The 57,671-nt window shown below is 33.5% G+C and carries 41 protein-coding genes, 2 pseudogenes and 2 riboswitches (2 of these 45 cut by a window edge); of the genes and pseudogenes, 7 read left to right on the forward strand and 36 right to left on the reverse strand.

The genetic code is table 11. The annotated features are described in order from the left end of the window. The 5 genes from J3477_RS20560 to J3477_RS20580 form a co-directional block, all read right to left on the reverse strand. Window positions 1–890, reverse strand: the 5' portion of a protein-coding gene (locus J3477_RS20560; RefSeq protein ID WP_206871950.1) for an ABC transporter ATP-binding protein. Its footprint begins 829 nt before the window's first position; 890 of the gene's 1,719 nt are visible here — the first part of the coding sequence; it begins with the start codon at window positions 888–890; its stop codon lies beyond the left edge, outside the window. Between the two features lie 743 nt (window positions 891–1,633). After that, window positions 1,634–3,109, reverse strand: a complete 1,476-nt coding sequence (locus J3477_RS20565; RefSeq protein WP_206871952.1) for a methyl-accepting chemotaxis protein — start codon at window positions 3,107–3,109, stop codon at window positions 1,634–1,636. Window positions 3,110–3,403: 294 nt separating this feature from the next. Then, the gene (locus tag J3477_RS20570) at window positions 3,404–5,026 is read right to left on the reverse strand and encodes a glycoside hydrolase family 5 protein (protein WP_206871954.1); all 1,623 of its coding nucleotides are present in this window, start codon (window positions 5,024–5,026) and stop codon (window positions 3,404–3,406) included. Window positions 5,027–5,430: 404 nt separating this feature from the next. Continuing rightward, window positions 5,431–12,015: a tandem-95 repeat protein gene (locus J3477_RS20575; RefSeq protein ID WP_206871956.1), complete on the reverse strand. Its 6,585-nt coding sequence runs from the start codon at window positions 12,013–12,015 to the stop codon at window positions 5,431–5,433. Window positions 12,016–12,081: 66 nt separating this feature from the next. Continuing rightward, a riboswitch (cyclic di-GMP riboswitch) is annotated at window positions 12,082–12,164 on the reverse strand. 306 nt (window positions 12,165–12,470) lie between these two features. After that, entirely contained in the window at window positions 12,471–16,151 is a 3,681-nt protein-coding gene (locus J3477_RS20580) for a CARDB domain-containing protein (RefSeq protein ID WP_206871958.1), read from the reverse strand. A 662-nt stretch (window positions 16,152–16,813) separates the two neighbouring features. Between J3477_RS20580 and J3477_RS20585 the strand changes: the two genes are divergently transcribed. Both J3477_RS20585 and J3477_RS20590 read left to right on the forward strand, forming a co-directional pair. Then, complete coding sequence (locus J3477_RS20585) at window positions 16,814–18,346, forward strand: glycoside hydrolase family 1 protein (protein WP_206871960.1); 1,533 nt, start codon at window positions 16,814–16,816, stop codon at window positions 18,344–18,346. 619 nt (window positions 18,347–18,965) lie between these two features. Continuing rightward, window positions 18,966–20,726 (forward strand): glycoside hydrolase family 64 protein, encoded by a 1,761-nt coding sequence (locus J3477_RS20590; protein WP_206871962.1) that lies wholly within the window; start codon window positions 18,966–18,968, stop codon window positions 20,724–20,726. A gap of 142 nt (window positions 20,727–20,868) precedes the next feature. Here the strand turns inward: J3477_RS20590 and J3477_RS20595 are convergent, their stop codons facing one another. The 3 genes from J3477_RS20595 to J3477_RS20605 all read right to left on the reverse strand — a co-directional run bounded on the left by J3477_RS20595 (window position 20,869) and on the right by J3477_RS20605 (window position 23,105). Next, a complete protein-coding gene (locus J3477_RS20595; RefSeq protein ID WP_206871964.1) occupies window positions 20,869–22,014 on the reverse strand; it encodes a sensor histidine kinase in 1,146 nt (381 codons plus the stop codon). Beyond that, window positions 22,011–22,691 carry a response regulator transcription factor gene (locus J3477_RS20600; RefSeq protein ID WP_206871966.1) on the reverse strand — a complete coding sequence of 227 codons (681 nt, stop codon included), beginning with the start codon at window positions 22,689–22,691 and terminating at the stop codon, window positions 22,011–22,013. The genes J3477_RS20595 and J3477_RS20600 overlap by 4 nt, the downstream gene beginning before the upstream one ends. Before the next feature lie 63 nt (window positions 22,692–22,754). Continuing rightward, window positions 22,755–23,105, reverse strand: a complete 351-nt coding sequence (locus J3477_RS20605) for a hypothetical protein (RefSeq protein WP_206871967.1) — start codon at window positions 23,103–23,105, stop codon at window positions 22,755–22,757. 242 nt (window positions 23,106–23,347) lie between these two features. Between J3477_RS20605 and J3477_RS26430 the strand changes: the two are divergent. Continuing rightward, window positions 23,348–23,452 (forward strand): annotated as a pseudogene (locus tag J3477_RS26430) (hypothetical protein); the annotation flags it as partial. Here J3477_RS26430 and J3477_RS20615 read toward each other — a convergent pair. The 6 genes from J3477_RS20615 to J3477_RS20640 form a co-directional block, all read right to left on the reverse strand. Next, a complete protein-coding gene (locus J3477_RS20615) occupies window positions 23,414–24,334 on the reverse strand; it encodes a sensor histidine kinase (protein ID WP_308483213.1) in 921 nt (306 codons plus the stop codon). The pseudogene J3477_RS26430 and the gene J3477_RS20615 sit on opposite strands and share 39 nt — an antisense overlap. 3 nt (window positions 24,335–24,337) lie before the next feature. Further along, window positions 24,338–25,135, reverse strand: a complete 798-nt coding sequence (locus J3477_RS20620; RefSeq protein ID WP_206871970.1) for an ABC transporter permease — start codon at window positions 25,133–25,135, stop codon at window positions 24,338–24,340. Continuing rightward, window positions 25,128–26,051, reverse strand: a complete 924-nt coding sequence (locus J3477_RS20625; protein WP_206871972.1) for an ABC transporter ATP-binding protein — start codon at window positions 26,049–26,051, stop codon at window positions 25,128–25,130. The genes J3477_RS20620 and J3477_RS20625 overlap by 8 nt, the downstream gene beginning before the upstream one ends. A 195-nt stretch (window positions 26,052–26,246) precedes the next feature. Continuing rightward, window positions 26,247–26,927: a response regulator transcription factor gene (locus J3477_RS20630; protein WP_206871975.1), complete on the reverse strand. Its 681-nt coding sequence runs from the start codon at window positions 26,925–26,927 to the stop codon at window positions 26,247–26,249. A gap of 227 nt (window positions 26,928–27,154) precedes the next feature. Beyond that, window positions 27,155–29,083 (reverse strand): ribosomal protection-like ABC-F family protein, encoded by a 1,929-nt coding sequence (gene abc-f, locus J3477_RS20635; protein WP_206871977.1) that lies wholly within the window; start codon window positions 29,081–29,083, stop codon window positions 27,155–27,157. A 782-nt stretch (window positions 29,084–29,865) separates the two neighbouring features. Continuing rightward, the gene (locus J3477_RS20640) at window positions 29,866–30,684 is read right to left on the reverse strand and encodes a phage replisome organizer N-terminal domain-containing protein (protein WP_206871979.1); all 819 of its coding nucleotides are present in this window, start codon (window positions 30,682–30,684) and stop codon (window positions 29,866–29,868) included. A gap of 426 nt (window positions 30,685–31,110) precedes the next feature. On the opposite strand from J3477_RS20640, the gene J3477_RS20645 reads away from it, so the two are divergent. Further along, entirely contained in the window at window positions 31,111–31,506 is a 396-nt protein-coding gene (locus J3477_RS20645; RefSeq protein WP_206871981.1) for a MerR family transcriptional regulator, read from the forward strand. Between the two features lie 56 nt (window positions 31,507–31,562). Here J3477_RS20645 and J3477_RS20650 read toward each other — a convergent pair whose 3' ends face one another. The 16 genes and pseudogenes from J3477_RS20650 to J3477_RS20725 form a co-directional block, all read right to left on the reverse strand. Then, window positions 31,563–32,495: an oxidoreductase gene (locus J3477_RS20650; RefSeq protein WP_206871983.1), complete on the reverse strand. Its 933-nt coding sequence runs from the start codon at window positions 32,493–32,495 to the stop codon at window positions 31,563–31,565. Window positions 32,496–33,137: 642 nt separating this feature from the next. After that, complete coding sequence (locus J3477_RS20655; protein ID WP_206871985.1) at window positions 33,138–33,689, reverse strand: VanZ family protein; 552 nt, start codon at window positions 33,687–33,689, stop codon at window positions 33,138–33,140. Window positions 33,690–34,063: 374 nt separating this feature from the next. Next, on the reverse strand, window positions 34,064–34,525 hold the full coding sequence (gene ribH / locus J3477_RS20660; RefSeq protein ID WP_206871988.1) for a 6,7-dimethyl-8-ribityllumazine synthase: 462 nt from the start codon (window positions 34,523–34,525) through the stop codon (window positions 34,064–34,066). Window positions 34,526–34,591: 66 nt separating this feature from the next. Beyond that, window positions 34,592–35,809 (reverse strand): bifunctional 3,4-dihydroxy-2-butanone-4-phosphate synthase/GTP cyclohydrolase II, encoded by a 1,218-nt coding sequence (locus J3477_RS20665; RefSeq protein WP_206871990.1) that lies wholly within the window; start codon window positions 35,807–35,809, stop codon window positions 34,592–34,594. A 24-nt stretch (window positions 35,810–35,833) separates the two neighbouring features. Then, entirely contained in the window at window positions 35,834–36,484 is a 651-nt protein-coding gene (locus J3477_RS20670) for a riboflavin synthase (protein ID WP_206871992.1), read from the reverse strand. A 39-nt stretch (window positions 36,485–36,523) separates the two neighbouring features. Beyond that, a pseudogene (gene ribD / locus J3477_RS20675) lies at window positions 36,524–36,964 on the reverse strand (bifunctional diaminohydroxyphosphoribosylaminopyrimidine deaminase/5-amino-6-(5-phosphoribosylamino)uracil reductase RibD); the annotation flags it as partial. A 380-nt stretch (window positions 36,965–37,344) separates the two neighbouring features. Continuing rightward, a riboswitch (FMN riboswitch) is annotated at window positions 37,345–37,458 on the reverse strand. 165 nt (window positions 37,459–37,623) lie between these two features. Further along, window positions 37,624–38,025 carry a hypothetical protein gene (locus J3477_RS20680; protein WP_206871994.1) on the reverse strand — a complete coding sequence of 134 codons (402 nt, stop codon included), beginning with the start codon at window positions 38,023–38,025 and terminating at the stop codon, window positions 37,624–37,626. 44 nt (window positions 38,026–38,069) lie between these two features. Continuing rightward, a complete protein-coding gene (locus J3477_RS20685; protein ID WP_206871996.1) occupies window positions 38,070–38,834 on the reverse strand; it encodes an ABC transporter permease in 765 nt (254 codons plus the stop codon). Continuing rightward, a complete protein-coding gene (locus tag J3477_RS20690) occupies window positions 38,835–39,596 on the reverse strand; it encodes an ABC transporter ATP-binding protein (RefSeq protein ID WP_206871998.1) in 762 nt (253 codons plus the stop codon). 245 nt (window positions 39,597–39,841) lie between these two features. Continuing rightward, window positions 39,842–40,030, reverse strand: coding sequence for a cysteine-rich KTR domain-containing protein (locus J3477_RS20695; protein ID WP_206872000.1), 189 nt, complete (start codon window positions 40,028–40,030; stop codon window positions 39,842–39,844). Between the two features lie 13 nt (window positions 40,031–40,043). After that, window positions 40,044–40,394, reverse strand: coding sequence for a DUF1048 domain-containing protein (locus J3477_RS20700; protein ID WP_206872001.1), 351 nt, complete (start codon window positions 40,392–40,394; stop codon window positions 40,044–40,046). A 9-nt stretch (window positions 40,395–40,403) separates the two neighbouring features. Continuing rightward, on the reverse strand, window positions 40,404–40,751 hold the full coding sequence (locus J3477_RS20705; protein ID WP_206872004.1) for a DUF1048 domain-containing protein: 348 nt from the start codon (window positions 40,749–40,751) through the stop codon (window positions 40,404–40,406). Then, a complete protein-coding gene (locus J3477_RS20710; RefSeq protein ID WP_206872007.1) occupies window positions 40,751–41,074 on the reverse strand; it encodes a PadR family transcriptional regulator in 324 nt (107 codons plus the stop codon). The genes J3477_RS20705 and J3477_RS20710 overlap by 1 nt, the downstream gene beginning before the upstream one ends. 407 nt (window positions 41,075–41,481) lie before the next feature. Continuing rightward, window positions 41,482–43,281, reverse strand: coding sequence for an oleate hydratase (locus tag J3477_RS20715; protein WP_206872009.1), 1,800 nt, complete (start codon window positions 43,279–43,281; stop codon window positions 41,482–41,484). A gap of 138 nt (window positions 43,282–43,419) precedes the next feature. Continuing rightward, window positions 43,420–43,974: a TetR/AcrR family transcriptional regulator gene (locus tag J3477_RS20720; protein WP_206872012.1), complete on the reverse strand. Its 555-nt coding sequence runs from the start codon at window positions 43,972–43,974 to the stop codon at window positions 43,420–43,422. A 290-nt stretch (window positions 43,975–44,264) separates the two neighbouring features. Further along, window positions 44,265–44,933 carry a helix-turn-helix domain-containing protein gene (locus J3477_RS20725; protein WP_206872013.1) on the reverse strand — a complete coding sequence of 223 codons (669 nt, stop codon included), beginning with the start codon at window positions 44,931–44,933 and terminating at the stop codon, window positions 44,265–44,267. A 114-nt stretch (window positions 44,934–45,047) separates the two neighbouring features. Between J3477_RS20725 and J3477_RS20730 the strand changes: the two genes are divergently transcribed. Beyond that, a complete protein-coding gene (locus J3477_RS20730; RefSeq protein ID WP_206872014.1) occupies window positions 45,048–45,872 on the forward strand; it encodes an alpha/beta hydrolase in 825 nt (274 codons plus the stop codon). A 16-nt stretch (window positions 45,873–45,888) separates the two neighbouring features. Further along, complete coding sequence (locus tag J3477_RS20735; RefSeq protein WP_206872015.1) at window positions 45,889–46,953, forward strand: hypothetical protein; 1,065 nt, start codon at window positions 45,889–45,891, stop codon at window positions 46,951–46,953. Window positions 46,954–47,209: 256 nt separating this feature from the next. Here J3477_RS20735 and rlmD read toward each other — a convergent pair whose 3' ends face one another. Together rlmD and J3477_RS20745 are read right to left on the reverse strand one after the other, a co-directional pair. After that, on the reverse strand, window positions 47,210–48,577 hold the full coding sequence (gene rlmD, locus J3477_RS20740) for a 23S rRNA (uracil(1939)-C(5))-methyltransferase RlmD (protein WP_206872016.1): 1,368 nt from the start codon (window positions 48,575–48,577) through the stop codon (window positions 47,210–47,212). A 264-nt stretch (window positions 48,578–48,841) separates the two neighbouring features. Beyond that, on the reverse strand, window positions 48,842–49,204 hold the full coding sequence (locus tag J3477_RS20745) for a DUF1540 domain-containing protein (RefSeq protein ID WP_206872017.1): 363 nt from the start codon (window positions 49,202–49,204) through the stop codon (window positions 48,842–48,844). A gap of 210 nt (window positions 49,205–49,414) precedes the next feature. On the opposite strand from J3477_RS20745, the gene J3477_RS20750 reads away from it, so the two are divergent. Continuing rightward, window positions 49,415–49,756, forward strand: a complete 342-nt coding sequence (locus tag J3477_RS20750) for a hypothetical protein (protein ID WP_206872018.1) — start codon at window positions 49,415–49,417, stop codon at window positions 49,754–49,756. A gap of 316 nt (window positions 49,757–50,072) precedes the next feature. On the opposite strand, the gene pyk is transcribed toward J3477_RS20750, so the two are convergent. From pyk to J3477_RS20770, 4 genes are all read right to left on the reverse strand, one after another. Next, window positions 50,073–51,491: a pyruvate kinase gene (gene pyk / locus J3477_RS20755; protein ID WP_206872019.1), complete on the reverse strand. Its 1,419-nt coding sequence runs from the start codon at window positions 51,489–51,491 to the stop codon at window positions 50,073–50,075. A gap of 429 nt (window positions 51,492–51,920) precedes the next feature. Further along, complete coding sequence (pfkA, locus tag J3477_RS20760; RefSeq protein WP_200267457.1) at window positions 51,921–52,880, reverse strand: 6-phosphofructokinase; 960 nt, start codon at window positions 52,878–52,880, stop codon at window positions 51,921–51,923. 717 nt (window positions 52,881–53,597) lie between these two features. Next, window positions 53,598–57,182, reverse strand: a complete 3,585-nt coding sequence (locus tag J3477_RS20765; RefSeq protein WP_371876612.1) for a DNA polymerase III subunit alpha — start codon at window positions 57,180–57,182, stop codon at window positions 53,598–53,600. A 139-nt stretch (window positions 57,183–57,321) separates the two neighbouring features. Continuing rightward, a protein-coding gene (locus J3477_RS20770; protein ID WP_206872021.1) for a galactose-1-phosphate uridylyltransferase crosses the window boundary here: on the reverse strand, window positions 57,322–57,671 show its final stretch. It continues 604 nt past the right edge of the window; the window shows 350 of its 954 coding nt (coding positions 605–954); the start codon falls outside the window, past its right edge; the stop codon is at window positions 57,322–57,324.

Genomic DNA, 57,671 nt, shown 5'->3' on the forward strand with positions numbered 1-57,671 from the left:
ACGAAGGTATTAAATATATTTGTTATCATAATTAAAGATGTGAGAATTTGTGCCATATAAATAGTAAAGGCTGCAATATCTCCAGGGCTCGCAAGTTTTGAAACAAACATTCTACTACCCATTAATATTACAATTACTGTACCAATTCCAACGGTAAGGGTAATCAGTGGTGAAGTTAAAGTTACAATCATCTGTGAAGCTATACCTTTTTTCATAAGGTTTGTGTTTGCAACTTCAAACTTCTCTGTTTCCTTGTCATAAGTTCCAAAAGCTTTGACTAAACGTACTCCAATAAGATATTCTTGAACTACTGAGTTCACCTTATCCATAGCTTGTTGCAATTTATAAAAACGTGGGTAGCTTAGTTGCATACTTACTATAATAAGTATGCCCACCACTGCAACTACACTATAAATAATAAGACTTAGTTTAAAATTAAGTAAACTTGCAAGAACAATACTTCCAATACAGGTTATAGGTGCTTTTAGAAAAATTCTCATGATTCCATTTACAAATTGAGTAATTTGTGAGGTATCATTTGTCATACGGGTTATAAGCGATCCACTTTCAAGCTTATCTGCACTTAATTCAGAGAAATGAACAATTTTCTCAAATAAATCATATCTTAAATCTGCTCCCATACGCTGTGATACTTTACTTGCCAAAATATTTCGTGTAACAGCAAAGCCTGCACCTATCACGGTAACTAAAACCATAAGCGCTCCCCAATAATAAACCTTTGAAAGAGAGCCTTGCTCTATCCCCGTATTAACTATATTCGACATAAGGGTTGGCCCAAGCAAATCACATACCGCCTCAAGGACAACGCAAAAAACAGCAGTCAAAAAAGGAGTCTTGTACTTTTTAAAATACTTGCTGTATAAATTCATTAGATGTCTCACTTCTTTCCTTTATATATTTCAAGCTTATAGAATTCCTAATTCAACTATTAATTCATACATGTCCAAAAAATCACAACAATCCGCGATTTTCAAACAAGTATAAATATAAGTTTCAATATAGGAACTCTTTAATTATAGATATCCCAATTCCATAAATTAAAAATATACTAGAAGCCATTTTAACTATTAATGGCAACTTAACTGTCAGTTTTGATTGTATTTGGAACTGGTTTATCTATACTTATCATCTCATTTCTGAATTCCACACATTATTATACTCCTTTTATTGGTGATAAAAATAATTTGTATATATAGGTATAGGTTTTCATATGTTAATTTTTTGTTTCTAAAATTTAAAAATATAGGACTATTGAAAAATGTATAGGAGATGTTTATAAAGAAAAAAGCCATGTATAATAAGAAAATTGATTTCCCTTATTATGCATGGCTTTTATTCTTAGGTTTATTCACGATATTATCTTATTTTTTAATTTTGAGATATGTTTAATATTATTATTAAAATTAAGTGGTTATGCAGGAGATGCTATATGAGCGAGCTACTAGAATTAAATGATTTTTTCAGATGGAATGGCGTTAATAAACTGTACTGTTCGAACGTAGTGAGTTTACAGTTTTAGCCATGAAATATGACAAAATCATATTAATTCTTTGCGAAGGCTCATTAAAGCATCGGATGCATAACCACTTAATTTTACCTAATATGTATATTTTTATTGTTGTTTCATTGTATTTCTCAAGTTATCACTTGATGAATTAATCTTATTCATTAAATTAAATATATTGTCTATATTAGAGTCATTCTCTTCGATTGTTGCAAGCATTTCTTCAGTAGCTGCAGAATGCTCTTCTGCAATAGAGGCCATACTTTCAGATTCTCTACTTACCTTATCAAATATTGCCTTGGTATTTTCAATAGCTTTAAGTTCTGTTGATACATTCTTATCAATTTCTATAAAGGCTTGTTGAATCTTTTTAAAGCTTTCATTTACGTCCTTTGTGATTACTTCTCCAATCTTAGCTGCATCATTTCCATTTTGCACTGATTCTAAAACCTTTTTCGTCTTACCATTTATTGTACTTATAACTTCATTGATTTGCTTAACTGTATCAGCGCTCTCCTCGGCAAGTTTTCTTACTTCATCTGCAACTACTGCAAATCCCTTACCTGACTCTCCTGCTCTTGCTGCTTCTATTGCAGCATTTAGTGCTAATAAGTTAGTTTGTTCTGCAATTTGCACAATCGATGATAAAAAGTTATTTATAATGTCCATATTGTCCTGTAACTCAGTTACTGTAGCAACAGATTCAGTTACAGCAGTACTTATTATATTCATTTGTTTATCCATTTGTATTATCTTTTCAGAACCTTTAGATACCAACTCACTTGTCCTATGTGAAATACTTCCCAATTGTTTTGAAATCTCTTGGGTTTCTATAACCTTTGAATTTGCAGTATCCATCATATTGCTTATCTCATTTATAGCAGTAGCTTGTCCTGTTACTCCTGTAACTACTTCATTAACAGTGCCAACCATTGTTTCACTAATTTCTTTTACAGATTGCAAATTACCAAAGCAACTTGATATATCTTCACCTAAAGCCACTGTATTAGTGTTTATAACTCCCATAGTAACTTTTAAGTCCTCTAAAGAACTTCCTGCCTTCTTTGCTTCCACACCAGCTAACTTAATTAGATCTTTTCCCCATTTAGTCATGAAATAAATAATTAACGCTATAAAATTAACAATTACTACTTGTGTTATTGCAGTAACATTAAGTTGCCCTATAAATGCCAATTTTCCTACTACAGCTAAATTAGCTAAAACAGTACTTATTACAAATATACTTGAATTTAGATACAAAGCAGAAATACTTATAGGCAAAAGAATTAAGTATATAGAATTTGCATCTGTTGTAGAGTTAGATGTTGATATACTCATAATAATGATTGTTATGTACGCTACTAAAATCTCATATTTCTTTTTGATCATTGATAAAACAGAAAATACTAGAATCACTACTATGATTCCTGCAGTGGCAAAAAGCGCTGGAGTTTTTAGATATACCCCTAAAAAAATTAAGGCTACAGATAGCAAAGTTATTATACCTGTTACTACCTTATTTACCTTTCTCAAATGCTCCTTCATAAACCCTTGTCCATTGGTCATTGTTGAATTTTCTTCCATAATTCCTCATCCCCTTAATTATCATATGTAATATTATTTATATAAAAATTATATTTTGATATCCATTCAATACTAATCTTATAAAATGCTTTTTCAACATATCCTATCTTTTACATTTCTATTATATCAGCAAAATATTATAAGACAATGCTATTTATTCCTTTCTTGGTAATTATTCTAGTTTCAAAAATAGTTATCTTCTCAAAGTTCATATAAACCAATGATTGATACTTTATTGTGCAAAAAAGAGGAGTAAAATTTTTATTTCTCCTCTTTACCACTACTATAAAATTATTAATTAAAATATATCTTTTCTAGATATAACCTACCTTTATTAACAGTAACTTTGATCTTGGCCTCACTAGCTTCAAGAAGCTTTATAAGGGCAGTCTCTTTTTTATCTTTGCTTTCAGTCAATTCCAACATACATAACTCTTTACCATCTTGAGTTATAGTTACTGATGCAGCCTCACTGCAACTATACACAAATGATACATCGCTATCGTTAGTGGTATTATTTATTGAATAAGTTACAAATTCATCATCTTTTAACTCTAATAAGAACCTATCCCACAAGCAGTCAAAAACAAATCTTCTTTCAAGCTCTTCTACAGGTGTTTCTTCTATTATTTTCATCCCTGTATTATCTCTGTACTTATACATGTTTCCTTCTTCTCTTAGACCGCTATATGACTTTCCCTTTCCAGGAAGTTCATCAAAATCAGTAGCGCGAACTGTGCATCCTGGAGTTCTAAACACATGAGAGTCAACTTCAGAATTATACTTACAGTTTTCTACTTTTATATTTTCTAAATAGGTGTTTAATATCTCAATTGCCTCTTCATAGCCTGGATGTGCTCCGCCCTCAATATATCCAACTATCTTATCCCATCCTTTAGGTGCTTCAATAGAATAAGGAGAATTAGTACAGCTCATCTTCTTCCAAGGCCATAGGTTGTATCCAATATTAAGTTCAGCTGATAGAGGATAAAGCGCTGTATACCACTGATGTATATTTTCCCCTGTTTCTCCAAGCCATAATGGAACATTAAGCCTATTAGAAGCTTCTATGAACTCCTTTAAGGAATCTATTTGTGGTAAGCATGCATACCTATGAAAATGTATTACCATATTATCATCGTATTTTTTATAGAATATACTTGTGTCAGTTGACCAATGATGTCCCTCAATAGATAACATATGTTTTGTATCTATTTGCCTAATCGCTGCAATTACTTCCTCATAAAACTTAACCAGCCTTGGCAGTAAATAATCTACATTCTTAACTTGAGGAGAACCTGGTCTTATTGGTTCATTTAATAAATCATAGCCTCCAACAATCCATCTATCCTTGTATCTCTCGGCTAATTTCTTCCATAAACTAATCCCCTTATCCCAACTGTCTTTGTCTGTAAATAATCTAGGTATATCATCAACACAATCATCTATATTGGCACCAGTTTGTCCACCTGGTGCACCATGTAAATCTAGAAAAACATAAATTTTATATTCTTCACACCAATCTATGCATTGATCTAAAAGCTTGAATCCATCTTCCTTCCATGATATTCCTGGCTCGTTCTCCATAAAAATACGCCAGTTAAAAGGAATTCTTACAGAATTATATCCCTGTTCTGCCATAAGTCTTATATCTTCTTTAGTTATATAGTCTTGCCTAAACCTCTTCCAAAACTCTTCTGAGTATTTACTACCAGCCAGTTCATGAATCACTGCTTCTATTCGATGAGGTCTATCAAATCTACTGTTCTTAACCTTCCACATATATCCTTCAGGCAAGAGCCAATTTCCTACTCCCCATCCTGCTAAAATCACTTCTTCTCCATCTCCATTAACAATCGATGTACCCTCTGCTCTTAGAAATCCTTTTACTCTGCTATTACTAAATTTTTCGTTCATTTCTATTTCTCCTTTTATTCCAAAAATATTACTAATACATATCATTAGCATGTATAAATTCAATCTTAATTTGTAATTGTTTTCACATTGGGGGGTATGGATAAACTACTTCAATCTGTAGACTCAAAATAAAGATTTCGATAATTGCGCAAATCTTTGTTTTTGATAATTTTCAATGTGAAGCAGTTTATCTATAATAATTAACTTCAATGTATATCAAAACACATTAACATCAACAACATAATTATATTAATAATATTCTGCAAACCAAAGTAGCTTTTATTTGGATTAGGGTGCTTTTTTTAGTTAATTTAAAAAACAATTTAATTTTTTACTTCTACCTCAAATGATAAAAAGGATATGTGAATAATTAATGCTTCACATACCCTTTAAATAAAATTATATTAATTCTTCTTTTTAGCTACTGATAATACACCAATTCCTGATACTAATGCAATAAATCCAATAAGACTTATAACCTCTGAACCTATTGGTGAACCTGTTTTAGGTAGTTCCGCTACTATCTTTGTTGGCTCATTATTTTGCTTATCAGGTTGTTTCTTTTGTTCATTCATTTGTATATCTCTTTTTACTATTTCTTTTTCTACTGATATAGTCTCACTTGTAAATGTATCATATCCATCCTTTGTAACTACAAGATAATAGTCTGCATCTGGAAAAACCATAAATGCATACTTACCATTTATATCATCCATTTGTGGATTTAGGTTATCTGCTGGAGCAAATCCTGGAACTTTAGGTAAGTTTACCAATGTATTTGGAGTTCTTCCTGCTGCTCTATTTCTTGCTGTATCTGCGTAATACAACTGAACCTTAGCTCCATCGATATTATTTTTTGTAAGTGCATCTGTAATTGTTCCATAAGGATCTATTAAAGCAGAGCTTAAATTAATCTGTCCATCTGAATCTACTGTTACATTCACTGAACCAACCACTATCTTTTCTCCTGAAGGGAAGGTATAGTTTATCGCAACATTGTAAACTTTGCCTTTTTCTAGTCCTTCTGCTTCAAACACTCCATTATTTAAGGATATCTTACCTTTATCTAAGCTGCTTGAATCTGACTTATTTACAACTTCAACACTAAATACTGAGCTATCGCTTAGAAGAGATACATTTCCATTAGGTTGTTTTACAAGTATTACTCCTGCAGCAGTGTTTACTGATGAATAATCTTCATTTCCTGTTCCAGTTATATTACCTGTTTGATTATTTTGAGTGAATTTAACATTCACATAACTATCCCCAACCTTCACTGGCTTTGTAATGCTAATCTTATATTGAACATTTCCTTTAGGAATAGCTATTGAATACTTTCCGTCTGCTCCAGTTATCATCTTTGAATAGAAATCATCAATACCATCTCCATCAAAATCTTTAGAAACTTCTACTATTGCATTATTTACTGGAAGTCCTGTCTCATTATCGACCACTAATCCACTAATTATTCCTGGTTCAAATACCATTACAATTTGATCTGAAACCTGTAGATTATGTGCAGTATCGTTAACTGTAGCTTTTACATGTATATTTCTGTTTTTAGTACCATCAACTTTACTTGATTTAAATAATATCCTTGCTACACCATTTTTATCAGTTATTGCAACTGTACCGTTAGGGAAGGTTCCTTCAGCTGCTGAAAAATTAACTTCTACATTTACTACTGGATTATTATTCTTGTCTACCACTTTAGCTGAAAGTACGGACGTTGATTTGCCATCTCCTAATATAGTAGTTGGATTTGAAGTTAAGCTTAGTGAATAGCCTACAGCTTCATGAACTTGGAAGTCTCTTCTAACTGTATAGTTGGTTTCACTCGTTGGTTCAACATCAAAATCTATACTCTGAGCTTCATATGATGGATTTGAAACTTTAAAACCATATATACCTAACTTAACATTATTTATGATATAGTTTCCGTTTGAATCTGTAGTTGTTGTGTATATTACATGTCCACTTTGATCACTTAACTGTATAGCTGTATTTGGTACGTTCTTACCTGTTGTAATGTTTATTACTGTCCCAACTAAGTTCGCTTTATCTTTTACTTCAATATATATAGTAGAAATTACCTTACCACCATGTCCATCATTTACTTCTACAGTGAAACTATCTGTTCCAACATAATTTATATTAGGAACATATGTCCATACTCCAGTTTTATCTACTTCTGCATATCCTTTTGCTGGAATTGTCTTCAACGAATACTCTAATCCATCACCATCAATATCATTTCCTATAACTTTACCTGTTACTGCTACGTTGTATGGTGTAACTCTGTTATAATTCGGTACTGTTGGTGCGTCATTTACTGCATTTACATTTATACTTACAGTTGCAGTATCTGTTCCTCCATGACCATCACTTATTGTATAGCTAAAGCTGTCGGTACCATTATAGTTAGCATCTGGTGTGTAACCTATTGTGCCGTCTTCATTTATTACTGCTGTTCCATGTTCTGGCTTTGTAACTGAAGTTATAGTCAGTGTATCTCTATCCACGTCACTATCATTAGTAAGAACACTTACCTTCACTGTTCCATCTTCAGATACTGTTGCTGTATCAGCTTCTGCTTTTGGTGCATCATTTACTGGAGTTATCGTTATATTTACAGTTCCGTTTTCATTAGCATATACTGTTCCGTCATTTCCATTCCACTGAAAACTTGTAGTTCCATTCCAATCTGAGTTTGGTGTAAATGTTAGTTTTGACAAGTCTGATGTTAATATCTCTTGTCCAGCTATTATTGATACTCCATTTAACTTTAATATTCCATTGCTTGGTAAGCTTGCTATCTTTATCTTAACTAAGCTGTCACCATCAATATCTGTAAACTTAGTACTAAAGTCTCCGCTAGTAAAATTTATATTAGTATCTTCTGGTCCACTTTTGCTTATGATTCCTACAGCTGGCGCATCATTTACTTCATTTACATTTATACTTACAGTTGTTGTAGCTGTTCCACCATTACCGTCACTTATTGTATAGCTAAAGCTGTCGGTACCATTGTAGTTATGGTCTGGTGTATAACTTATTGTTCCGTCTGGATTTATAACTGCTGTTCCGTGAGCTGGCTTTGTAACTGAAGTTATAGTCAGTGTATCTCTATCCACGTCACTATCATTGGTAAGAACACTTACCTTCACTGCTCCATCTTCAGATACTGTTGCTGTATCAGCTGCTGCTACTGGTACATCATTTACAGGAGTTATTGTCATACTTACAGTTCCGTTTTCGGCAGCGTATGCTATTCCGTCATTTCCATTCCACTGAAAGCTTGTAGTTCCGTTCCAATCTGAGTTTGGCGTAAATGTTAATTTTGACAAGTCTGATGTTAATATCTCTTGTCCAACAGTTATTGATACGCCATTTAACTTTAATACTCCATTGCTTGGTAAGGTTACTATCTTTATCTTAACTAAGCTGTCACCATCAATATCTGTAAACTTAGTACTAAAGTCTCCACTAGTGAAGTTTATATCAGCATCCTCTGGTCCATTTTTGCTTATGTTACCTACAGCTGGTGCATCATTTACTTCATTTACATTTATACTTACAGTTGTTGTAGCTGTTCCACCATTACCGTCACTTATTGTATAGCTAAAGCTGTCGGTACCATTGTAGTTATGGTCTGGTGTATAGCTTATGGTTCCGTCTTCATTTATTACTGCTGTTCCATGTTCTGGCTTTGTAACTGAAGTTATAGTCAGTGTATCTCTATCCACATCACTATCATTAGTAAGAACACTTATCTTCACTGCTCCATCTTCAGATACTGTTGCTGTATCAGCTGCTGCTACCGGTGCATCATTTACAGGAGTTATTGTTATATTTACAGTTCCGTTTTCGGCAGCGTATGCTATTCCGTCATTTCCATTCCACTGAAAACTTGTAGTTCCATTCCAATTTGAATTTGGTGTAAATGTTAGTTTTGACAAGTCTGATGCTAATATTTCTTGTCCAGCTATTATTGATACCCCGTTTAACTTTAATATTCCATTGCTTGGTAAGCTTGCTATCTTTATTTTAATTAAGCTATTACCATCAATATCTGTAAACTTAGTACTAAAGTCTCCACTAGTGAAAGTTATATCTGTATCTTCTGGTCCATTTTTATCTATATTGCCAACAGTTGGCGCATCATTTACTGCATTTACATTTATACTTACAGTTGCTGTAGCTGTTCCACCATGACTGTCACTTACTGTATAGCTAAAGCTGTCGGTGCCATTGTAATTAGAGTCCGGTGTATAACTTATTGTTCCGTCTGGATTTATAACTGCTGTTCCGTGAGCTGGCTTTGTAACTGAAGTTATAGTCAGTGTATCTCTATCCACGTCACTATCATTAGTAAGAACACTTACCTTCACTGTTCCATCCTCTGATAATGTTGCTGTATCAGCTTCTGCTTTTGGTGCATCATTTACTGGAGTTATTGTTATATTTACAGTTCCGTTTTCATTAGCATATACTGTTCCGTCATTTCCATTCCACTGAAAGCTTGTAGTTCCATTCCAATCTGAGTTTGGAGTGAAAGTTAATTTTGACAGTTGTAGTAATGGTATTTCTTGTCCAATTTCTACTATCTCTCCATTTAGCTTTAATACTCCGTTACTTGGTAAACTTGCTATTTTTATTTTAGTTAAAACATCTTCATCACTATCTGAGAATTTGCTTATAAAGTCATTTATAGAAAATACTATATTAGCATCTTCTGGTCCTATTTTATATATATCTGATACTGTTGGAATATTATTAACTGCATTTACAGTAATATTTACTGTTCCTGTAGCAGACCCACCTTGTCCATCATTTATAGTATAGGTAAAGCTATCTGGTCCATGGTAATTCTCATCAGGTATATATTTTATAGTTCCATTTGAGTTTATAACAGCTGTACCATGTTCTGGTTCTGTAATAGAAGTTATATTCAATGTATTGTTTTCAGCATCAGTATCATTGCTAAGCGCATTTAAATCAACTGATGTGTTCACATTTGTTGAGACTGTATCATCATTTGCTACTGGTGCATCATTTACAGGAGCCACTGTAATATTTACACTAGCATTGTTTGCTGAATAAAATGCACCATTGCTTCCATTCCAACTAAAGCTTGTATTGCCATTCCAATCTTTATTCGGAGTAAAAGTTAAACCTGATAAATTTAACACTAATATTTCTTGTCCAGTCGTAACAGGTGTACCATTAAGCTTTAAAGTTCCATTAGCAGGAAGATCTACTACTTTAATTTTATTTAATAAGTTAGTAGCACCATCTGTAAACTTGTTAGTAAAGTCAGTAGTTGTAAATGGTATATCTGTATCCTCTGCACTACTTTTAGTTATGTTAGATGAAATTGGTGTCACATCAAAACTTAGGGCAACTGGAGTTCCTGGGAAGTAAGTCCACGTATCTATACCCTTACCATTACCATAGTTGTTGAAATAACCATGTGCACCTTGGCTACTATCAATTCCAGATAGACCTAATACTTGATTAATGTGATAAGTAAGATTACTTGCATCAAGATTTACAGAAGTACCATTGGCAGAAGTATAATTGCTTTCATCATAATATACTTTGTATTTATCAGCATAAGCTTCTGGATCACTATATCCAGGTGCATTTATAAGCTTAACTTTTATTCCAAATGGATTATATTCTGCATCTAGTATTGGGAAGTGGTATTCTCCGCCCTTCATAATAAGTTGTGCTGTATAAGTTCCTACAGGTAGTTTATTACCATTCTTATCCTTGCCATCCCAAGTAATTGTATTTACCCCTGCTCTACAAACATTTTCTATTACTGTATCTGTTGAAAGATTGTATCCTTCACTTCCGTCAGTATTAATAGTTAGTCTATAGCTACAAGCTTTATCTGCTATAAAGGTGAAAGTTCCTCCAGTAGATACATTCGTTTTTAAATCTACATTCGAACTACCTTTAAAGCTGAAGTTTTCAGGAACCGCAGGCGCAATGGCAACTGGTGAAAGGTTAGATGGTAAATCTTTATTTGGATTATTAACAAATACTTTATGAGTTATATTTGTTTCAGTATCTGGGTCAGTTGGAAGCTGCGGTGCAATGTTTCCTAAAATATTACCCAATGTATCTGCAGTCGCTGCATCAGCATTCATAATTGAATGATATAAAGTCTTATCATTTGTTTTATCAATAAAACCTCTATTATTTGACCAGAAGATGAATCCATTAGGGTCTATACCATTCATTGAAGTTTGATATACATAGCCATCTTTTGTTAATACATAAAAATCATTATTTAGTACCTTTTCAGCATTTGAAGTTGAGGTGGCATTTGAATTTGTTGTAGAATTAGTTCCCATTATCATAGCAATATAAGGCGCATACATTCTACCCTTTTTCTCATTACCAGCTGAATCTTTAACAGTAACGTCCCAGGCTGCTATAGTACTTTTCTGTGCAATTAGGAACTCACTTGAACCCTTTTGAAATGTAGGATTACTTGTAGTGCCTGTTGGTCCTACAAATTGAAATTGCCATATACCAGTTTCTGTAGCACCTACAGTTAGAGTTATTGGAACATATCCCCCAGCGTTAGGTCCTATTTTTTCTTCAGCAACATTCTCAATATATCCAGCTTTACTTGCTGATGATGAAACAGTATAAGAGGTCCAACTAGTTGCCCCTGGCTTCTTTACCAATATACTTCCAGTTTGAGCAACGCTAGATCCAAAATTAATTGTTTCTCCTTGTTGTGCGTATACATTGAAGGTTGTTCTTCTTGTTATACCTGCTGTTGTAGCATCTGATGCCCATAAAAATGGTCTATATCCACCATTATTGACATATTGGTTTGTAGCTTGATTATAGGTATTTACTAATTCTCTACTTCCTTCTGCTTTAACCACAGTTGTATGCAGATAACCATTATAAACTGTTGCGGCTAATGCAATTAAAACCATTAGTTTCTTTTTGTTTCTAAGCATGTTCACTACTCCTTTAAACCATTGTTAAAACATTAATATTTTTAAGTAATAAAAAAACCGACCAATTAAAAAATTGGTCGGTTGCACTACTAACTCGCCACGTACAAAGTGCCCAAATAAGTACGTAGGTCAAAGTTCCCATTTTAGCATGAAATATATAAAGCTTATCAAACTACACGTAAATAGTAAACTTTATATATAAACGTTTAAATAATTCATTAGGATATTGCTCATTTATTTCGGATTGAAGTAATTCGTCTTTATATCTAATGAAATACTATATATATCCATAATTCTACATTATATTACATATTAATGTCAATTTATATGTAATTTATTTATGTAAAAAAAAGTTTACTATAGAGTAACTTTTATAAAAATATACTCAAACTAAATTTAATAAGGCATGTGGCCTTTAATAGTCCACATACCTTTTATTAATGCATATTTAAATTTTATTTTACTGTTAAATTAAATCCACTTTGTATTAAATAAGGATTTGTTGCTTCAATATTACTCAAGGAAAGATTCGTAAAGGTTGCAGATCCATTACCAGTATAAGTGTAAATTGCTTCACCTAAATGTGGCTGTGAGAATCTTGAAGTTGTAATGTTATCTTTTCCAGTTCCATCTATAGTAATATTGTTAAAGTTAATATTACTAAAACCTCCACCATATCCAAATTGTATTGCATCTCTTTGAGCATTGATAATATCGATGTTTGTAAAAGTAACATTTTGAATAGATGAATTTGATGCTTCCAAATCAATAGCACCACGTTCTCCATTATAACAATCTTTACTAGTACCAGAATTTATTATTGTGGTATCTGAGAAAGTTATTCCTGTGTTATTTTCAAAATGATATCCAGGGAATACTGTATTCATTCTGATACCAGAGCCCATAAAGCAATCCTTAATATAGTTATTAGTTGCTTTATGTCCTGAACCTCCGAAAATAGCTATAGCAGCTGCACGCCAGTTATTTTCAATTGTATTATAGCTAAAGGTATTATTTACTTCCATTGGAGCACCCATAGTACTATCTGGCCACATAGCTAATCCATCATCACCATTGTTTCTTACGCTACAGTTTTGAACTGTAGAGTTCTTAGTACCTTGACAGAAGTTTATACCATCAGCTAAGTTATTTCTAACACGTCCATTGGATATTATTAAGCCATCTGCAGGTATAGCTGGAGTATGAGCATAATCTGCTACCCAGAAACCGCACTCAAAATGTTCTTCCCAGAAGTCATGTATACGAGAGTTAGTACCGAAGTTATCCATAAATGCTTTGTAAATTGCATTTTGGTTATATCTAGTTCTAAGCATAGAATTCATATATACATTACTAAAATCAATAGTTCCTGTAACTCTTAAAGATATTCCACCGCTTGCTGAATTTGGTGATGTGAATTGAATATTGGTATACCACATTCCAGCACCTGTGATTGTGATGTTATTTGCATTTATAGTCCACATACCACCTAAGTTAAATTTACCTTCAGGTATATATACACTCTTTCCTGAAGAAGCTGCAGCATTTACACAAGAATTAAAAGCTGCAAGGTCGTCGGTTGAGTCATTTGGTGTTGCGCCGTAATCAGTTACTGAAAGAGCATTAGCTGGCTTTGCAATCGCTGCTGGAACTGGTTCTATTTCTAAGAAGTCAACTCCATATTCAATACTATCACCATTTGTTTTTTGAATTCTGATCTTATCTCCAGCTTTTAGAGCTGTAGAAAGCTTAAAGTGAGTTTCATCAAAGCGGAACGCAGCTTGACCACCATTTGGTGCATCTGCTGGTTGATCACTTGTGAAATACTGCCATGAATAATATGAAGTTAGCGAAATAGTGCTAACCTTTGTACCATTTACATAGCAATCTAATGATCCATTTAGTCCCATTCCATCTGCTGTATCAGGCATTGTAAATCTCATATCAACACCTGCACCACCTTGGTTTACTGTCCATTCAACATAAGATCCATTAGTTGGAAGAGCCACATACTTCTGATTTGAAGCTTCAGAAGCAATAAGAGAATAATCAAAGGTTGGAGCTGTACGTAATACTGCACCGCCTCCTAAAGTACCATCTTCAGATTCATATCTTGTATAAGGTACTGTTGCTCCACGACTTCCTGGTGCTGGAGGAGTTGTTACAACCATTTGACTTCCACTTGTATATGAGTTGTTTGTTTCATCAAGTTCAGCAAAAACATTTGTATCATCAGCATTTGCTGAAACTGCATAGCTTCCTGCCACTGCTGTATAACTGGCAGTTACTGCTATAGTTCCTCCAGTTGCTATAGATGCTGTAGTTGAACCAGTAACTTTTGTACTTCCTATATTAAACCCAACAACATTTGTTACTCCTGCAGTTGTTGCTGCCCCTTGATTCTTAACAGTTGCAGTCAAAGTAACTGTGTTACCTGCTTGAGGATTTGATGGTGCCCATGATATATTTGTAACCACTAAGTCTGGCTTAGTTGGTGCTGTAACAACTAATTGAGTTGTACTTGTATAAGAGTTATTTGTCTCATTACTTTCAATTATGACATTTGAATCATCTACATTAGCAGTAGGTGTAAAGGTTCCTGCTACTGATGTCCAAGTGCCTGTAACTGTAGCTGTTCCACCTACTGGAATTGATGCAGTAGTAGAACCAGTCACCTTTGTACTTCCAATGTTGAAGCCAACAACGTTGTTTAGACCAGCTGTTGTAGCTGCCGCACCTTGATTTTTAACAGTTGCAGTAAAGGTAACTGTTTGCCCAGCTGTTGGATTAGTTGGCGCAAAGGTTAAACCTGTTACTACTAAATCTGCTTTATCTGTAGTTGAAGAGTTTACAGTTATATAATCTATATTTACATTACCAGTATCAGTTGTATCATATTTATAAGCTATTGTATTATTTCCTGCATTTAAGGATAAAGTTTCTATTTTATCTCCCCAAGTGTTCCAATCTGCTAATGCTGGCAAGGAGGTTTGTCTCACTTTGCTTCCATTAACATAAACACTTAAAGTCATAGGGTTACCATTGTATGCATTTGCATATCTTAAATCTACATCATAATAACCTGCTGATGCTGCATTAACAGTAAATGATGCCTGAGAAGAACCTGAGGTTTGGATTCCGTCTACAAATCCACTTCCTGAATATCCAGTATGATCAGTATTGATTTTTGCTCCACCTGAAAGTGTAGCTGCTTCACCTTCATACTTATTCCCACTTGGTGGTGGTGTAGTAGAGGATACAGTTATACTTTTGTCTAAAGTGTTATTGTTTTCATTTGATTCAGCTATTAGGTTTACATCATCTATGAAGGCTCTAACAGTATGAGTTCCACTAGTAGCTGTCCAAGTTGACTTTCCAGATGGACCTCCATTTGCTGTTAAGGTAGCAGTTCCTCCTGCTGGTATTGATGAAGTAAAACTATCACACCAGTTAACTTGAGTACCATCTACAAGCAAGCTAAGTCCATGCTTAACTCCAGCTTGTGTAGCTGCTGTTCCTTGATTTTTGATTACTGCACTAAAAGTAACTTCATTATTTGTTGCAGGACTTGCAGGATTCCAAGTTATATCTGTAACAACTAAATCAGGAGTACCTGTTGTTGTTCCCGCACCATAAACTTCAAATTCAGCTACTTGTCCTCCAGTAGCACCACTATTAGCAGTAATATTTAATCTAACATATCTCTGGCTTGTACTAGAAAAATTTATTGTTACCGAATTACCTGTTGCAGGGTCAAAGGTATAAGTTGTTGATGCAACCAGAGTATTATAAGTTGAATTGTCTGAGCTTCCTAGTACTGATAGGGTTTGAGTTCTCTTCGCCCAAGCACTGTCAGGATTAAGTTTTAATACCACCTTATTTACAGATTGAACTGCTCCAAGGTCAACGGTTAAAGTACTAGGATATGAACTCCCCTCCCAATAAGTATTAACATTGCCGTCATTAGCATTGGTAGCTACATAGGTTTGAGTATAGTTATTCGCAACTATGGATTTGCCAATTGCTAAATTTGCTGCATCTGCAGCATAAGATGTCTTTGAAAGTACTAAACCTTGCGCAAGCACTACAGTGGTTGCTAAAAAGATAGTCGCTAACTTTTTAAAGACTCTTTTCATTTTTTTACCTCCATTTTAAATTTTTAATCTTAATAATTAAATTTATAATTATATATAAACTTAAAAATTAGCAATTTAATGGTTTTTAACTTACAAGATTTAATTCAAATCTCTTGATTCTGTTGTAAAATCACATATTTTGCTAGGTTATAATCTACGAAGGTATATAATTTGTTGCTAAATATAGAGTACATTAGAGATATTATAGAATTGCAACTTTAGCTATTTTTCATGCTTTAAACTATAAACACACATAAGCCTTAATTATTGGATAAGTATAAATCAAGTTTCAGTAAACGATTTAACAAAATAACTATACTATTTTTTACCTTTCAAAAAAAGTAGACTATTATGCTAATTGGTTTGTAATACTACACACTTTTCTCACCCATATGAAACTATTTGTTTTTTTATTACAATGATTATATCAAACATTATATAATTGCGAATCAATCATTCAAATTTCTTAACACTAAATATATAAATACGTTAATTGTCAACTCAAATCTTTATACTCATGTTTATAATTGATTAAGTTTAATATTTTGCAATCGTTTTTCATTTTCTGAAACTTTTAACCCAAAACTTTCAATCTGCTATATACTTTTCTCATGAGTAAATAAACTTAATTATAGAAATAATTAGTTTAAAAGGAGGCAACCATGAACAAGAGATTTCCAAATAACTTTTTGTGGGGCGGCGCAACTGCAGCTAACCAATATGAAGGTGGTTATAATGAAGGGGGAAGAGGTTTAGCCTTAAGTGATTTAATAACTAACGGTAGCAACTCTTCACCTAGAAGAATTTATTATGTTGATAAGCAAGGAAATGAAAATAGTATTATTTTAGGAATGTCCTTACCCAAAGGTGCTAAAAGTATATTAAAAGAAAATCAATATTATCCTAGTCATAAAGCAACTGATTTTTATCATCATTATAAAGAAGATATTAAATTAATGGCTGAAATGGGACTTAAATGTTATAGAATGTCCATATCTTGGACTAGAATATTTCCTAATGGCGATGATGCTTCGCCAAATGAGGAAGGACTAAAATTTTATGATTGTGTATTTGATGAACTATTAAAATATAATATTGAACCTGTTGTAACTATTCTTCATTTTGATATGCCTAAACACTTAGCAGACACTTATGGTGGTTGGTCTAATCGTAGATTAATTGACTTTTATACAAAATATTGTGAAACAGTCTTCAGAAGATATAAATATAAAGTTAAGTATTGGATCACAATCAATGAAATTAATGTTCTGGGTGGTTATTGGACCTTAGGTCTAACTTCAGCAAGTGAGGCTTCGATAAATGTCAATATTGAAAAAGGAACAGGGATACATATAAAACTACCTGATGAAGAAGCTCGTGCTAAATTTCAAGCCTTACATCATTTAATGGTAGCAAGTAGTTATGCAAATAAAATAGGACATGAGATTAATGCTGATTTCAAAATAGGCTGCATGCTAGCTTTAAGTGGCATCTATCCTGCAACCTGTCATCCTGACGATGTATTTGGTGCCTATGACTTTAGACGAAGAGCTTATTTATATGCAGATGTAATGCTAAGAGGTTATTATCCTAGTTACAGTCAGGCTATCTTTGATGAATATAACTTTACTTTGCAAAAAGCTGACGGAGATGATGAAATTCTTAGAGATTTTCCTAGCGACTACTTTTCATTTTCTTATTACCGTACTACAACCTACAATAGAAATGGTGCTAAAACAGTTACCACTGGAGGACAGCAAGGTGACTCTAATCCTTACTTAGAGGAAACTCCATGGGGCTGGCCAATCGATGCTAAAGGTCTTCGATTTGTTCTAAATGAACTATACGATCGTTATCAAAAGCCATTATTCATAGTTGAAAATGGTATGGGAAATATTGATATAATGGAACACGATAACTCTATCAATGACGATTACAGAATAGATTATTTAGAAAAGCATATTAAAGAAATGTATGATGCTGTAACTATCGATGGCGTAGATCTCATTGGCTATACTTGGTGGGGACCAATAGATATTGTTTCAGCTGGTACTGGGGAAATGAAAAAAAGATATGGTTTCATTTATGTAGACATGGATGACTTAGGAAATGGTACTTTAGAACGTAAAAAGAAAAATTCCTTCTACTCTTATAAAAATATAATTGAAACTAACGGTGAATGTTTACACAGATAAAAAAGTAGTAAAGCAAGCTAATTTATCACCTATAGGACGTTGACCTTCTTAGTGTCCATCCTATAGGTATACTTTAACTTCTTTAACTACTTTTTTTGCCCATCTGGCCAAATTAACTATAAAAAATAAAAAATATGTTTATTTGCAATTTTTTTAGAGAAATATATTCCAATAAATCCATAATAATGGTACAATGTTTATAGACAGTTGACAAAACAGTCACATATTTGAGATTTTACCTGATTAATATTATACTAATCTAAATGTATATAGTAAAATCGCTTAAACATCAAATACCGTATCATTATGATACCTTTCTAGATATTTCAATCACAAATCCTATTTTAGCTTTTTAATAAAATATAGGCTGACTAATAGCACTACTTAGAATTATATTTTTATCTAAAAATAAATCTATTTTAATCACGGCATTAATTAAAATAGTGTATTCATTCAATGTATGTAATCTTAAGGGGATAGAGGTGATGTAAAAATTAACTTTTACAACATGCCATTAGAATACACCATAAAATATAAAAACTTACAAGATTAATGTAATTATATAAATAAGGTTTTTCAGAAAACGTTTTCTGAATAATAGAATTTGGAGGTATTATTTATGTTTAAAAAACTTTTAGTAGCATTCTCTATGTTAGCTATGCTTATTTGCCCACTATCTACCGTTAAAGTCTTAGCAGCTGACTTTACTAATGGTGTAGATGTATCTGGAAGCACAGCAACTATATGGCTTAAATCTTCTGTAAATACTACATGGGCTGATGCCCATTATACAGTAAACTCAGGAGCTCAACAGAATATAAGAACAACCTACAACAGTTCTTCAGGCAGATATGAGCAGAAGGTTACTGTAGCCCCTGGTGATGTCATTAAATATTCATTCACATACAACAATGGCACACCTGCATATGATACTGCATGGTTTACCTACACAGTAGGTTCAAGCAACCCTACTACCGCAGCTGTGTTTTACCAAGATATAAACTACGGTGGAACTTCTGTATCCTTACAACCAGGTAATTATACCCTAGCACAAATGAATGCAGCTGGAATTCCAGACAATTGGATGACTTCACTTAAAGTTCCTAGTGGTTGGACAGTTGAAGTATATGATGGTGATAACTTTACTGGAACAAAATGGACTTATACTGCAAGCTCATCTTGGGTTGGTGATGCTGTTAATGATAAAATGACTTCAGTTAAGATCTATATCGGCTCACCTACAAATCCTACAACCCCACCACTTAAATCTGGTTTCGTTACTTTGCAAGTAAATAATCAAACAAATGGTAAATACTCAAATGATCAAGTTTACTGGGCTATAGTAGGACAAGACCCAATTACTAAACAATTTGTTCATGTAGATTTAAACGGAAACCTTATCCCTATGAAAGTAGCAGACAATGACGCTTCTGGTCATCTAACAAAAACTACTCCTGATGGTACTTTCAATTATTCAAACTATTTCTATAAGGCTAGCCAACAAAGTTATGCTTATATTCCAAAGATCATAGGAGCAAGAATGTATATAAGCTACGGCGAACCTCTATATATAAAAGTAAATCAAGCAGCAGACGGCTTAATAGGTTATGCTGGACCAAACCTAGCAAATACTTCAGATCCTAATACTGGTATAATGTTCGAATGGGCTGAATTTGCATGGACTGATTCTGGATTATGGATAAATACAACAAGAGTAGATCAATTCTGCTACCCATACAATATACAATTAGTGGGAAACAGCGGTTATAACAGAACAGGCGGAGATATCGGTACACGTGCAGACCTAATGGCTGCATACCAAAATGCAGTACCTACTGAATTCAAGTCATTAGTTAAATCAGATAGAATTTATGCACCTGCTTCTGGCCTTGGTACTTTTACTGCTGATAGAGCTAACGCTCATTATTTTGACAGTTATATCAATGATGTTTACAGCTATTATACAACTCATGAATTAACCTTTACTTGCGATCGTGGAACTTATAGCGGTCATGTAGTAGGTACAGATTTTGTCTTCAAAAAAGATAATGGAGCATATAATCTTTATATCCACGGAAAACCTACTACACAAGAAGTTTTATTAGGCAATGGAATATTTGACGGTGGAAATGATGATGAAAAAGCTATTAAAGCACAAGTTTGTGCAGCCTTTAATAGACATGTAATGCTTGATCCAGCACATTGGAATAACTCAAGCTACTTCTACCAAGCTGCACCTGCAAACTACTTTGCAAAGTTCTGGCATGATCATTCTTACGAAAACAGAGCTTATGGTTTCTGCTATGATGATGTTTTTGACTTCAGCAGCACACTACAGGCTCCAGATCCTAAGTATGCAATAATCAACGTAGGCTGGTAAGAAAAAAGCTTCTGAAATCATTGGAATATCAAGATTCAATAGACATAAAAATTTTATATTTTTCAAATAGTAATAAAGGATGCCGCATCAGTATTTTTAACTTCTTATGCGACATCCTCTCTTATTATATTGATTATTATTTTTAAAATATTATTGTAAAAGTTGATCCCTCGCCTAATTCGCTATTAACAGAGACTTTCCATCCATGTTTTTCGATAATTGTTTTTACAATTGATAAGCCAAGTCCTGCTCCTCCAGTTTTACGAGAACGGGATTTGCTAACCCGATAAAACGGTTCAAAAATCTGCTGCAACTCATAAGCAGGGATTCCATTACCTGTATCTGCTATTGTAATCTTTCCTACTTCCCCTTCTCTCTTTGCTTCTATGACAATCTTTCCTCCATCTTTATTATACTTTGCCGCATTTTCTATAAGATTGAAGAAAGCTCTATATATTAAAACTTGATTTCCCTTAACAGTTTTAAGCCCACAGGTGAGTTCTGTCTCAATATTCCGATTCTCTATCACTGGACTAAGTTCACATATAATTGCTTCAAACATACCCTTCAAGTCAATAGGAACAATCTCAAGTTGATCATTCTCGTCATAAAGTTTCATAAGATCATCTACTACCATTATTAATCGTTTCACATTTCTTTCGATTGTTTCAAAAGTTTCTTCATAATCTGAAGCCGCTGGATTTTTATCTAAATGAAGTACCTGAATACTAGCATTGATTGTAGAAAGAGGAGTTTTGAGCTCGTGAGCCGCATTAGCAGAGAAACGTTTTTGCTTTACAAAGGACTCTTCTAGCCGATCAAGCATAGCGTTGAAAGAATTACCTAGTATTCCTACCTCATCCCTTGTGTAAAGGTTTGGAATACGTTTCTGTAAATTATCCTCGCCGACCATTGAAACGGTTTTGCTAAGTTCATGAATAGGTCTTAAGGACTTTCCTGCTACAATATATACTAGAACCATTCCAAATACAGAAACACCTCCAAGTATAAGCACATTTACAATGTCAAACTGCTTCTTAGCAGCTGTTAAAACTGCCACCTTGGTAGAAGGTACTGCTATAGCCACGTCACTTGGATGAAATTCAATCTCTCCACTTATAGGTGCTTTTTCTACAACTCCATATGGACTCGCTAGTGTTACATTATTTAATTGGGTGTGAGCATTATAAGATGCCCCCAGTGTCAGGATTATAGAGCAGAGTAATAAGATAGCACCTGCTAGTAGTGTAATTCGAATTCTTAAAGATATCCTACTAAAAACTTTCATTCCTCTCCCTCCGTAATCTTGTATCCTATACCACGGATATTTCGAATAAGATTCTGATCACAATTTACATCTGCCAGTTTCTTCTTTATTGAATGAATATGATACTTTAATGTATCAGGATATAAATCTGCCTCGCTGCTCCATACATGATCAATAAGTTGTTTTGTACTAATCACATGTCCTTTCTTTAAGATCATATATTCTAATATGGAGTATTCCTTTTTGGTCAAGTTTAGTCTAGTTGATTGGAATGAAACCACCTTTGTGGACATGTTCAAATATAATCCTCCACAAGAAAGTTCATTTTCCTGCTGGATATATGCCATACGAGATAAATTTCGTATTCTCGCCTCTAATTCCAAGAAATCAAATGGTTTCGTCAAATAGTCATTTGCTCCCATATCTAGCCCTTTTACTTTATCATCAATTGTACTTCTTGCAGATAAAATTAATATTTTTGCTTTCTTATCTTTCTTCCTTATATTCTTCAATACTTCTAAACCCTCAATCTTAGGTATATTTAAATCAAGTACTATCACATCATATTCATTCATTTCATAGTAATCTAACGCTTCTTCTCCATCATAAGCTGAATCAACAGCATAGCCACACTTTAATAGTCCTCGTGTCACAATCTTAGATAGCTCTTCTTCATCTTCTATAAGTAATATTTTCATTTGCTTCCTTTCTTAATACATAAGGTGAATAGCTTACTAGCTATTCACCTTATGTATTTCGTATTATTTTGCAGCTGTAGTATGCCCAGAGAATTTTGCAATTTCCTCTGGAGTTAGCTTTCTAACAACTGTAGCTGTACCTTTTTCAACATGTGTCAAATCTAAGTTTCCTGGTACAGCCGTTAAGGATACATTTGCTTCTGTTTTAGCATTCTCTCCTCCACTGATATTAATGGTAGCACCATCAACAACCTTATAAGTACCTGGTTTAGCATCTATTTTAGAAATATCCACATGTGCTGCTGGAGTAAGAGTTACACCATTAGAAGCAGCAAATGCTGTAACTCCCCCTAGAGATATTACTACTGCAGTAATCAGTCCTACAATAATGTTTTTTAGTTTTGTAAATAACATAATTATTTTCTCCTTTCTATTGTGCATTTATTTTATTAGGATTGCAATCTGTAAACTTAGTATATCAACCCAATAGTTGAGAAATAGTTAGTTTTTACACTATTATTAATTTAATTGATGAATTAAGAAACCCTTAGTAACACTAATCTTCAAAGCTTAGCCAAACTTCCATAATTTGATCAAGCTATTTCTATCAAGCTGCTCCTGCAAATTACTTTGCAAGCTTCTGGCATGATCATTCATACGAAAACAGAGCTTATGGCTTCTGCTACGATGATGTTCTTGACTTCAGCAGCACATTAAAATCTTCAGATCCTAAATATGCAATAATCAATGTATGCTGGTAAGCTTACACGAATCTCAAGCATCTTATCTTGCAAAAATGCCTCTACACTCCCACCCATCTGTTCAGCTAGAAGTTTTACAATTGCTAGTCCAAGTCCTGTACTTTTACCTCTTGCTTCATCTACACTATAAAATCGATCAAAAAGTTTTTTCGCATCAATTTCTGTAGTATTATTTATAAGATTTTTAAAAGATATGCTCACAGTTTTTCCATTGTTTATCTTCACTTGTATATTACTAGCTGAATGTTGAATACAATTTTTAATCAAGTTTCGTATAATTCTTATAGTCATTTCTTTATCTGCAAAAATAAACATTGGATGCTTTTCATCAAACTGAACTTCCAAGTTATTCTCTTCAAAAAGATTTATGGACTCCACAAGACACTCAGACATCAGGTTTGTAACATTTATCTTCTCCATTTTAAAAATTGGTTCCGTGTTTACAAGATAGCTATATTCAAAGAAGTTTTCAATCAATCTCCCCAGTTCATCCGAATGCTTTTGTGCTATTTGAAGCTTCTGCAGCTGCTCTTTTGATAGCGTCTCTCTAGCTATTAGCTGCTGATAACCTTTAATAGCAGTAAGTGGTGTCCTCAAATCATGTGATATATTAGCAATCATATCCTTAAAATGTTTTTCCTTGCGAATCAATTCAACGCGATGAGTCTCATCAACTTTAAGGCATCTGTTAATATTAGAAACCAATGTATTTAGCTCTTTATTAATTAGTTCTAGGCTAATACTATGATGTGTATCTTCGTCTAATCTCTTAATCAACTGCTGGTTAATATTTTTTAATTGCAGTTGCAAAAATACTATATATAAAACTAATAATAGAACTACTATGCCTAATACTACAACTGCAATTATCAATATTTTCACCACCTATTTAATTTCTGATTTTCTAAACCCAATATATGCAATAGTAAACATCACGACCATAAACCCAACACTGGCACAAATAGCCTTAAAAAGAACACTATATGCTGTACTTGATACAACAAAAGAGTAATTTCCTCCATATGGAGTGCAGGCTAAAATATTATAGAAGATACTAGAATTACTACTTAATCTCATAAGCTGCGCAAACATGATCGTAAAACCATAATAGATAGTAACTACTAAAACAGGCTTCTTAATCACAAGTGCTAGTGGTATACATATACTTAGTTGCGACAAATATACGATTATCAATGTTACTATAGCAGCAATGAGCTTCCATACGACTACTTCAGAAAGACTTTTACCTGCCTCTACTGTTAGCAAGTTCAAGAAAGCTACTGCTACTGATCCCATACTAAATTTATAGCCTGTACTGATAGCAATAAGTACAGCAATAATATATGGAAATAAAATAGCTACTAAGGAACAACAAAAAACAATTATCTTTGCAAACAATACAGCAAGCCTACTATTTCCAGTTGCAATTGCTTCATGTATTATTTTATTATCAAAATCTCCACAAATAAAAATTGCTGCTATAGTTGCTCCAAGTATACTCATCATATTTACATCAGAGAATAAGAACCCTACTCCGTTCATACTTTTATCAATTTTGCCTTGCTGTATTAAATAGGCCATCATAACCATGGCAACTGCACTCACTGTTGTTATACCAAATAGAAATTTTATTGCCTTGGATTTACGTATTTTAAATAAATCAGCAATGATCAGATTATACATTTCCGTCCCCCCCAACAATAGAGATAAAATAATCTTCAAGAGTATCTCCTCCACTTGAAAAGTTTGTAATTATCATTCCATTTTCAAAGAGAGCTCTTGCAACCTGTTCCTTTTGATCTATATAATCATAAAGCTTAACAGATTTGTCAGGCATTACTTTATAATTCTCAGTATTTAGTTTCATCTCTAAAACACTTACTAGCTTTTCTGACTCTAAGGCACTTATAAGAAGATAATGCCTACAGCATTCTTCAAGTTGTGCAAGGGTTAAGGTCTGTTTAATCTCACCTTGATGTATAATAATATAATCTGTTGCTGTCTGATATAACTCCGGAAGATTATGACTTGAAATCAATATAGTCATCTGCCTATCTTCACACAGATTTTTTATCAAATTTCGTATTTCAACAATACCAAGCGGATCAAGTCCATTTATTGGTTCATCCAGGATAAGTAGCTCTGGACCTCCTAGAAGCGCAATAGCAATTCCTAAACGTTGCTTCATACCAAGAGAAAAGTCCTTAGCTTTCTTTTTACCCGTATCACTTAGTCCCACCAACGCTAACAGCTCATCTTCTACTTCTTTGTTAGGAATGCCTCTCATAATTCTATGAAGCCTTAGGTTATCTTTTGCTGTCATACTTTCAGAAAGACTTGGATATTCTATCATGCTTCCAATCCTTTTTCTTTCCTTTTGCAAAGCCATCTCTCCCGTATGCCCAAAAAGCTCAATACTTCCTTTAGTTGAAAATGCTAGTCCTGTAATAAGCCTCATAAGAGTAGATTTTCCTGCACCATTTTGTCCGATTAATCCATATATCTTTCCTGCTTCTAAAGTTAACGATACGTCTTGTAAGGCCTTAACGCCATTATATTCTTTTGTCAGATTATTTGTTTTTAAAACAAATTTTTTCATCTCTATTCTCACGTCCTTTCTAAAGGATTCCTGTGTTGAAACTTAATCTATACTTGTTCGAAAATCTCCACTTCTGGAGATTTTGGGGCATGCATAAATTAGTATTTAAGTTAGGAACCCTATATCTTCAAGTCTAAGGCTCAAAGGTTTAGAAAAGGTTAAGAAGCCTCATTAAATTATAAAGAAAGTGATAATTTATTCTTTATACAATCGATACCCTAGTCCCCATACCGTTTCAATATACTTCTCATCGCTATCTGCTTTATGAAGCTTATTGCGCAGGTTACTAATGTGAGTTTTCACCGCATTATCATCACCTAGATATTCTTCCTGCCAAATTGACTCATATAAATTTGCTTTTGTAAAAACCTTACCTTGATGCTTTATGAGCATTTCCAATATCCTATATTCTTTTGCCGTAAGCTCAATTTCAATACCATTTACGCAAACACGCTTTGCACTATCATCAAGTAATATCCCCTTGTAGCTAAATACTCTAGTTTCTTTTATATGCTTCTGATAACGCCTTAAATTAGATTCAACTCTTGCCACTACCTCCCCTAAATCAAAAGGCTTTGTGATATAATCATCTGCTCCCATCCTCAAAAAATCTATTTTTGTACCAATTATATCTTTTGCAGAAATAACTATAACAGGAACGTCAGAAAACTTTCGTATTTCTTTTAGTATTTCATCTCCACTTTTGTAAGGTAACATAATATCAAGCAGTATTAAGTCAAAGTTAGAATTTTTAACTTTATTAAGCCCTTCTATACCAGTATAAGCCGTTTGTACCTCATAACCTTCATCTATTAGGGCTTCACCCAACATATGATTTACATCTTTATTATCCTCAATAACAAGAATAGAACCCATCAAGCTTTCTCCTATCTTTGTAATTAACTTATCTTTTTAATCATTAACCATATTATACCATAAGCCTTATCGTTTACTTCACTTTTTTACATAGATATATGGGCATGTATCGTCTACTATAAGATCATACATACCCTATAATTTAGAAAGCTATTATCCTAAACAAAAAAACACCTTGATTATCTATATGGATGTACCACTTCGTAATAAAATATTCTTATTTTAAGTTAGCCTTCAAAATTTAGCCAAACTTCCATAAGCTCATCAAGCTCTTTAGTAAGCTCCTCTTTCCTACAATAAAGCTTATTAAGCTCATCATAATGCAATTGTGAGGTACTCATCTCCAAGTCAAGCTCAGCTATTTCTTTTTCAATCCTTTCGAGTTTTATCGTGACCTTTTCTTTTTTTGCTTCTCTCTTCTTACTTTCATCCACAGTTCTCACTTTTTTAGTTTTTTCGGTTTTCACAAAGGTTTCTTTAACTATTAGCTGCTTTAACTTTTCCCTTTCGGTTTTATAATAATCATAATTTCCTAGATAGCTCTTAAATCCATTATTCTCAACGGAAATTACTCTTTCTCCAATCTTATTTATAAAATATCTATCATGAGATATAAAGAATATAGTTCCTTTAAAATCCTCCAAAGCCTCTTCAAAGGTTTCTATAGAATCAATATCAAGATGATTTGTAGGTTCATCTAGTATTAGAAGATTTATATCTTCAAAAAGTAATTTAGCAAGCTTTAATCTTATCTTTTCTCCACCAGATAAATGTTTAACTTTTTTAAAAACACTATTACCATAGAACATAAACTTAGATAGATACTCTCTTGCTTTTCCCTCAAGTATATAGATATCATCCCTAAAGCATTCAAGTATTGTCAACTCTTCATTTTCAAAAACAATATTTTGAGGTAGGTAGGCTGCCATCACACTAGCCCCCAGTTCCACCTTACCAGAATCAGCTAACTCTTCTCCAAGCAGCAGCTTTAGGAAAGTAGTTTTTCCACACCCATTTGGTCCTATAAGGGCTACTCTTTCACCATAATTAATCAATAACTCTGCATTACTAAAAATCCTCTTATCTTCATAACGTTTATATAACTTTTCAGCCTTTATAGTTTCATTTCCTGATCTTCCAGTAGCCTTAAAGCTTAGCTTCATATTCTGCTTATCAAACACTGGCTTATCAATTTTATCTAGCTTATCCAGTCTTTTTTGTATACTTTCAGCTCTTCTAAAGAATTTGTTATTATCAGCCCTCATGGCCCAGTCTCTCAAATCCTTCACTTGCTTTTCCATAGCATTTATCTGTTTTTGCTGTTCTCTGAACTGCTCAAATTGTATCCTCATATTCTCTTCTTTCTGATTAACATAAGAAAAATAATTACCTTTATAAGTTATAGATTCCATGTCCTCTATCTCAACAATTTTATTCACTACATTATCTAAAAAATATCTATCATGAGAAACAATTATTACAATTCCTTTATATCCATTAAGGTAAACTTCAAGCCATTCAATGGAATCCATATCTAAATGGTTTGTAGGCTCATCTAAAAGTAATATATCCGGATTGTCGATTAAAAGCTTTCCTAGTACAACAGTAGTTTTCTCTCCACCACTCAACAAACTAAAGTCTTTATTTAAAAAGCTGTCATTAAATTTTAGACCTGTACATACCTTACCTAATTTTTCTTCTATATCATATCCACCTTTTACTTCAAACTGCTGTACTAAAGCACTATATTTCTTTAGCGCTCTTTCAAGCTCATCGTCACTGAGAACTTTCATCTCATCCTCTAGCTTACGCATTTTCCCCTCTATATCATGAATTTCTTGAAAAGCTAAGTTCAACACATCAATAACCCTTAACCCCATATCATATCGAGGGATTTGTTCAAGATATGCAACAGTAGCTTCTCTTGGTAAATTGATAAAACCTTCATCATATCCATAACTTGAAGTTTGAGGATAACCAGGGTAATAGTTCATTGGTTCTATACCCGCTATTAACTTTAAGATAGTACTCTTTCCACTTCCATTCGCTCCTACTATACCAACCTTTTCTCCTGAATAAACTTGAAAAGTTATATTTTCAGTGACTTGAGTAGCTTCCATATATTTTTTTACACCATTTAACGATAATTCAAACATAAATATTCCTTCTTTCATCTATAATCTAGATTACTCATTTTACGAACAGGCATATATGAAAAAACTAACCCTTATAATATAGTTATATTTTCAATATCTCTTTTTAGCTAAAGCCATTATTAAAAAAATTATTGAAATAATAAAAACTATATATTAATTAATGCTAAAAAGGACTGTAAGAAGATTATTCCTCTTACAGCCCGAAATTTGCTCTTAATTATAATTTATCTAGATTAGACTCATATGCAATTCGCAGCTATGATAGTTTTTCAAGATATAAGCCCAAAACTTACACTATAAAAACAGCTATAACCATAAATCAATACACATGATAAGCAAAATAAAATTCATATTAGATCAGTATTATCTCAATCATTATCTTATTAAGCTTAAATCTCTAATCATAAACTTCCTAAAGAAGTTTATGTAAATATCTCAAAACGTTGTTGAAATATTAAACAAATAAATTACAATATCTATTTCAGCAAAGTAAGTTACCTTCCAAATGCCTTATTCCATAAAGAGTATAACAACAAGACCTAACGATAATTAGGCAAATTAAAACTCGTTACAAAATAACTATTAATTTTTAATCAAATTAATCTTAGCAATTAGCTGGTATCATAACTTACTTTCCCCTTCCATGCGGTTTTTCTTTATAATATCATATTTTGAAATTTGTGTAAATACATTTCATTATATGCTTCTTATTGATATTAAAATTGTAGCTTTTAGAGATTTTCTAACATATATAACTTAATAGTTGAGTTAGGCCCTATAAATCATCCAAACGACCACTCAGCAATAGTTGTTTCACCTTTTCTTAAAGGCCTTATTTCGTCAATAAAACCATCCTCTGCTTCATCCTCAATTTCATAATAGCTAACTATTTCATCAATACTGTCATCTCTGGATTTACTTTTTTTCTTCTTTTTATTCCCACGTACACTCTTTTTGCTTTCCAATTTTTTAGAGCTATATTCTAGTAATTTGCCGCCATCTTCCTTGTCTTCTTTGCCCTCATCCATCAAAATAATATATTTATTTTTAGGTTCTAAGGTTTCTCCATTTATATTTTTGCCATGGTCTGCGTTATTATCAATGATTATACTTTCATTCTCCATAACTTTATCTATATTAGTTTTATTTTTTTCTATCTGACCATCAAAATCATCATGTTTAGCATCTTTTGATTGATTATTAATATCCTCATTAAGCTTAATAACAGCATTTTTAACTTCACTCTCTTCACTCTTGACTGCTTCTTTTTTCTTCACCTTAATATTTTGATGCTTGGCAAAATTTCTCACATTATATACCTTATCTTCAGTTAATTCAATCATCTCTAATTCAATAAACACTTCTAGTGCAAGCTTGATTTGGGAAGCATCTCTATTAAATTCTATTGCTAAAGTCTCTATTGTATATGCAATATTTTTTGAAAGAAACAAATCACCTTCTAAATTAACCTTTCCTGCAAGCAAAACCAGTCTGTTCCATATATAATGGATTACATCTCTTTCTGGCTTCATGTCTATTATTTTAAACTTAGTATCCTCATACATATCAACTCTGAATTTTACATATTTTCTTTCTCTCATAATCTCATTCTCCTCATTATTCTATTTTTAGGTTATGTTAAAGCACTGTTTTGAAATCAAAGTATTCTTTAACAGCGCTTATTTTTAAAGATATCTTCTAACCAATATATATGCCTTAGCGAGTGAGATTAAGGAAATATTTATGAATTATTTATTAAATCGATAAAAAAATCGCTGAAGCGACTTTTTAAGTGATTCTTTTTGCATATCTGCCTTTTTGAATGTATATGAGAAAAACTAGGCAGACGATATCTTCTTCTTTTTTTATTATTAGGAATCTTAAAATACATTTTCATATTATTTTCTTGATAACAAGTGCTTGTAAGTTTCTTTAGTTAATTTTATACTAAAATCAACACTTAGAGTTCAATCTAACTCAAAGTACTTTTTGAAAATATACAAAATCACTTTAAGGAGAATAAATCAATGTATACAATAAATGAAGTGGCTGATATTTGTAATATTTCACCTCATACAATTAGGTTCTATGACAAGGAAGGGCTCCTACCTTTTGTCTCAAGGAATAGTTCTGGAAGTAGACAGTTTAGCGATTCAGATTTAAATGTTATTAAACTTATTTGCTGTTTAAAAAACACCGGAATGCAGATTAAGGATATTAAAAATTATATTGATTTAGTCATGCAAGGGCCTCAAACTAATTCACAAAGAAAACAAATTATGATTGACCATCGAAAAGAGGTCTTGAATCAAATAGATAATCTAAAGAAAAACTTGAATATCATCGATTTAAAAATTGCTCTTTATGATTCAGATGACGGTTCATCTTTTTCTAAGATATTTTCAGAACAAGAAGTAAAATAGCAATGTAAAAAGCAAGGCAGTTAACGAATTATAACGTAGAGTGCCTTTCTTTCATTTTAAACAAACTTTACATTTGTCAGTTTTTCAGATACTTCCCAAAGCTTCTTGGCAACCTGTGTATCTTCTGCTTGTGGAGGTACTTTAGCAAAGTTAGGATATCCTCTCACTTCGTTCATTTTAGATGGTCCATAATAACTTCCTCCTTTTGCCTCAATAGCTGTTGCTGCATAAAGTGACGGCCAAGCCCCATGTGCTGCTGGTTGAAATAATATTGGTCCAAATAAGCGACGGACTATTCCTGCAGCACTGTTCTTTCCTGATCCATTTGGAATCAATTCAGTTCTTGAAATACCAGGATGTACTGCAATACTTGTAATCCCCCATCCAGCTGCATCACTTCTACGTTGAAGCTCAAAGGCAAACATTATGCATGCAAGCTTTGTTTGCGAATATGCTACCATTGGTACGTAACTTTGTTCTGATTGAAGATTATCGAAATCTATCACGCCTTTACGGTTAGCAACACTGCCCAAAGTAATTACCCTCGGTTTATTACCTTTCTTTAAAAGAGGTAGTAACTGTGCTGTTAATGCAAAATGTGCAAGATAATTTGTACCCATTTGAAGTTCAAAGCCATCCTTTGTAACCTTACGCTGAGGTGGGTTCATCACAGCAGCATTGTTTACCAGAATATCTAAGCTTTTAAGTTCTGCTCTCATCCTTTTCCCAAAGGCTTCTATAGAAGAGAGATCTGCAAGATCAAGTTTTTCAAAGCGTATATTCCCTTTTGGATTTAAGGCTTTAATCTTTCTGATTGCTTCTACCCCTTTGTCCTTGTTTCTACCAGCCATTATAACTTCTGCTCCTGCTCTAGTCAGCTCTAATGCTGTTTCATATCCAATTCCACCAGTTCCTGTAATAACTACCCTACGACCTTTTTGTGATGGTATATCAGCTGCAGTCCAATTACTTTTCATTCCTTCTGCCATAATAACAACTCCTCATCATTTTATAATTATTTAAATTATCTACATCCTATGATGTGTATGTACTGTAAAGCGCTTAAAAAGTTCCTTTGTTGTACTTTATATAAATGGTAACACTTAGAGTTATATCAATGTCAACTATATTTTTTAATTGAATTTTAAGCACGTTTTGTTTATATATTCCACAAATCCAATTAGGAACATTAATAATTTTTGAGTTTTTATAATCAGCTTATACAGCATCGAATTTATTATTCTCCTTGTCATGAAAACAACGCTACAAGTGTGTATTTTGCTGATTTTGATGCAGATGAGTTAAAAATAATTTAAACGGTATATTAGTTGAGAATTGCTTTTTATAATTCTTATAGCGTTGCTTATAATAATGGTTAAGTTCAAGGAAACTGTCTGATAAAAAACAATTACTTCCTGTAAAAGATAAAAATAGGCAATCAATCGCTTAGAGTTATATCTAAGCATATTGATTGCTTACAAGAGAATAATCCCCCTTAAGACGAGGATGACTTAATATGTAGTAGAGAATTAATCTATCTATTCATTAATTTTCATATTTTTCACTGGTTAGTTGGAAAACCAGATGCTCCTTTATAAAATAAAAAACTATAACTGTGTAAATAAAAACACTTAGAATTTCATTCTTACCATGAATAATAAATACAATATAATCGGCAATCCTATGATACCAGATAGTATTGTGATTACAGTACTTACCTTTTTTTCATCTCGTAATAGAAGCAATAAAAGCTTATATCCTAAAACACCAATCAATCCACCGAAAGAGTTTAGAATTATATCATCAACATCTGATACCCCTATGCCTAAAAGCCCCTGAATAATTTCAACCAATAAACTCGCTATGAATATATATGAAAGATTTTTTAATATCCTTTTATCTTTTTTTAATAACGGCAAATATATGCCGAGAGGAATAAAAATAGCTATATTTCCAGCCACATTGCCAAAAGCAAACCTTCTTAAATTATCAGTGCTGCCAGATATATATTCCATTATGCTATTAAAAGGAATGAGATTTATAGACCTAGATACAGTCCTTTGACTACTAAACACTTCTAATAGCGAAAATCTTGATAAGAGTAATATTTTAACTAATAAAAATATGTAACTAATGAAAATCCCATATAAGAATACTGTTTTAATTCTTTCTAGCGTCTTCATAATTCCTCCATTTTTAATTTCATTACTGGTGCTTTTATGCAATACAAAAACCTGTCCAATTGGGTAATTTAATTTTACCTCAATCAGACAGGTTATACTTGAATTTTCCCTTACGAATTTCTTAAGGTTTCTTAAGGTGTGATATCTTTTTGATCTAAAAACTTCAATAAATCGTTATTCAGCTTAACAATTTCGTTGTTTGCACTACTCGCATAATCCGGAAGCAGCATATCCTTCACCATTTTAGACCGTAGCCACAGCGTAAAGAAAAAATCCACTTGAATTACTAATCATTGTAACAATATTTTTACTTTATTTGTCGGATGATATCCTTGCTTACAAAGGAGGATGAAATGAAAAAGTACTTTTGCATCCTAAAACTGCTTAAGTAGATTTGCCATTTCAATTGCTGTAACTGCTGCATCATATCCCTTATTTCCCGCCTTCGTTCCTGCTCTTTCTATAGCTTGTTCAATTGTATCAGTAGTTACTACACCAAATATAACTGGAACTTCTGTTTCTAAGGATACACTTGCAATCCCCTTTGTTACTTCTCCTGCTACATAGTCAAAGTGAGGAGTTGCCCCTCTTATTACAGCACCGAGACAGATAACTGCATCATACTTATTTGATTTAGCCATTTTCTTTGCTGCAAGTGGAATCTCAAATGCTCCTGGAACCCATGCTACTTCAATTTCATTTTCTTCTACACCATGGCGCTTTAAGGCATCAAAAGCACCTCCTAAAAGTTTTCCTCCGATAAATTCATTAAATCTGCCTACTATAATACCAAACTTTAATCCTTCTGCAACTAACTTTCCTTCATATATTTTCATTTTAAATTCCTCCATTTTTTAATCTTATTATTAAATTTATAAGCTATTAATTTTTATATAAATTTATTATTTACCTTCATTGTTTTCATCGAAATCCAATATATGTCCAAGTTTTTTCTTTTTAGTTTTTAAATAATACTCATTTTTTTCGTTGTGATTCATTTGTATTGGTACTCTACCCACGATTTCTATCCTATGCCCTATAAGACCTGAAACTTTCTTTGGGTTATTTGTCATAAGTTTTACCTTTTTCACCTCAAGGTCTGAAAGAATCTGTGCTGCAATACCATAATCTCTTAAATCCGCTGGAAATCCCAACGCAAGATTTGCCTCTACAGTATCCATCCCTAGATCTTGTAATGCATAGGCCTTGATCTTATTTATAAGTCCTATACCTCTTCCTTCTTGTCTCATGTAAAGAAGTACTCCACGGCCTTCTTTTTCTATTTCTTTCATAGCTACCGCAAACTGTTCTCCACAATCGCATCTTAAGGATCCAAAGGCATCGCCAGTAAGGCATTCAGAGTGAACTCTTATAAGAACTGGCTCCTCGCCTGAAATATCACCTTTTACTAAAGCTACATGATGTTCCCCATTTAAAGTATTTTCGTAGCCTACCATTTTAAATTCACCATATTTTGTAGGCATCTTTGCCTCTGTTACTCGCTTTACACATGCATCATTTTTTCTTCTATAATTGATTAGATCAGCAATTGTAATTATCTTAAGATCATGTTCTTTCACATATTCCATAAGCTGCGGAAGTCTAGCCATAGTTCCGTCTTCATTCATTATTTCGCATATAACTCCTGCTGGACAAAAGCCCGCCATTCTTGCTAAATCTACAGCTGCCTCTGTATGTCCAGCTCTTTTTAATACTCCGCCATCTTTAGCTTCTAATGGAAACATATGCCCAGGCCTCTTAAAATCCTTTTCTGATGAATTCGGATCTATAGCTTTCAGTACTGTGGCAGCTCTTTCATAAGCAGATATTCCAGTAGATGTTTCAACAGCATCTATTGATACTGTGAAAGCTGTTTCATGTGAATCTGTATTTTTCTCCACCATAGGAAGAATGTTCAGTTCCCTTAATCTTTCTCCAGTAACCGGCATGCAAATAAGTCCTCTACCAAACCTCGCCATAAAGTTTATAGCTTCTGGTGTTGCCTTTTCTGCTGCTATAATAAGATCTCCTTCATTTTCTCTGTCCTCACTATCAACTACAACAATCATCTTTCCTGCTTTGATATCTTCAATAGCTTCCTCAATTGAATTAAACTTCATTATTTTTCCATCCTCCTTTGATCTTTATGCGAATCCATTTTCACTTAAAAAATTAAAATCTATGCCTTTTTTAACTGGTGCCTGCTCTTTAGCACCAAGGAACTTCTCAACATATTTTCCTATCATGTCACACTCAAGGTTTACCTCATCCCCAATTTTCTTACGAAACAATGTAGTCATGTCTTTAGTGTGTGGAATAATAGACACTTTAAATACTGAATCATCTACATATGCTACAGTAAGACTTACGCCATCGATTGCAATAGATCCTTTTTGGACAATATATCTTAAAATTTCTGAGGAAGCACCAACTGTAACCCAGACCGCATTATCTTCCCTCTCATAATTTTCTATAGTTCCAATTCCGTCAATGTGTCCGCTTACAATGTGTCCACCCAGTCTATCTCCTATACTTAAAGCCCTCTCAAGATTTACTTCATCACCAGGTGAAAGCTTTCCTAGATTACTGCGTCTCATGGTCTCTGCCATTGTATCTATAGTAAATCTAGAACTGTCAAAGGAGGTTACAGTAAGACATACACCATTGGTGCAGATGCTGTCACCTAACTTCACTTCCTCTAGAACGGTTTTAGCCTTAATAACAATCCTTGCTGATTTAGCGGATTTAACTACTGACTCAACTCTACCTATCTCTTCTACCAATCCAGTGAACATAAAAAAACTAAACCTCCTTTTCAATATCCCCCTCTATCAGAAGGGTAGCTTTGTGGTCATATATTTAATAAATACTTCATTTAGTTTTCTTCCTTCCTCTTCAAGAATTCCAGTGACTACTTCTATACCAGCATCTTTGAGAATCTTTATTCCTTTTCCAGCTACTAATGGATTAGGGTCTTCCATCCCTATAATTACTTTCTTTATCCCCTTTTCTACTATTGCCTTGGCACAAGGTGGGGTCTTACCATAGTGAGAGCAAGGTTCAAGAGTAACATACATAGTTGCACCTTTAACATCTTCTGTAGCATTTAAAAATGCATTAATCTCCGCATGATGACTTCCATAAACCTCATGATATCCTTCACCGATTACTCTGCCGTCTTTAACTATGATTGCGCCTACCATCGGGTTAGGATTTGTGTATCCTGATCCTTTCTTTGCTAGTTCAAGCGCTCTTTGCATATACCTAATATCCATACAATCACTCCAATCAGTTATTAAAAAATAAAAAAGGCCGCTGAAGTAACTTTCTTCAACGACCTTTTAAATGCATCTGCATTTACAAATTTATATATGGAAGAACTATCATGTGAATAAGCTTTATCTTTTTGTGCATCTGCCTTTCCTAATGAATATGATGAAACCTTGGCAGGTGACATATTCTTTTTTTTATTCTTTAAATTGCATTATGTTTTAAGTCATTACTCATATTTACCCATAGATATACTTGAGTTATAAATTCCTAAAGAATAAAAAAGCCCTGAGAAATAATTCTCAGGGCGCTAGCAATCCACAAAATATCTTAATTACAAAATTCTACGTTAAAAAAGCATAGACTTATGCATCAAGAGTATACTACTCATCTTCTTCCATCCAGACTTTACTGTCGGCCTCGGAGTTTCACCGAATCAACCTTACGGTTCGCGGGCTATACCGCCGGTAGGGAATTACACCCTGCCCTGAAGATATATTTAATTTTTACAGCCTAACTTTATCACAATGAAATAAATATGTCAATAGAGCTATTCTTTTCATACTTAATTAATATAATCCATTATAAACTCATCATTTCCCAAGACTTTTATCTCCATTCCTTCAAATCCTCTAGTGCTACACACTTGCAGCTAACCGGCGCCTTAATTACACTCTTTGAACTTGGAACAATCTTTGGCATCGTAATATATTTCTGATAATACTTTTTCTAATATTTCATAATGCCAGTAATATAAATCCTCTGGTTTTATTGAAAAAGCTTTTTCTTTATCAATAAGTATTTTTCCATTTATAACTGTTACAAAACTAAAAAAAGGTTCTTCTGCTAACAAAGATAAACTTGCTTTTTTATTCCATTCATCGACTGTTACAAAATCACTTTCAAGTAATAATTTAAGTAAATCATAAAAGTATTTTTGCATAACTCTAAGATTAAAATTTGGATAATTCTTTTTAGTAATATATAAATCTACTTCTTCCCATAACTTTTCAATAAGACTTTGCCTTTTAATTAAGCTATCTAATGATAAATCTCCTGTACTCATTACTTCAACAAGTAGTGAGTAACTGTACTTAATATAAACATAGTTTACATTTTTTTATAACTCCTCATTGCAAAAATATAAGCAACAACTATTATTGCTATACACCAGGCTAAAGCAACCCATATACCATTTCCTACTGGTTGGTTTCCTAATAGATTACGAATTGCTTCTACTATAGGCGTTACAGGTTGATTTTCTGCAAAGGCACGTACTGCTGAAGGCATAGTATCTGTTGGTACAAATGCAGAACTGATAAATGGTAAGAAAATGATTGGGTAAGCGAATGCTCCTGCACCATCTGGTGTTTTTGCAGCAAGTCCTGCAATTACAGCAATCCAAGTTAAAGCAAGTGTAAAGATCCCAAGAATTCCAAATACCGCGAACCATTCTAAGATTCCTGCTGAAGAACGGAACCCAATTAATAATGCAACAAGTATAACCACTACTACTGAAATTCCATTAGATATTAACGAGGTTAATACATGTCCCCATAATACTGTAGACCTAGCGATAGGCATAGAGTGAAAACGCTCAAAGATACCATGTTGTTTATCTATAAACAAACGGTAAGCTACATATGCAATCCCACTGCCAATAGTCATCAACATTATGCCTGGCAATAGATAATCAACATAATTTTCTGTGCCAGTTTTAATTGCACCGCCAAATACATAGACGAATAATAACATCATGGCAATTGGCGTAATACATACTGTAATAATTGTGTCCATACTTCTAAAAATATGACGCATAGAACGTCCAAACATAACACTTATATCTTTTAAAAAATACTTATTTGTAGATTCCATTTATTTCTCCTCCTTTTTCCCAATGATTGTTAGAAATATTTCTTCTAATGTAGGTTGTTTCTCAACATATTCAACCTTTGCAGGCGGAAACAGTTTTTTCAATCCTTCTAATGTATCTACAGCAATTATTTTCCCCCCATGGAGAATAGCTATTTTATCTGCAAGTTGTTCTGCTTCCTCTAAATATTGAGTTGTTAAGAATACTGTAGTTCCTCTAGCCGATAACTCTTTTACAATCTTCCATACTTCTAAACGTGCTTCTGGATCAAGACCTGTTGTTGGTTCATCTAGAAAAATAATCTTTGGATTTCCCACAAGACTCATTGCTATATCAATTCTTCTTTTCATACCTCCAGAGTAAGTACCCACTCTGCGGTCTGCGGCTTCTGACATACCAAATCGATTAATTAACTCATCTGCTACTTGTTTTGGATTCTTAAGGTGCCTAAGTTTTGCTATCATTTGAAGATTTTCACGTCCAGTCAAAATTTCATCAATAGCCGCAAACTGACCAGTAAGACTGATAGAGCCTCTAATGTTTCCTGGATTTTTTTCAATGTTAAAACCATTGATTACAACACTTCCAGCATCTGCTTTAAGTAAAGTAGCCATAATTCTAATCACCGTTGTTTTTCCTGCTCCATTGGAGCCTAGTAATGCAAATATACTGCCCTGCTCTACTTCAAACTCTACCCCTTTAAGTACTTCTAAATCCTTGTAAGATTTTTTTAAACCTTTAATTTCTATGATGTTTTTTTTCATCTTCTTTTCCTCCTTTATAATTACAGTAAAAAAGTCGCTGAAGCGACCTTCTTCAGTGAGTTTTTTTGTGCATCTGCCTTTTCTGAACGTATGTGAAGAATCTTACAGGCGACATAATTTTATTTTTTACTGTTTACCCTAAATAGCCGTTCCAACCTCTTGATATTGCTAGGTTTAAATATCAAAAAGCTTTATATTTTCCTAGGCAGTAAAAAAGAGCCGATAACTGTGATTTCACTCACATGTTATCGGCTCTGCGTCTTAGCGTCTGGCTCTTTAACGACTGATACTTTAAGCTTTTTTACATTGATTATTGTTTCCTGTTTACACTTGGGACAAAACAGCGGAAAGTTTTCAAGAACTGTATCATCACCTATCTTGACCCTTGTTTTGTTGCCACATACCGGGCATAATATCCACTGGTATTCACACATTAATGCCATCCCCTTACTTTGTTTTATCTGTAGCCTTTTTCATAGCCTTGCTAACTTTTTGGTCAACAGATTCTTGATAGATGTCAGCGTAAGTTTTTGAATCTTTGATTAGCTCATCGCAGAAATTCGCTACGTCATTGCCTGTTACTTCTAGCACACCTTTCCCCAAAGACGCACCTTCTTGAAAAAGATCAATAATCCCAGAGAGTAATCCTATCCCATCAGTTAACTCAACAGGTCCTACCTTAAAGAGATATTTTTGAATCTCTTTATAAACAATCTGATAATCTTTAGGTAGTGCCTTCACACGGGCCACATGTGCTTTCCACTCTTTTTTACCTTCGATGATATCTTGTATTCTCATGTTATCCTCCTATTTACCTAACTTTTTAGCTATATTATCATTGAGTTGCTTGCGCCACTTGTCACGATAAGACTTTGCACCTTCTTCTCCAACCAGTGCTAAACAGAATCCTTTGATATCGTCACCCAAAACCTCCTGAATACTCTGCCCATCCGCAGCTGTTTCTTCCAGTAGACCAAGCACACCATCAAGAATTGGCATGAGATTGCGACCAGTAAAATCTGAGTGTTGCCAAAGATTAGCCTTAATTTTTTCCCATGCCTCTTGATAATCCGCCGGTAGCTTTTTCGCTCGTGCTTCAAAATTTTTAAATTCTTTAGTCATATCGCTTCCCGTAATCTTTTCCCAAAAATTCATTATTTCCTCTCCTTCAACTCATTGATTCTAGATGATACAAATTCCCACTTTCCCCAAAACTTCTTCAATTCCTCACGTCCCGCATCATTTAACGTAAAAAACTTTCTAGGAGGTCCCATATCAGATGGTTTTTTCGTAGTTTCCACCAGCTTGTTTTTCTCCAGCCTCACCAATATCGTATAGACTGTGCCATCTACAACATCCGAAAACCCCAGTGCATTAAGCCTCTTAGTAATCTCGTAACCATATATCTCCTCATGACTGATTATCTCAAGAACACAGCCTTCTAGTACACCTTTAAGCATTTCTGTAATATTCTCCAAATGCATCACCTCTTCACTATCTAGTATCACTTGTATTAAGTATTACTTACTACCACTATATAGTATCACGTAGTAGTGGTAGTGTCAATATACTGTATTCGTTTTTTACGTTCATTTTTATGGATGCACCATTTCGTAATAAAATTTATACTCTAAAATTCTCTCACCAGAACCCGTGAGAGTTTTAAAAATAGATTTCGGTTTGAAGTGGTACATCTTTACCAGCAGGATAAAAAGACTTCCTTTCAGAATTGAATTTTCATTCTTTTCTAAAAGAAAGCCCTTTAATCGATTTTTACGTAAAATTTATAAAGTTACTTTATTCGGGATGATAATTAAAACAACAGAACAAGCTCTTCAAAAAATCTTTCGACAAATTAAATTGTATTATACATCTGAATTTCCCCTTATTTACTCTGCGGTGCATTAGGGTGAAGAACAGAATCTTTCAACGGCACGGTTTTGTCACGTCCAAGGTACATCTGATAATACGGCGGAATGCTATTGATCTTGTTCACAAGTTTTTTCTTGAATTGTCCCATCATCGCTGGATCGATATTAGGCAGATCTTCTTCCTTAACAGGACCCTTTATCCCATTAAACTTCTTCATACGCTCGATCATGTAACGAACATCGAAACGGGAAGGATTAACCTCAATTATATCCTTGTCCAAACCAAGAAGTTTATAAACTCCCTCTAGTCCGGTACGGACGGAGGTCTCAACTGTGAATACAACATCATCATCGACCTCGACAAACTGACCGAGGAAGGCTAAATTGGTACATCCATCAGGAACATTTTTTGGACGGTCTTCTACCTTACGTGGCATAAACTGGCTTGTGCAGTAAGGCATCATAGTGGTAGACATATAAGTATGAGCCAGTACCTCGTCCTTAATATCAAGCATTCCCAGATGATAGAGAAGCTCGGCCATTATCTCGTCACCTGTGCAATCGCACATAGGCTTTTTAATATAATTGCCGACGTTCTCGCCATACAGGCCATAACCCCAGCCAACCTCTTCGTCGTCAGCCTGAAGTGGGAAGAAAGGCTTGTGATGTATTTCAAAGGATATATCCCAATTGGAATCTTTGAATGTCATCATGCCTCCGGTTCCAGCTTTGCTTCCGGTCATTTTTTCTATTCTTTCAAAAAACTCAGGATATCCCTTGACGGTTGGGAAGAAAGAAACCCATTTTGTCTTATCAATGTCACTTAGGAATTTTTCCGGATGACCAAATTTTTCATCCTTTTTGGCGAGGTTCTGCCAGATAGTAAAGGTGCCCATGTCTTTTGTGTCGCGGTTTGTAGGAGCAACCGTCTTATTATCACCAAAGCAGCTGTTTTCACTTATTGAGCCGTTCGTTACAAACACTAAATCTTCCACGCCGACACGGACGGTCTTCTCCACGCCATTCTGGTACATACGGATACCATGAACTGTATTGCAATTGTCACCCATATCTAAATCATATACTGAACTGCCGAAAACAAAGTTTACCCCCCTATCAATAAGCCATCTTTCTATTGGGAGGATAATAGCATCATACTCGTTGTATTTCGTATGGATAAAGCCATCCAGATATTCATGGCGGTTAACGAATGTAAACCTCTGCCAATAGCGTCTGCACTCAATAACACTGTGGTAGCGCTTAAAAGCCAGCTGGCTGTGGAAGCAAGTCCAGAAACTGGTTTTAAAGAAAGGTTCGTCAAAGAAGTCCTCGATTGTGAGATTGGCCAGTTCTTCTTCCGTTGAAGCAAAGATCCTGTTCATAGCTGCAACATACTTGGGATCAAGCTTATAATCATGTACACGGCTGTATATCTCGCCCTGATTCACCCACAAACGCGCCTCGGAATGGATAGGTTCATCCCTGTTGAAGTCTACGACATCGTCAAGCACGGTACGTCCTTCATTTTCAAGAGAAGGTATTTTACTGCACATATACCAGAGGCACTCCATATATGGCTCGAGTTCACGCTCACCACGGCAAAGATATCCGAATTCGTTTTTGATTCCGTCCATGGAACCACCCATGACCTGTTTCTTTTCATAAATGGTGATGTTCTGTCCAGGCATCTTAGCATCGTCAATCAAAAACACTGCTGTGGCAAGTCCAGCAATACCTCCGCCGACTATATAGGCTTTACGTCCGTCAATTCCTGTTGGTTTGTGAGGTTGGTACATAGTTTTGTAAATATTCATAATACTCTATCCTCTCTTTATATTTATTTGTAAAACATTGTCTTGCATATAATATAAATCATTAGGATAGCTAAAACAATTTACAACCAAATTGAAGTGTAAAAAGTATTTACATTTCCCCTTATCTGTAAATTATGATTACTTTGCGTATTTATTCAATGCTTTTTCAAAATCACCTTTTATTAATACAGCAGTTTGCTCTACTATATCTTCCGGTTTTTCTTTCATCCCATCCTTTATCCACTCACAAATGAGTGCTATGAAAGCTAGACTGTAAAAATGTGCAATAAAATTTTTATGTTTCTGATCAACAGACATTCCAATGGCTTGCCGTTCCACTACTGCAAGAACCTGATCATAAATTACAGTATGCATATATCTTTCTAAGGAATCCCGGTTAGTAGATTGATAAGTATTTTGAACTAGAACTTTATTATTGCGAATGGAAATCAGCAACTGGTAAAAACCCTGCTGCCAAGTATCATAATCCTTATTTTCTGCAAGTGACTTTTCAGTAGTTTGTAAATAAATCCATTCAACAAGATCATATATATCATAAAAATGGTTATAGAAAGTCTGTCGTGTCAGTCCACATTCCTCAACAAGATCCTTTACAGTTATTTTATCAATGGACCTTTTTTGTAACATAGCTATTAAAGCATTTGCAAGTATGGCTTTCGTCTCATGATGCAAAGAAATAACCTCCCTTAAACGTTGATGTATACAAGGTATTATACACTAAGCTTATATACAGTTCTATAAAATCAACCGGAGAGTATTGAATAGTAAGCGGTAAATAAGTTGGTGGATAGAAACGCCTCTAAAAACTGCAAATGGATAATTTCAGCTTCTCAATCTTCACACAGGTTTCAACGTGATCGGTGACAGTAAGATTATACTGATACGCATATATATTTTATACGATACGTTTTTTAGTTAATAGAATTCTCAGAGTTGATAAAAAAATAGCCCGCAGCATTACTCTATCTCTTCCTATACTCCCTTGCCGTCACTCCAGTAATCTTCTTAAAAGTCTTACCAAAATGACTGGAATCATGAAAGCCAAGGATTTGAGAGATTTCCATGATACTTTGGGTGGTTGTGGTCAAAAAAGTTTTTGCTCTGTTAATCTTTAAGTTCATTATATAATCCATCACCGTTAAGCCCATGTGCTTCTTGAACACTAAACTTATGTAAGGTTTAGATAAGTTTAAATCTTCACTGATGTCCTGTAGAGAAATATAGCTTTCAATATTCATGTGGATATGCTTTAAAATTCTGTTCAAAGTATAATTATCAGTAACCTCAGAATAGTAGATAACAAAGTCCGAGTACACTGAGAATATTTCATTTTCCAAGTGCTGCAGCTCCTTTAAGTTTCTGCAGGACTTTATCCTCTGATAAAATTTATTGTAGGTTTCATGCATTATAGTGTTCATAACCATATTTTTAGCTTGGGAAATTTTTCGCACCAATACCCCCTGCCATATAAACAAATCAATCCTTTTATCTTCAATATTCTTTTCAACCTCCAGCTCATACTTATGCTTATTCTCTATAATCCGGTTAATTTCACTTATATTATTTATATCCAATAGTGCATCAAATTCAGGTACAAAGATAAAGTAGTCTGATATAAAGCCTTCTATCATATTCATTCTCCTAAATTTACATTAATATAGTACAATTTAGTATAATTATATACCATTTTCACTTCCAATATAGTTCTATAATTATATTATGAGATTATGAATGGAGGAAGGAAAATGAAAAAGGGAACAATTCATGTTATAGAAAATTTTTATATGCCGGAACTGGATAGATACAGAACCATAAGAATTTATTTACCGCCTCATTACAATGAATCAGGCAGGCACTACCCGGTAATATACATGCATGATGCTCAGAACCTTTTCACTGTAGCCACCTCGTCTTTTGGAACCATTTGGGATACAGCTGTAACCTTAGATAAACTATACAATGAGAATCCTGAGAAGGCTTATATCGTGGTTGGAATTGATAACGGTTGCAATTACAGATATTCGGAGTATTGTCCTTGGTACAGTGAGGTTGGAGGTGAATACCTTCCCCATGCGAAGGCTTCCGGAATGCTTGGCGGAGAAGGTTTTAAATATATTGATTTTATAGTAAACACCTTGAAGCCATTTATTGATACTACCTATAAAACCTTGAAGGATAGAGAGAACACTGCGATCTGTGGAAGCTCCATGGGCGGGCTTATATCTATGTGTGCAGGAATAAAGTATCAGGATGTATTTTCAAAAATAGCTGCCTTTTCCTCTGCTATGTATTTTGCAGAAGAAGAAGTTAAAAACTTTATTATCAGTGAAGGTAAAAGAGAAACCATGAGAATATATATGGATGTTGGTACAGACGAAACAAGCAATCCTAATAACCCATATTTTCCACAAGTATATTTGAGTTGTAACAGCAATGTTTATTTGACCTTAAAGGACGTTGGCTTTAACTCTAAGGATGTAAAATATGAAATTGCCGAAGGGGACATTCACAATGAAGCCTGTTGGTGTAAAAGATTTCCAGATATGATGAATTGGCTCTTTACTATATAAATTTGGGGGTGTTGAAATGAAAAAGTATATTCAATATTTAAAAGAAAATTCCTTAACTCCAGAACAGTATATCATAAGCAAATTTGTGGAACATGAGGTTATATTATTAGGGGAAGACCATGCTGTAAAAAGCAACCTGGACCTGTGCATTAACCTTATTCCCCTATTATATCAAGCGGGCATATACAACTTTGGAATGGAATTTGGCGCCAGCGAAGACCAGGCAGACTTAGACAGGCTTATTACCGGTGAGGACTATGACGAGATGGAAGAAAGACGACTGATGTTTAACTACAACGTTAAATGGGCTTATAATGAATACACCGACATATATAAAGCTGCTTGGAAATTTAACAGGTCCCTGCCAAAGGATGCAAAGAAGTTCAGAATTTTGAACCTTAGCTATATTTATAACTGGGAAGGTTTTTCGGGTATGAGAACTCCCATAAACTTCAAAAAGATATTTCACAAGGGAAATATCGAGGCCTTCAGAGCAAATCTTGTTGAAAGAGAAATTTTATCCAAGGGTGAAAAACTCCTTATATTAACTGGGACCCCACATGCCTTCACCAAATTCAAAAATCCAATCTTTGAGGGTAATGCAGACCAGTTCTTCATTCTCCAAGGCGGATGGCTGGGCAACAGATTATATGAAAAATTCGGTTCAAGAATATTTAACATTATACTGCATCAACCTGCAATGAACATAAACACACTGCTTCCTGATACCACAAGCGGAATAAAAACTATTGAAACTGTTATGGAGAGCTTAGGCAATAAACCCGTTGGCTTTGATTTGCTGAACACGGTAATGGGCGATATCCCAGATGACAGCTACAACTCCATCCTCCATAAAAACTTCACCCTCAAGGAAATGTCTGACGGCTACATCTTTACAAAACCAATAAAAGAACAGCAGGGTTGCACAGTAAATTATTCATACTTAGAGGGTAAAAGCTTCGAAGAGGTCCAAAACAATTGGCCGGACAAGGATTGGACTCCTATTCCTAAAAATGAGGATGATTATTGGAAGGAAATTGAAGGATATGTAGATTTGAGGAAAAGGTATTCGATGGAGTAAACACCATAAGGTGTTATGAGATACTACAGCGATTACATGGCAACTAACGAACAAATTTTTTGGGGTTCCAGTACTCCTGCTGCAGAACCCCCTTACATAACTATAGCCAAGTATATTCTTTTGACAGAATTGGTGATTTGGCTATTTTTGAGTAATTATGTACTCCCTAGGTCGCAAATCACTAAAGACCTTAGTTCATGTAAACATAAAAATACATAAAAAAAGGGTTAACTCTCTTTAACCCTTTTATATCAACCTATTTCCGCTCTATCCTAACAACTGTCTCCACATGGCTAGTCTGAGGAAACATATCTACAGGTTGAACTTCAACTGTTCTATATCCCAATTCTTCAATTATTGCAAGATCTCTAGCCAAAGTACTCGGATCACAGGATACATAAACTATCCTTTTTGCATCTATTGACGTTATTGCTTCAAGTAGCTTTCTATCACAGCCTTTTCTTGGAGGATCTACTACAACAACATCTGCTTTTATTCCTTTAGCGATAAGATCAGGTATCACCTTCTCTGATTCACCTGTAAAGAATTCTACATTGTTTACTGAGTTTTCTTCCGCATTTATCCTTGCATTATCTATAGCTTCTTTTATTATCTCTACTCCATATACCTTCTTAGCTTTTTGAGAAAGGAATAGTGTTATAGTTCCTGTTCCGCAGTAGGCATCAAAAACAGTTTCTTCTCCTTTTAAGTCGGCAAACTCTAAAGCTTTAGCGTACAAAACTTCAGTCTGGACTGGATTTACTTGAAAGAATGATAATGGTGATATATTAAACTTAAACTCCCCTATATAATCACTTATGGTATCTTCCCCCCATAAAGTTATAGATTCTTGCCCAAGTATTACATTAGTAGCCTTGCTGTTTATGTTTTGTATTACACTTTTGATTCCTGGTATATTATCTTTTATTATATTTATAAATTCTTCTTTATGAGGCAGTACACTTCCATTAGTAACTATAACTACCATAAGCTCGTTTGTTTTAAAACCTCTTCTTATCATAATATGTCTTAATACTCCGCCTTCATCATAGTTGCCATCTACGAAATATGGCCTAATATTATGATTTTCAATCCACTTTCTAGTTAAGCTTACTACCTTATCTGCAACTTCATCTTGTATATGACAGCTTTCCATATCTATTATTTCATGACTTCTAGGTGCAAAAAAACCTATGCTTAGTTTTCCATTTTCTAATCCAATTGGAAGCTGAACCTTATTTCTATATCTATAAGGATGTTCCATTCCTATTGTATCTATTACAATACTATCGTCTAGCTTACCTATCTTTGTTATACAATCCTTAACTCTTTCAGTTTTAAATGCAAGCTGCTCTTTATATGATGTATGCTGAAGTCTACATCCCCCACATCTCTTATATATAGGACAAACTGGTTCTACTCTCTCTTTTGAGCTTTCTAAGGTTTCTATAATCTTACCATAAGCGTAATTCTTTTTTACTTTTATGGCTTTTACTTTTACTTTTTCACCTTTCAAAGCACCCTCGACAAACACAGTAAAGTTTCCCTCTAGTTTGGCTATTCCTTCACCCTCATAACCTTGAGCTACTATATCTACAATATATTCTTTATTTTTTTCTATCATTAAAATTCACCTCAGTGTAATTGCTTTATAATTTCCATTATTCTGTCATAGTAAAGAATTTATGAACCTTTATTCTATAAATCCTAAACCATGCATACTTATAAATTGTCCTTTATATAGTGGATTATGTCAATATAATTTATAGATACTAGCTTTAATATTAAAGGACTGAGGATATGATGTTTAATTTAACACCTTCTTCAGTCCTTATTTAAAGATTAAAATATATAATTTATCTTACAATATAAATATTCAAGGCTAATTTTATCTTTCTACAAAAGTTTCACACTGTGTGCTTATTTGACTTACTGAATTCTCTCCATTAATAAGGACATTTGGTGCATTACAATTTTGATTTTCATTATAAACACATCTTACGGCTCCACATTTTATACCAGGACTTACCGCTATTTCATTGCCTGAAAACACTTGCATAAGTTCTCCAGTATAGTTGGTGTTAGTCATACTCATCACTGCATTCTTGAAGTTCTTTTCTGCAAAGGTGGAGCATATTGTTCCTTGTGAGCTATGTGCATTATTCCCTTTTATTTGAATCACACCAGCAGTACAAAAAGCACCTGAAACATTATTTACACAATTTTCAGCATTACAACTAAGCTTCGCCATATCAATCTCTCCTTTGTTTAATATAATGATAGTTTTATCATTTATTTTGTAAAAAATTCATTTTTTATTGGAAAATAACGGTTAAGGGTTCTAATATACTACTAAAAGATGTATAATAAACCTAAGTAAAGGATTTCAGTGCTTTTGCAAAATATATATAACTAACCTATACGAAATCCTTTAGGGTATTAAGGGGGGTAAGTATATTTAATGGTTATTTTTATTTTAGTTATAGCAGCAATAATGATGATTAGTGCGTTAGCTATAAAAATTTTTATCTTATTTAAATATTTTGAACAAAAAGAAAAAGAAGTTGCAATAACCCAAGATGGAGCTTTCACAACTTATAAAAACTTAAACGAAAAGGGAATCTTTTCTGAAAATCAAGTAGAGGAAATAATTTCTCAATATAAAAAGTCTGAAAGCACAAGAAAACTAAACGAAGAAAAAGAAGCTTTATTAAAATTAAAAGATATGAAAATACTTTCTGATGAAGAATATAATGAAAAGATGTTTATATTAGAAGACTTATACAAGTGCGGAAAGATATAAAAAATATTTCTGATGGGACCTGCTATTGGATTTTAAATTCCTAAAGAATAAAAAAAGAGCACCTATATTACTTAGGTGCAAGATTTACAGGATCAGTTGCCATTATATCCCTATTATTATTTTCACATATAAAAGAAAAAATATACAGGTGAAAAGAAAAAATTTATTTTTAAATTTGTAAATTTTTTATTAACAAAGTAAATAAATTAATATCTTTTTGTAAATTTTTCTTATTTTAACAAATATATTTATTAAATTTAAAACCTTAAAACAACTAAAAAATGAGTGCGAATTGCACTCATTTTTATATTAAAAATTATTCAACAACACTTATCTTTAATAGGTTTGTTGCTCCAACTTGATCAACAGGAACTCCAGCTGAAATTACTACAGTGTCTCCATTATTTAATAATCCCTTAGCTTTAACTGTTTTAACTGAACCTTCTATTATCTCATCAGTAGTTACTGCTTTTTCAGCAACTATTGGATATACACCAAAGCTTAAAGCTAACTTCTTAGCAACTCTTTCACTTGGAGTAACCGCAAATATAGGACAATCTGGTCTGTTTTGAGAAATTCTCATAGCTGTAGCACCAGTTTGAGTTGAAGTTATTATTGCAGCAGCCTTTAATTCATGTGCAGCATTACAAGCAGCTCTGCTTATAACACCAGCTATTGCTGGTACATGCTTCTTAGCAGTTGAAACTGCTAATTCATAGCTTAATTTCTTTTCAGTTTCTTTAGCTATTCTAGCCATTGTTTGAACTGATTCAACTGGCCAGCTTCCATTTGCTGATTCTCCTGAAAGCATTATTGCATCTGTTCCATCAAGTATAGCATTTGCTACGTCTGATACTTCTGCTCTTGTTGGTCTTGGGTTTCTCATCATTGAGTCAAGCATTTGTGTAGCTGTTATAACTGGCTTTCCAACTGTGTTACATTTTTCAATTATAAGCTTTTGTACTGAAGGTACTTTTTCTATTGGAATTTCAACTCCTAGATCTCCTCTAGCAACCATTATTCCATCAGAAACAGCTATAATTTCATCTATGTTGTCAACGCCTTCTTGATTCTCAATTTTTGAGAATATTTGGATATCACTTCCGCCATTTTCTACAAGAACTTTTCTTATAGCTTCAACGTCAGCAGCTTTTCTTATGAATGATGCAGCAACAAGATTAACTCCTACTTCACATCCAAACTTAAGATCAGCTATATCCTTTTCTGTCATAGCAGGAAGCTTTATAGCAACTCCTGGTACGTTAACACCCTTATGAGTACCAACAACACCAGTGTTCTTAACAACACAGATTATTTTGTTTCCTTCTACAGATGTTACTTCAAGTCCAACAAGACCGTCATCTATTAAAATCATGTTTCCTGGCTTAACATCATTTCCTAGTCCAGCATAAGTAACTGAACATTGAGTTGTGTCTCCAACTACATCTCCACCTGCATAGATTGTGAATTGTGAACCAACAGTTAATTCAACTTTACTTGGTTCAAACTTTCCAGTTCTTATTTCTGGTCCTTTAGTATCAAGCATAACAGCGATTTGCTTATCATACTTCTTAGCTAATTCTTTAACTGCGTTTATTCTTCCTCTATGTTCTTCATGGTCTCCATGGGAGAAGTTGTGTCTTGAAACATTCATTCCTGCTTCAATAATTTGTGATAAAATTTCCTCTTTTTCACTAGCTGGTCCAATTGTACAAATAATTTTTGTTTTTCTCATGAAAATACACTCCCTCTTTTTTTTTAACCCCAAATACATGTTGTTTAGTGACATCTAAATTCTTCTTTAGCGCACTGATCTATCTATTAAAACATGACATTGATTTATCTACATGTTAGTAAGATCTCTCTAACTATTATAGATAACTCAATTAAAAATTCACTTACCCTAAAAGTGATTTTCAACTTGGCATGTATAATATACTCTTAGTATTACTCTAAAAAAATAGCTAATGCGCTTTTCATTAATGATTTTTTCTTGCGCATCTGCCTTTTTCGAACAAATGTTACGAAATTGTGGCAGCAATAAATCTTTATTATATAAACAATATTTTCATTTACGTATATATAAAGCTTTAAACCCTAAATAAAGCTTTAAACAGACGCAAACTACATTCTATCATATAATTACCTTAAAATAAAATATATTTTAATATGAAAGTGCTGAGGCTATATCATAAAGTTCATTATCAAACTTTCTTTCCATAGCTAAAGCTTCATCTATATCCATATCCATTACTTGGTTGTTCTTTATACCAACAACTCTACAAGTTTTACCTTCAAGCAGTAATTCAACTGCTCTAGCACCCATTCTTGATGCAAGAACTATATCTGATGCTGATGGACTACCACCTCTTTGTATATGTCCAAGTATTGTAGCTCTAGTTTCTAATCCTGTAACTTCTTCAATATGCTTAGCTAGTTCATCAGCTCCGCCAACGCCTTCTGCAAGAAGTATAAGATTATGCATCTTTCCTTTAGCCTTACCTTCAAGTATTGTTTTGCATAATTCGTCTTGGTCAAATCCTTTTTCTGGAACTACTATAGCTTCAGCTCCACCAGCAAGACCTGCATATAAAGCTAAATCTCCACAGTGTCTTCCCATTACTTCTACAACAGAAACTCTTTCATGTGATGTTGAAGTATCTCTTAATTTGTTTACTGCATCTATAACTGTATTTAAAGCTGTATCAAATCCTATAGTATAATCTGTGTAAGCTAAGTCATTATCAATTGTTCCTGGAAGACCAATTGTCTTAACACCAAGCTTTGATATAAGTTTAGCTCCTGTGAAAGATCCATCTCCACCAACAACTACAAGTGCATCAACACCATAAGCCTTTAGTATGTTTGCAGCTTTTTTTCTTCCTTCTTCTTGTTTGAACTCTTCACATCTTGCAGTTCTTAGGATTGTACCACCTCTTTGGATTATGTCAGATACGCTACTTCTATCCATCTTGAAAAGTTCTCCATTTATAAGACCTGCGTAACCTCTTTTTATACCCATAACTTCTAATCCATTATGTAAAGCCATTCTTACTACCGCTCTTACAGCAGCATTCATTCCTGGTGCATCTCCACCACTTGTTAAAACAGCGATTTTTTTCATAATATTTCCTCCTCCACACATTATGGACACTTTAAGTCCCACCTGTGCTAAATATTACCCACATTTATTAACTAGATTAATTTTACATAAAGTACGAAGATTTTTCAATGTCAAAATTAGAAAATTAGTCAAAATATCTTTATAAAGTTTGGCTTATTAGCATTTGAATATTCTGATAAATATTATTATCTGTACTCCAAATAAATTCATCCAAATAAATTCTAACTAATATTTTCACAATTTTCAATGATTTTGTGTTGAAATATAGAAATAATTGACGAAACATTAGGGATTGATACAAATTATTATATCCTTTTTGTGTTTTTTTTATATCTAGTTAAAAAATAAATGAAATACTTTAAATTCTTTTTAAATTTTAATAAGAAAAAAGTCTAAGGAACACCGTATACCTACAGTTTCCTTAGACTGTTAAATTTATTTAACAATTAAATATATATTGAATTCATATTTAGTGTCGTATAAAGAATATTGTTAAAATTAAGTGGTTATACAGGAGATGCTCTATGAGCGAGCTATTAGAATTAAATGATTTTTTCAGATGGAGTGGCGTTAATAAACTGTACTGTCCGAACGTAGTGAGTTTACAGTTTTAGCCATGGAATATGAAAAAATCATATTAATTCTTTGCGAAGCCTCATTAAAGCATCGGATGAATAACCACTTAATTTTAACTAAGTGCTTTAATAGCACGTGAATTTAATCCACAACTTTTATATTTTCATCCCCAAAATATCCTCTTAATGTTGATAATATATCCCCATCTAGTGATACCCAAAGATCTTTACCTAATCTAAAGTTTTGTCTTTCTTTTTCTGAAAAAATATAAACTGGTGTATCCCCTTTAAAAGGTTCTATTATGGGTTTTAAAAGTTTATTTACAGTTCTAGCTTTTTCATTATCCTGCACTCTAATATATATTTTTGAAGAATTAAGCTTTTCAAGAGGCTGTATTTCCTCACATATAAGTTTTGGCAGCTCATCTTCTTTTAAGCTCACTCGTCCTCTAACAACAACAAGTGAATCCTCATTTATAAGGCTATTCACTTTCTCTAATGTCTTAGGAAATACAATTACTTCAATAATTCCACTAAGATCTTCAAGCTTAATAAAAGCCATAATTGTATTATTTCTAGTTACTTTTCTTGAAACTTCAGCAATTATACCACCAAGAACAACTCTTTCACCGTCGCTTACTGATGCATTCACTATAATCTTATTGTCTATTGCTTCTCCCAAAGCATCCTCTTCTAAAACCTGATTGTGAGAAAGAAGTATTTTTTCAATTCTCATCGAAGTCTGAAGTTTTAGACTCTGAGCATACTCATCTAAAGGATGTCCTGTAATATAAAGACCTGTCATTTCTTTTTCCATAGCTAAAAGATATTTTTTATCAAATTCTTTTATCTCAGGATACTTTATTGTTGGGGTATCCAAAACAGAACTATCTTCATTTCCAAATAAACTTATTTGTCCATCTATGTTTCTTTTTCTCTGATTGCCTATACTATCTAATACTTTTTCATAAACTGCAAGAAGTCTTGATCTGAATAACTTAAAACAGTCGAAAGCTCCAGCTTTTATAAGACTTTCTGTTGCTCTTTTATTTATTGTAGTAAGATCTACTTTGTTTGCAAAATCAATAAGTGATTTAAAATATCCTTTTTCCTGTCTTGATTTTACTACACTATCCACTACATTCATTCCTACGTTTTTTATAGCTGCAAGTCCGAATCTAATGGTATCTCCTTTAACAGTAAATTTAGAGTAACTTTCATTTATATCTGGTGGCAACACTTGTATTCCAAGACTTTCAGCAAAATTAATATAGTAAGCTACCTTTTCATTTATACCCATAACTGAATTTAACATAGCAGCTATATACTCTACAGGATAGTACTTCATAAGATATGCTGTTTGAAATCCTACCACTGCATATGCAGCTGCGTGGCTTTTATTAAACGCATAAGAAGCAAAATCCATCATAGAATCAAATATTTTATTTCCGATTTCTTCAGATATACCATTTCTAAGGCATCCTGGAACTTCAATTTCTCCATTCTCATCAACAATTCCGTAGATGAAGTTTTTACGTTCTTCTTCCATAACCTTATGTTTTTTCTTAGACATAGCTCTTCTAACAAGGTCACTACGTCCCATTGAATATCCACCAAGTTTTCTAACTATCTCCATAACCTGCTCTTGATATACTAAGCAACCATAAGTAACTTTTAGTATCGGTTCTAAATGTGGAGTAAGATATGTTATCTTATCAGGATTTTTTTTATTCTCTATGTATCTTGGTATTTCAGCCATAGGACCTGGTCTATAAAGTGATATTCCGGCTATTATATCCTCTAAAGAATCTGGTTTAAGTTCCTTCATAAAGGAAGTCATACCTGCTGATTCTAATTGGAATACACCAACTGTCTTTCCTTCACCGAGCATCTTATACACATCTTTATCGTCAAAATTCACTTTGTCGAGGTCTATGTCTATATCACGGTTTTGCTTAATCATCTCTACAGCATCTTTCATTACTGTTAAAGTTCTAAGTCCTAAGAAGTCCATCTTTAATAGCCCAAGTTCTTCGAGGGTACCCATATCAAATTGTGTTACTATGTTATCTTCATTTCTTTGCAATGGCACATATTCTACCAAAGGTCTCGAAGCGATTACTACTCCAGCAGCATGCGTAGATGAGTGTCTTGGAAGACCTTCTAGTTCTCGGCTTATATCTATTAATTCTTTTACTCTTGCATCATTATCATATTCACTTTTTAACTCAGGGTTTAAAGTCAATGCCTTCTCTATAGTTATCCCAAGCATTGTAGGTATCATCTTAGCTATTTTATCAACTTCACTATAGGAATAGTTCATAGCTCTTCCTACATCTCTTATACAACCTCTGGCAGCCATAGTACCGAAGGTTATAATCTGGGAAACATTCTGTATTCCATACTTTTCTACCACATAATCGATGACTTCCTGACGTCTTTCATAGCAGAAGTCACTATCTATATCTGGCATACTTATTCTCTCTGGATTTAAGAATCTCTCAAATAGTAAACTGTATTTAATTGAATCTATTTTTGTTATTCCAAGTGTATATGCTACTAATGAACCAGCCCCAGAACCTCTTCCTGGTCCTGTAGGTATTCCATTCTCATTTGCGAATCTTATAAAATCCCAAACTATCAAAAAGTAGTCTACATATCCCATTTGATTTATGACAGATAACTCATAATTTAATCTATCTATATAAATCTTAGCATCTTCATTTATTTGTCCAAACTCTAGTATTCTGTCTAAATCAAATTCCTTATTTAAAAAGTCGTTGAATACCTCGTACCTTTCAATCAGCCCTTTAAAGCAGACTTCCACCATGTATTCAAACGGATCCGTTCCTTCAGGTAATGGGAACTTAGGCAGCTTTGATGTATGAAATTCATAATCAAAATCACACTGTTCAGCTATCTTTTGGGTGTTCTCCAAGGCTTCTGGCACATAAGAAAACATATCCCACATCTCTTCAGATGATTTTAAATAGAATTGGTCTGAGGGATATCTCATTCTATTCTCTTCTTCTACAGTTTTACCAGTCTGTATGCAAAGTAAGACATCATGAGATCTGGAATCCTTTTTTTCTATATAATGAACATCATTTGTTGCTACAAGCGGTAAATCTAACTCTTTAGCCAATTCTATATTCATATCATTAACTTTTCGTTCATCATCAGTTCCATGATACTGTATCTCTAGATAAAAACCATCTTTAAAGGTTTCCTTGTAAAATAATGCAGCTTCTTTTGCTCTTTCTCTATTTCCGTTTAATAAATTTGATTGAACTTCTCCACCTAAGCAAGCACTTAGTGCAATTAACCCTTCGCTATGTTCACTTAAAAACTGGTGATCTGTTCTAGGTTTGTAGTAAAACCCATCAGTAGATGCTTTTGATACTATCTGCATCAAATTTTCATAACCTTTTTCATTTTTTACAAGAAGTACAAGATGATATGTTTTATTATCTGAGTCAATATTTTTTATATACATTGACTTAGGAACTACATAAACTTCACAGCCTAATATAGGTTTTATCCCTACATTCTTTGCTGCTTTATAAAAATCAACACATCCATACATTACTCCATGATCTGTTATAGCTATACTTTCCATTCCAAGGTCTTTTGCCTTAGCTACTACCTTATCTATCTTTCCTGATCCATCTAGCAAGCTATATCCAGTATGGAGATGAAGATGAGTAAATTTCTTATCACTCAACATAGCACCCTCCTTTTTGCTTATACTAAATAACTTTTTTATCTAATTCTTAAATATATACTTTTAAATTTGATTAAAGTTTAACCTTCTATTTTATCTATTTTGATGAAAAACTATTCTTATTAAAAGTATCGTGTAACTATTATAACTCTACTTTATTAACCTGTACATAAGCAGTAGAGTTTCTAAACTTATTTGCTGCTTCTTCAGGAGAAATAACATTTATATAAACTTCAGTGCTCATCTCAAACCCCGCAAAAAAACTTCCTCTTGGCAATATATCAACATAAAAATGTTGGCAACAATTACTATCCTTATAAATGTAATAACATATATTAAGCGGTATATCTCCTAGACTTTTATATATTATGTTAAATACCTCTTCAAATAATTTTGAAAGCTCATCTATTCCATCATCACATAATATTTCTTCAAAAGAACCTCTATGATGCTTACATGCTATTCTTAGTTGATATTGAAGTGTAGACCCAT

This window comes from Clostridium zeae, from assembly GCF_017312485.1.
Lineage (GTDB): Bacteria > Bacillota > Clostridia > Clostridiales > Clostridiaceae > Clostridium_AR > Clostridium_AR zeae.

Coding starts and splice junctions, on each gene's coding strand:
- J3477_RS20745 (WP_206872017.1), bottom strand. CDS start 49,204: ATGGCGAAGCTTAGTTGTAATGCTGAAAATTGTGTAAATAATGTTTCA.
- J3477_RS20750 (WP_206872018.1), top strand. CDS start 49,415: ATGGTTATTTTTATTTTAGTTATAGCAGCAATAATGATGATTAGTGCG.
- J3477_RS20605 (WP_206871967.1), bottom strand. CDS start 23,105: ATGTTATTTACAAAACTAAAAAACATTATTGTAGGACTGATTACTGCA.
- J3477_RS20650 (WP_206871983.1), bottom strand. CDS start 32,495: ATGGCAGAAGGAATGAAAAGTAATTGGACTGCAGCTGATATACCATCA.
- J3477_RS20725 (WP_206872013.1), bottom strand. CDS start 44,933: ATGATAGAAGGCTTTATATCAGACTACTTTATCTTTGTACCTGAATTT.
- J3477_RS20700 (WP_206872001.1), bottom strand. CDS start 40,394: ATGAGAATACAAGATATCATCGAAGGTAAAAAAGAGTGGAAAGCACAT.
- J3477_RS20625 (WP_206871972.1), bottom strand. CDS start 26,051: ATGAAAAAATTTGTTTTAAAAACAAATAATCTGACAAAAGAATATAAT.
- J3477_RS20655 (WP_206871985.1), bottom strand. CDS start 33,689: ATGAAGACGCTAGAAAGAATTAAAACAGTATTCTTATATGGGATTTTC.
- J3477_RS20565 (WP_206871952.1), bottom strand. CDS start 3,109: ATGGAAGAAAATTCAACAATGACCAATGGACAAGGGTTTATGAAGGAG.
- J3477_RS20590 (WP_206871962.1), top strand. CDS start 18,966: ATGTTTAAAAAACTTTTAGTAGCATTCTCTATGTTAGCTATGCTTATT.
- J3477_RS20685 (WP_206871996.1), bottom strand. CDS start 38,834: ATGGAATCTACAAATAAGTATTTTTTAAAAGATATAAGTGTTATGTTT.
- J3477_RS20575 (WP_206871956.1), bottom strand. CDS start 12,015: ATGCTTAGAAACAAAAAGAAACTAATGGTTTTAATTGCATTAGCCGCA.
- J3477_RS20570 (WP_206871954.1), bottom strand. CDS start 5,026: ATGAACGAAAAATTTAGTAATAGCAGAGTAAAAGGATTTCTAAGAGCA.
- J3477_RS20695 (WP_206872000.1), bottom strand. CDS start 40,030: ATGTGTGAATACCAGTGGATATTATGCCCGGTATGTGGCAACAAAACA.
- J3477_RS20735 (WP_206872015.1), top strand. CDS start 45,889: ATGAAAAAGTATATTCAATATTTAAAAGAAAATTCCTTAACTCCAGAA.
- J3477_RS20595 (WP_206871964.1), bottom strand. CDS start 22,014: ATGAAAGTTTTTAGTAGGATATCTTTAAGAATTCGAATTACACTACTA.
- J3477_RS20715 (WP_206872009.1), bottom strand. CDS start 43,281: ATGAATATTTACAAAACTATGTACCAACCTCACAAACCAACAGGAATT.
- rlmD (WP_206872016.1), bottom strand. CDS start 48,577: ATGATAGAAAAAAATAAAGAATATATTGTAGATATAGTAGCTCAAGGT.
- J3477_RS20600 (WP_206871966.1), bottom strand. CDS start 22,691: ATGAAAATATTACTTATAGAAGATGAAGAAGAGCTATCTAAGATTGTG.
- ribH (WP_206871988.1), bottom strand. CDS start 34,525: ATGAAAATATATGAAGGAAAGTTAGTTGCAGAAGGATTAAAGTTTGGT.
- J3477_RS20730 (WP_206872014.1), top strand. CDS start 45,048: ATGAAAAAGGGAACAATTCATGTTATAGAAAATTTTTATATGCCGGAA.
- J3477_RS20670 (WP_206871992.1), bottom strand. CDS start 36,484: ATGTTCACTGGATTGGTAGAAGAGATAGGTAGAGTTGAGTCAGTAGTT.
- J3477_RS20665 (WP_206871990.1), bottom strand. CDS start 35,809: ATGAAGTTTAATTCAATTGAGGAAGCTATTGAAGATATCAAAGCAGGA.
- J3477_RS20585 (WP_206871960.1), top strand. CDS start 16,814: ATGAACAAGAGATTTCCAAATAACTTTTTGTGGGGCGGCGCAACTGCA.
- J3477_RS20620 (WP_206871970.1), bottom strand. CDS start 25,135: ATGTATAATCTGATCATTGCTGATTTATTTAAAATACGTAAATCCAAG.
- J3477_RS20645 (WP_206871981.1), top strand. CDS start 31,111: ATGTATACAATAAATGAAGTGGCTGATATTTGTAATATTTCACCTCAT.
- J3477_RS20580 (WP_206871958.1), bottom strand. CDS start 16,151: ATGAAAAGAGTCTTTAAAAAGTTAGCGACTATCTTTTTAGCAACCACT.
- pyk (WP_206872019.1), bottom strand. CDS start 51,491: ATGAGAAAAACAAAAATTATTTGTACAATTGGACCAGCTAGTGAAAAA.
- J3477_RS20640 (WP_206871979.1), bottom strand. CDS start 30,684: ATGAGAGAAAGAAAATATGTAAAATTCAGAGTTGATATGTATGAGGAT.
- J3477_RS20680 (WP_206871994.1), bottom strand. CDS start 38,025: ATGAGTACAGGAGATTTATCATTAGATAGCTTAATTAAAAGGCAAAGT.
- J3477_RS20705 (WP_206872004.1), bottom strand. CDS start 40,751: ATGAATTTTTGGGAAAAGATTACGGGAAGCGATATGACTAAAGAATTT.
- J3477_RS20630 (WP_206871975.1), bottom strand. CDS start 26,927: ATGGGTTCTATTCTTGTTATTGAGGATAATAAAGATGTAAATCATATG.
- pfkA (WP_200267457.1), bottom strand. CDS start 52,880: ATGAAAAAAATCGCTGTTTTAACAAGTGGTGGAGATGCACCAGGAATG.
- J3477_RS20690 (WP_206871998.1), bottom strand. CDS start 39,596: ATGAAAAAAAACATCATAGAAATTAAAGGTTTAAAAAAATCTTACAAG.
- J3477_RS20765 (WP_371876612.1), bottom strand. CDS start 57,182: ATGTTGAGTGATAAGAAATTTACTCATCTTCATCTCCATACTGGATAT.
- abc-f (WP_206871977.1), bottom strand. CDS start 29,083: ATGTTTGAATTATCGTTAAATGGTGTAAAAAAATATATGGAAGCTACT.